Origin of the sequence: Niallia sp. M35, from assembly GCF_050971705.1 — a bacterium.
Lineage (GTDB): Bacteria > Bacillota > Bacilli > Bacillales > Cytobacillaceae > Niallia > Niallia circulans_A.
In genome coordinates this window covers 54,477-112,147 of sequence record NZ_JBPCEP010000013.1, presented here as the reverse complement: position 1 = coordinate 112,147, position 57,671 = coordinate 54,477, and the positions used below count along the sequence as shown (strand labels likewise).

Here is a 57,671-nt window from a genome sequence, read left to right as displayed (position 1 = left end):
GACAACTATTTAAAAGTAGTTTTCCCAGCAACAGAAGAAATGGTTGGGAAAATTGTGAAAGTCAAAATAACGAAAGCTGGCTACCCTGTAAATGAAGGACAATTTGTCCGGGTTTTAGAGGAAGTAGAAGATCAAGCTGCGATTGTTTCTTAAGTTAAGCTAGCTACAACTGTTCCTTTTTGTTTTATAAAATTAATTTTAATAACATTAAATGTGGAAGCTCTTTGTTTGTTCAAAGAGCTTGGCATATATCTTTAATTAGTACATATACCAAAGGAGAATCTTAATGAACATTGCAAAAATGATTGATCACACTTTATTAAAAGCTGATGCAACGAAAGAACAAATTGTGACTCTTTGTGAAGAAGCTAAGCAATACAAATTTGCTTCTGTCTGCGTAAATCCAACATGGGTTAAAGCTGCAAGTGAATTGCTTAATGGTACAGAAGTAAAGGTATGTACAGTGATCGGTTTCCCTTTAGGAGCATCTACTTCAGCAACAAAAGCATTTGAAACAGAAGATGCCATTAAAAATGGGGCAACAGAAGTAGATATGGTTATTAATATTGGCGCTTTAAAGGATAAAAATTTTGATTTAGTCAAAGAAGATATTAAAGCGGTTGTGGATGCGGCAAAAGGTAAAGCCTTATCGAAAGTGATTATTGAAACTAGTCTCCTAACAAATGAGGAAAAAGAAATTGCTTGTAAATTAGCAGTAGAAGCAGGAGCTGACTTTGTAAAAACATCAACAGGATTTTCAACAGGCGGAGCAACAGTTGAGGACATAACATTAATGAGAAAAACAGTTGGACCAGATATAGGTGTGAAAGCTTCTGGAGGTGTACGCAGCAGTGAAGACACGGAGAAAATGATTGCTGCTGGGGCTACTAGAATCGGAGCAAGCTCTGGAGTTGCAATTGTGAATGGTTTGACAAGCAATAGTGATTATTAATATATCCTTTTAAAAAATCCTTAGAAAACAATTATTTGTTTTCTAAGGATTTTTTTGTCAATCTATCGCTGCTGTGTCATTAATAACTTTCCATATAAATTTTTCGATAATTAGTTGGGGTAGTGTTCATGATTTTTTCGAAGTTTCGATTAAAGCTGCGAATGTTTCGATAGCCAACCATATCGGCAATTTCGGTAATTTTACTATCCGTTGTTTTTAATAATTGAGAGGCCAAGGTTACACGATGCCCATTCACAAAATCAACAAATGGTATATGCAGTATTTTCGTGAAAAATCTTGATAGGTAGGAATAATCGTATCCAAATTTTTGTGATAAATCCTTTAAGGAAAGCTCCTCGGTAAAATGATTTTGGATATAGTTCAGTAAATCATGTAATAAATAATCATCTCTCCTTGTTTCCTCTTTGAAAGATGTTTGATTTAGCAATTCCGCACAAATTAAGTACAGAACCCCTTTTTTGGCAAACATCGAACTATTATTGTTGGAGAATATCTCCTTTATCATCTCTCTTGTGGCAGCCTGTAACTGAAATATTGGATGAATTAAATCTTTGTTTTTACTAAGCTGATAAAATTGATTAACCAATTCTGGAGAAAAAACATAAATCCAGGCGTGGTTTTTCTGATTGCTTTGTAAACTATGTATTTGATTCGAAAGAATGAGAGCGTTTTCTCCTTCGTGGAGAGTATAAGATTTATCTTGTATGGTAAGCTCCAGTGTGCCTTTATCAACCATCACCAGCTCCAAGCTGCGGTGAAAATGAGGCAGGTTGGTAGGATTGAATGCTGATATACGATCAAAATCTCCATTTTGTCCAAAATAATTTGATTGATAGTATAACATTCAATGTACTCCTTTCAAGTCAAATTTTGTCCATAATTATACAATTTAAGTACTAGTTACGTCAAACCTTCGTGACTAAAATTAATCTGTGATAAGAAAAGGTTTTCTCATTTCTTATCGCATAACATTATAAAATGGTAACGTTCCCATTTATTGCGTTTATTCATGGCTAAAAAGGAGGATTATGATTAAGTCATTTGCTGCCTGTTTGTAATAATTGGAGAACAGCGCCGAGGATGGGAGAGAAAGTAAAAATGATTATAAATTTTGTATACACACCTTTACATGTTTTAAGAGATATTATTGATTTTACTTAGTGAAAAAATTTTACCAAGCCTATTAAAGGCGATTACCCATAGTTAAGGAGAAGGAAAAATCTCCTCTTCGGAAAATTTATTTATAAGTATATTTAGCTATCTTTTGAAATATTATTTTGGAAGTAAACAAATTAAAAAAAGAAAGCGTGTAGATTCCTATTGAATAATTACCAATGGATTTGGAGTTACGTAAAGAAGAATAAGAAAAAAGTAATTGTTGCATCCTTGATTTTAATAGCAAATTCTTTCTTTGTAGTGATTATTCCTATTTTAAGCGGAAGATTAATTGATGAAGTCATTGAGAATAATCAAGTCCAACTCTTAGTACCTATTTTACTAGCAATGATAGGAGCGACACTGATCAGAACTGTTACTCGTTACATCTATCAAATGTTATATGAATATGTTGGTCAAGACGCACAGTTTGATATTAGGCAAGATATGTATAAAAAGCTTCAAGAGCTTGATTTTGACTTTTTTAATCATAATAGAGTAGGTGATATTATGGCGAGAATGACTGGTGATATGGACGCTATACGCCATTTTGTTTCATGGGTCTGCTATAATATTGCTGAATGTGTTATCTGGTTTGTCGTTGCCATTATCGTAATGATGAACATCGACTGGAAATTAACGTTAGCATTACTTGCTGTTACACCGTTTATCTTTATTTTTACACAAAAAATGTCCAAAGCAGCTCATCCAGTGTTTCTAGAAATCCGTGAAAGTTTTTCCAGACTAAATTCCATGGTGGAAGAAAATATTAGCGGCAACCGAGTAGTTAAGGCATTTTCTCGGGAAGAGTATGAAATCGAAAAATTTAATCATTTTAATGATGACTATCGAAAACGTAATCTTGATTCTGCTAATGTTTCTAAAAAGTATTTGCCATGGCTGGACGGATTTGCCGGAGTATTAGCTGTCATTACTTTATTATTAGGTGGCTTATTTGTTATACAGGGGAATATGTCCATAGGTGACTTGGTTGCATTTAACGGATTTATGTGGCTTTTAAATATGCCAATGCGCATGAGTGGATGGTTGATAAATGATGTACAGCGATTTAATGCATCTTGTGTAAAAATTAGAAATTTATTAATAACGGAACCACAAATTATGGTAGAAGACAAAAAGAAAGGCAAGCAAATTGCTGGATATGTAACATTTAAAGATGTCTCTTTTGCGTTTTCCGACGACCCTGAAACCCCTATCTTAAAAAATGTTTCCTTTACCGTCCGACCGGGGCAAACTGTTGGGATTTTAGGGGAAACCGGATCTGGTAAATCAACGCTTGTTAATTTAATTGCAAGATTCTATGATCCAACAGAAGGAGAAGTATTAATTGATCAAATAAATGCAAAAGAATGGCCAGTGAGGAAGCTTCGTGATCAAATTTCGATGGTTATGCAAGACATTTTTTTATTTTCAAATACAATTGAAGAAAATATTTCCTTTGGAAAACCATATTTAAACATGGAGCAAATACAGCGTGTGGCTGCGATTGCCGATGCCCATAACTTTATCGTTAAAATGCCGGAAGGGTACGATACAATCGTAGGCGAGCGCGGGGTGGGATTATCTGGTGGTCAAAAGCAAAGAATCTCCTTAGCAAGAGCGTTAGCGAAGGATCCATCTATCTTGATATTAGATGATACAACATCTGCTGTAGATATGGAAACAGAAAGTAAAATCCAAAAGGAATTAAATCAATTGACACAAGATAAAACAACCTTCATTATTGCACACCGTATTTCATCTGTAAGGGATGCGGACTTTATTTTAGTTCTTGACAAAGGGGAAGTGAAAGAACAAGGGACACATACAGAGCTTGTGGCGAAAAAAGGGATGTATTACGATGTGTATAGAAGACAATTAGGATTAGTAGAGCAGGAAGAAGGAGGAGCAGCCATTGGCCCGTAATAAGTTTAATGTCGACGAAGAATTAGAGACCGAATTTAACTGGAGTCACTATAAACGAATTGGTGCTTATATTAAACCTTATAAGAAGGCATTGTTTATTACATTGCTAATCATCTTAACAGCCAACGTGGCAGGAATGCTCGGTCCGTTTTTTACAAAAATAGCAATTGATGAAATTATCCCAGATAAAAATATTCCATTATTAATCGGGATTAGTATTTTATTTGTTCTTTCTCTATTTGTAATTGGTATATGTATGCGGTATCGCATTCAATGGATTACGCAGATTGGTCAAAATATTCTAAAGGATATGCGTTTAGATATTTTTCAGCACTTACAGAAGCTGCCCTTTTCCTATTTTGATAATCGCCCTCATGGGAAAATCTTAATCAGAGTCGTTAATTATATTAATACATTAAGTGATCTATTAAGTAATGGGCTGATAAACCTGATCTCTGATATCATCAGTGTCATTATAACGTTAATGTTTATGTTTGCCATCGACGCAAAACTAACATTATATAGTTTAGCACTGCTGCCGATTTTAGGAGTCTTAGTATGGGTAATCAAAAATATGCAGAGAAAAGCGTATCAAGTGTTAAGCAATAAACAGTCCAATATGAATGCCTATATTCATGAAAGTATTGCCGGCATAAAAATTACGCAATCCTTTGCAAGGGAAGAAGAGAATTTTGAAATTTTTGATGAAGTAAGCAATGAAACGCGAACATCCTGGCTTAAGGCAGTTTCAATCCAGTTTCTTCTATGGCCAGGTGTTCAAAATATCTCTGTTTTAACAACAAGCTTAATTTACTTCGTAGGAATACGGCAAATTGGGGTAGATGTTAGTACAGGTACACTTGTAGCGTTTATTGGCTATGTCAATAATTTCTGGAACCCAGTTATTAATATGGGGAACTTCTATAATGCGCTTATCACTGCTTCTGCTTATTTGGAACGTATTTTTGAAACTCTGGATGTTGAACCAGATATTAAGGATCAGCCAAAAGCAATCCCAATGCCAGCGATTAAAGGGAATGTCACCTTTGAACGAGTTACCTTCCGTTATGAAGAAGGGAAAAACATACTTAGTGATGTCAGTTTTCATATAAATGCAGGTCAGAGTATCGCATTAGTCGGCCCCACAGGTGCAGGTAAATCTACTATTATAAATTTGTTAAGTAGGTTTTATGATGTAAATGAAGGCAGTGTCAAAATTGATGGGGTTGATGTAAGAGATGTAACATTAAAATCTTTACGGTCGCAAATGGGTGTGATGCTTCAAGATACCTTTGTATTTTCTGGAACCGTTCTAGATAATATTCGCTATGGAAAGCTAGATGCAACAGAAGAAGAAGTGATTACCGCAGCTAAAATTGTTAGAGCACATGACTTTATAAAAGATTTAAAGGATGGATACCATACTGTGGTAGAAGAAAGAGGTAGTACTTTATCAGCGGGGCAAAGACAGTTAATATCTTTCGCAAGAGCTCTCTTAGCAAATCCCAAAATATTGATATTAGATGAAGCAACCAGCAGCATTGATACAAAGACGGAAGAACTTCTCCAAGAAGGAATTACTGAATTGTTAAAAGGAAGGACATCCTTCATTATTGCCCACCGTCTATCAACAATTAAAAATAGTAGTCAAATATTTTATGTGGATGGTGGGAGAGTTGCAGAAAAAGGCACCCATGATGAGTTAATGGCACAAAAAGGATTATATTATCATTTATATCAATCACAATATGATTTATTGAAGGTTATGTAAAAAAGGAGGGAGGGACAAAGCAAAATAAATAATGGATAAAGACGAACAATCTCTAATTTAGTGGTGAATCCAATTTGTTCCATTGCGTTACAGACACTCCCTTTCCGCGGGGAGCAACCTAAGCCTCCTCGGCAAGCCTGTGGGGTCTTAGGCTTTGCTCTATTTCCCGCAGGAGTTGAGTGTCTTCCACTCCATTTCACTCCGTTTTTAAAGAGTATTTCGTTCCAACATTTTTTTCAAAAGAAACTAAATGGAGCAGCCTGAATACACGGAGACTCCTATGGGAGCTGCGAGAAAGTCCAAGACCCCGCAGGAACGAGGAGGTTTGGCGCTCGCCCCATGGAAAGCGAAGTGTATTCAGGCTGCGGGTGATTACCACATACCTTCTTTCTTAAAATAATAAAAAACACAAACAATTATACGAATTTTTTTTAATGTGTACGTATAATTGTTCGGGGTTAGATTTAGTTGAAATACTTATGTCCCACTCTCTTTTTAGCATTTCACTATAATCCATCAGCTGTGTAATCGCATAATCAATTTGCCAAAGCGCTCGGCAAAGGGTAGAACTAGGAGCGAGGACAGAACATTAAATAATAGGCTTGCATGAGCTAATTGAACATCCATTTCTGCTGTCATATTTTTGACAATAGCAGCTAAATCATTGATAAATGGATAAAACAAAATGACCCCTCCAATATTTAACCAAATATGGGCATAAGCACAGAGTTTTGCACTTTTTTCTGTGCCTATTGAGGCTAAAAAAGAAGTTATACAGGAACCAATATTAGACCCCAACATAATGGCTATAGCAATTTCAATTGGAAGCAATCCTGCTGATAAAAAGCCCATTATAATCCCAATTGTCGCTGTACTTGATTGGATTAGGGCAGTTATAATAATGCCAACTATAAGGGCGATGAAAGGACGGTCTGCTAATGAAAGGAAAAAGGAATTTAATGCAGGATGATGTTCCATCATTCCAGCGAAATATTTAAAGCCTCGCATGGTTGTAAAGACAATGGAAATACCGAATAAAATGAAGCCGATACTTCTTAATTGATATTTGTTAATGATAATCAAGAGCACACCTAGGATGGCAAGTGGCAGCAGATAATTATTCATGTTAAAAGTAATAAATTCAGTTGTGAATGTGGTGCCGATATTTGTTCCTAAAATAATCCCGATAGATTGAGGAAAGGTTAAGACTCGTGCTGAAATTAGTCCAATCGTTAAAACCATAACGGCAGCGCTGCTTTGAAGAAGTGCTGTAATAATAATAGAAACAAGTAACCCCTTCCATGGCTTATCTGTCAATTTTTCGAGCGAGTTTTTTAGTGATTGAGAAGATAAATTAAATAAACCTGTCCGTAAAAGGGTCATCCCATAAATAAATAAAAGAATAAGTATAATAAAAAGTATAAGATAAATCATTCTAGACTTCCTCCTTATCAGAACTATATGAAATAAAGAAGGCGGACATGTCATTTTTAACTAATTAATAAGGACAAACCTGGCACTTATACTAGAGGACAGAGTGTTTAAAAAAATGGATAGAGGGAAAAATACAAAAAGAGAAGGGATTGGAGGGAGAAAAAGGCTAATTCCTTATATAAAACACCTTTTTTTTACGTTTTTTTAAAACAATTTGTCTAACTAGGTCAAATACAGTTGACCTTGTAACTTTGATATATTATAATGTCAAGGTACATGGAAACCATGTTGATGTTAGTGTGTTGTGTTCGGAGGGAGGGAAAGAGAATGTCTAAAACCGTCGTTCGTAAAAACGAATCGCTTGAAGATGCTCTTCGTCGCTTCAAACGTTCAGTATCAAAAACTGGTACTTTGCAGGAAGCTAGAAAGCGCGAATTCTACGAGAAACCAAGTGTGAAACGTAAGAAAAAATCAGAAGCAGCAAGAAAACGTAAGTTCTAAGAGAGGGTGTAGCAAAATTGAGTCTTCTCGAACGCTTAAATAATGATATGAAGCAAGCGATGAAAAACAAAGAAAAAGATAAACTAGTTGTAATTCGAATGATTAAGGCTGCCATTCAGAATGAAAGTATTAAGCTTGGTAGAGATCTTTCTGAAGAAGACGAGTTATCTGTCCTTTCTCGCGAAGTAAAACAACGCAAAGACTCCCTCCATGAGTTTGAGAAAGCAGGTCGTGAAGATCTTGTTGACAAAATACGTGCGGAGTTAAAACATGTTGAAATATATATGCCAGAACAACTTTCAGAAGAGGAGTTAGCAGAGATTGTGAAACAAGCAATCGTTGATACTGGAGCTTCTTCAAAGAAAGAAATGGGAAAAGTGATGGCTGCTTTAATGCCTAAAGTTAAAGGAAAAGCAGACGGTTCACTAGTAAATAAACTTGTACAACAACACCTTTCATAAATAAGTTTATGTTTTAAAGGCTGCGGATTATATCTGCAGCCTTTTTACATAGTTAATAGATTTTTTGTTTTATCTATTTCTAATATAACATATAATAAAAATAGATGATTTTATTAAAAAAGTAACTCTGTTGCTTTCCTTCGGTAGGGCCATATCTTATCCTTTGTTTTTCTCGATTTAACGATAAAAATCATTAACTAAATAAAATTTTTAAAAAATGAAACTTTTTATTTAGTTAAACGTATACATAGCCATAACATTTTTCTATTACCATTTAGGAAAGGAGGGAGAATTTGAGAAGACAAAAGAAAATATGGATGATTCCTCTTCTTTTTATTTTTTTTCTATCCTTCATTCCTAGTATCATTTACGCTAATAATGAAGAAAAAGTATATGTAGTGCCAATAAAGGATACGGTTGAAAAAGGGTTAAGTCAGTTTATAGATCGGGCAATTACCGAAGCAGAAGAAAATCAGGCTAGTGCGATAGTCTTTGATATGCATACACCTGGCGGAGATGTGTCGGCTGCTATTGAAATAGGAAAGAGAATTGCAGAAACCGACATAAAAACGGTTACTTTTATTAACCAAGATGCCATTTCCGCTGGTTCCTATATTGCATTAAATACCGATGAGATCTACATGGTGGAGGGAGGAAGAATAGGATCCTCTGGCGTGATAGACGGACAAGGGAATGCAGCAGAGGAAAAAGCTCAATCTTACTGGATCTCTGCCATGAAAGGGGCAGCAGAAAAAACAGGGAGAGATCCACTTTATGCAATGGCGATGGCAGATAAATCTATTTCTATTCCAGGTATGAAGGAAGCTGGCAAGTTTTTAACTTTAACTTCATCTGAAGCAAAAGAGATAAATTATTCCAATGGTACAGTAAATAGTTTAGATGATGTGCTAAATCATTTAGGGTTACAGAATGCAAAGATAGAAAAAGTTGATGAAAGCTTTGCAGAGAAAATGGCAAGGTTTGTAACAAATCCTATTATCATTCCTATTTTATTATCAATTGGGAGTCTCGGGTTAATCATCGAATTATATTCACCTGGATTTGGACTGCCGGGAATAGCGGGAATATCTGCTTTATTGCTCTTTTTCTATGGTCATTTAGTTGCAGGACTTGCAGGATACGAAAGTCTCATTCTCTTTGTGATTGGAATCCTTTTAATTATACTGGAATTCTTTGTCGTCGGTGGAATAGCTGGAGCAATAGGGATTGTTGCTGTCATTGCAAGCATGTTTCTTGCAAGTGGAGATATTGCGGTCATAGGGATAAGCCTTGCAATCGCAATAGGAGTTTCGATTATAGCATCTATCTTATTAGTAAAGGTGTTTGGTAGAAAAATGAAATTCTTTAAAAAAATCATATTAACAGACTCAACCAATACAGAAAGTGGGTATGTTTCTAATCAGAACCGCAATGATTTGGTGGAGAAAACAGGCGTTACCTTAACTGCCTTACGTCCTGCCGGAGTCATACTTATTGAGGATGAAAGAATCGATGTCGTGAGTGATGGTAGTTTTATTGATAAAGGTAAGAAAGTAAAAGTAGTAAAAGCAGAAGGTTCAAGAATTGTTGTAAGGGAAATACTAACGATAGATATACAAAAGGAGGATGAGTAATGCTAGTAGGCGGATTTGAAATATTTTGGATTATTGTTGTAGTATTGGCAATTATTTTATTAGGGGTGCTATTAACGTTTGTGCCAGTAATGCTCTGGATTTCTGCTTTAGCTGCCGGAGTGAGAATTAGCATTTTTACATTAGTAGGGATGCGTTTAAGAAGGGTTATACCAAGTCGCGTTGTAAATCCGTTGATTAAAGCCCATAAAGCGGGATTAAATGTAACAATCAACCAATTAGAAAGTCATTATCTTGCCGGTGGTAATGTTGATAGGGTCGTAAATGCTTTGATTGCTGCCCATCGTGCTAATATTGAGCTAACATTTGAAAGATGTGCTGCAATTGATTTAGCAGGGCGTGATGTATTAGAAGCCGTACAAATGAGTGTTAATCCAAAGGTAATTGAAACACCTTTTATCGCTGGTGTTGCAATGGACGGTATTGAAGTAAAAGCGAAAGCAAGAATTACTGTTCGTGCTAATATTGAAAGACTAGTAGGTGGAGCTGGTGAAGAAACGATTGTAGCCAGAGTTGGGGAAGGTATTGTTTCGACAATTGGTTCTTCTGATAATCATAAAAAAGTATTAGAAAATCCAGATATGATTTCTCAAACCGTTTTATCTAAAGGGTTGGATGCTGGTACAGCTTTTGAAATTCTATCGATTGATATTGCAGATGTAGATATCGGTAAAAACATTGGCGCTGAATTACAAACAGAGCAAGCAGAAGCAGATAAGAAAATTGCTCAAGCAAAAGCAGAAGAGCGTAGAGCGATGGCTGTTGCCCAAGAACAAGAGATGAAAGCAAAAGTTCAAGAAATGCGTGCGAAAGTTGTCGAAGCAGAAGCGGAAGTTCCTATGGCTATGTCTGATGCGTTGCGTTCAGGGAATATGGGAGTAATGGACTATATGAATTTACAAAATATCACGGCTGATACAGAAATGAGAGGCTCTATCGGTAAATTAACAGATGACCAGAAAAATAAAGATGATGAGTAAACTTTAAGAAAGGGAGGGAAAAGATTTGGAAATCCTTCCAATTATAATTGCGGTTGTAGTTTTTCTCTTCTCTTCTGTTTTTGATAATAGTAAAAAAAAGCAGGTGCCCAAACCAAAGAGACCACAGGTGCCAAAACAAGTAAATGCAGAAGTGGAGAGAGAACGACAAGTCATGACTGCCCCTGTAAGGCCCAAAAAAGTGGTTCAGGAGGAAAAGCCGCTTTCTGAGCTGGAAAGGCTGCAAAGGGAAAATGCAAGTTTACAAAAGAAGATTAAAATGATGGAAAAACAACGAAATAGAGTCGTTTCAGGACCAACTTTAAATAAGAACCAATTTCCTAAAGAGTCTGAAGGCTTATTTACAAAGGATAATATTGTTCAGGCAGTAGTATTTTCGGAAGTATTAGCATCGCCTCGTTCAAGAAATCCACATCGAGCTTCAATGCAACACAGAGTAACAAATAGAAAATAAAAACAATAGAGAGTTATTATCGAGTGTTATTTCTCTTTGGAGAATTGACTTGCTAGATAATAGCTCTTTTTTGTATAAAAGGATAATTTGAAGAAAATGTCCGCGAATGCGCGATGTAAAAGTTTTTCTTAGCATAATGTAGGACTCCGTGAATATGATGATAGTAAGTGTAAGAAAGCGTACTGTCTATCCAGAGAATCTCATAAAAGAGAGGAAAGGGGGTTCTTTTTTTATGGCTAAAAAATGGGGACACAACTTGCGGAACTGGATGATAAAAAATTTAGAACTTCCTCAAGATGTCATGATGGACTTACCTAGAATCACAATGATCGGACAAATACATATTTATGTAGAGAACCACCGAGGGTTAATAACCTTTTCAGATAAAGAATTGCGATTGCTTTTAAAACAAGGGCAGCTGTTGATTAAAGGAAAAGGGTTTGTTATAAAGACAATTTTACCAGAAGAAATATTATTAGAAGGGAAAATAGATCAAGTTTTATACATAAATGAATGATTTGGGAGGAAATTATGAAAAATCATTGGATAGAATATTTAACAGGGATTATTACAGTGAAAGCAACAGGCAAAGGTTTAGAAAGGTTTTTAAATAAGTTATTAAAAAATGGTATGTCTGTTTGGAACGTAAAGAAGCACGGACCGCAAGCTGTAACCTTTCAGATTAGTCTAAAGAATATCCATTCTCTTCGTCATTTAGTTAGAGGGAGCGGTATAAAAATAGAGTTTCAGCGCCGAGCTGGAGCTCCGTTTCTATATAAAAGAATGTGGAAAAACAGCGGTTTTGTGCTCGGGTTATTCCTTTTTTTAGGACTAGTTCTTACTTTATCCAATATGGTCTGGGGAATAGAAATCAAGGGAGCGAATCCGGCGACTGAATATCAAATTCGTAAGCAGCTGGATAAGATGGACATAAAAATTGGTAAATCACAGTTTTTTGCAAAGGAATTAGATGAAATCCAAGCGGAATTAACGAATAATATTGATGCAATTACATGGATTGGTGTGGAGTTAAAAGGGACAACTTATCATTTTCAGGTGGTTGAAAAAAACGAGCCGAAGAAAAAGAAAGAAGCTGGTCCGCAAAATTTAATAGCGACGAAGAAAGCGACAATTGTAACAGATTTTGTGGAATCTGGTACAAAACGATATGCCATCAATGAGGTTGTGAGAAAAGGACAATTGTTAGTTGCAGGCAAAATAGGGAATGAAGATCATGCGAAAAGCGTATCTGCTAAAGGGAAAGTATGGGGAGAAGTGTGGTATACGACAGAAGTGACTGTTCCTTTGAAAACTACTTTCCAAGTATTTAATGGAGCGGAAAAGCAAAAAATTTATATGAAGCTTGGTAAGTGGAGTATTCCTGTATGGGGGTTTGGCAAAATAGAGTATAAGGAATATGAGGAAGAGGAGAATGAGTCAAACGTTAAGTTTTTTAAATGGGAATTACCAATTAAGATTGTAAATAAAACATATCGGGAAAAAGAGATTGTAACAAGAGGATATAGTGAGAAGGAAGCTATCGAGAAAGGGAAGGAGGATGCTAGAAAGGATATTATGAAACGAATTGGTGAAGATGGGAAAATTAAGGAGGAAAAAATTTTACAACAAGATATAAAGAATGGTAAAGTTAAATTAAATATAGCTTTTACAACAATAGAAAACATTGCGAAAGCACAACCTCTAACTCAAGGAGATACAGAATGACAGAAGATTTAAAAACGATGAATGTAAAGTTGAAAGATCCAAACGAAGCAATTGCTTTACTTGGTAATGGAGATAGCAATCTGCAAGTGCTTGAAAAAGAATTAGATTGTAACATCGTAACGAGAGGAGAAACGCTGCTTGTTTCTTCTGAGAATCCTGATTCAATAGAGCTCGTTGGGGATATTGTTGATAAACTTTTACAAGTAATCCGAAAGGGTGTTTCCATCAGTCAACGAGATGTGGTGTATGCGATCTCTTTGGCAAAGAAAGGAACGCTTGAATATTTTGGGTCACTATACGATGAAGAAATAGCGAAAACGATTAAAGGAAAATCAATTAGAGTAAAAACGATCGGCCAAAGCGAGTATATACGCACGATTAGAAGAAATGATCTAGTTTTTGGGATTGGTCCCGCAGGAACAGGTAAGACGTATTTAGCCGTTGTGATGGCGGTAAATGCTTTAAAGAGCGGGAAAGTAAATAGAATTATTTTAACAAGACCTGCAGTGGAAGCGGGGGAAAGTTTAGGTTTTTTGCCAGGAGATTTAAAAGAAAAAGTAGATCCTTATTTACGACCGTTATATGATGCATTGCATGATGTGCTTGGTATGGAGCATACTGCTCGTTTGATTGAAAGGAATACAATTGAAGTAGCTCCACTTGCCTATATGCGCGGGAGAACATTGGATGATGCTTTTGTTATATTAGATGAAGCACAGAATACAACCCATGCACAAATGAAAATGTTTTTAACAAGACTTGGTTTTGGATCCAAAATGGTAATTACAGGTGATAAAACACAAATAGATCTGCCAAAGGGCGTTAAATCAGGTTTAGTAGTTGCAGAACAAATTCTGCAAAATGTAAATGGGATTGGTTTTGTTCATTTAGAAGAAAGCGATGTAGTGAGACATCCATTAGTCGGAAAAATTATTCATGCATATGGAAAGCAAGTTATGTAAAAGAAAAGAAGGACAATATCGTAAGTTTATTCAAACTTACGATATTGTCCTTCTTTCTATATTGGATACATTCAAGATACATGAAATATTCGAAAAAGGATGAAAACGATCGAAAAAACTGTTATCATTTTACATATCATCAGATTTTTTTCTTTTTAATTAATAGTGGTTTTACTTATCTATTGAGGAAAGTAATAAGTGTTTGAATCAGCTTTTAGAAGGAGAATTTACATCTAGATAGGTTAAGGATTAAAAAATAGGTTTAAGATGATAGAATAAGCAAGTGAACCTATTTTTTGAAATAGGAGGTAAATATGAACGTTTGGCAGAGAATGCGTAATAACTTAATAAAACTAATGAATATTACCTTTTTTAAAATAATTCTCTTTGTTTTACTTGGTGTCATTTTATTCTTTACACTCTATGGAAACGTAAAGCCGGAAAAATTAAATGTACAGTTATTTTCTGTAGCGGATCAAACTATTAGGTCGCCCATAACGGTGGAAGATAAAGAAAGTACAGAGAAAAAGAAGGAAGAAGCAAAAAATCAAGTACAGGATGTCTATGTGGTTAATAAAGAAATTGCCCAGAATCGTGTGGATTTAATATCTTCTATATTTGATTCTGTAACAGAGGTAAATAATGACGTTGAGAAACAACTGGAAGAAAAAAGAAAGAAAGCAGAAGAGGAAGAGAAGAATAAAGAATCAATAAAAGAGCCGTCCGTTGATGAGAAGCTTGAATTACTAAAAGGTAAGCTGACAAATGAAGTAACGAATGAAATTATGGACCGCTCTTTAAAATCTCTTATTCCTTATTCGGAAGATCAGTTAGAAATCGCAAAAGATATTACGGTTACAGCTATACATACAGTAATGAATGGAAAGATTCCTTCAGATGAGGTGGAAAATGCCAAAAAAAGAGTGGAGGATATCTTAAAGGTAAACGATGGTTTAACATCTGATTTAAAGAGTGCAAGTATCGATTTAGGTAGATTTGCAATCATTCAAAATGAATTTTACGATCCTACTGCAACAGAAGAGATGCGTCAGCAAGCTGTTGATGGTGTGGAACCGATAAGAGTACTTCAAGGCCAAGTTCTTGTGGAAGAAGGCCAACTGATAAGTAGAGAGATACATAGACAGCTTGAACTTGTTGGATTATTAGACAGCGATAATTCCATTCAGCCATTTATCGGTTTAGGTTTAATCATCCTGGCGATGCTAGCGGCACTTTATTTTTATACACTTAAAAGAACATCGAAGGAGAAGGAGAATAATATCCAGTTCTATTTAATGTTCTTTCTTATAATTAGTGTAACGATTGTATTAATGAAAACAATAAGCGCCTTCCAACAGTTTGAATACACAGAGATTGGCTATATATTTCCAGCTGCTATGGCGGTTATGTTAATTAAGATATTAATGGAAGAAAAATCTGCTTTATTAGTAACGATTATGCTTGCGGTTTGTGGAATGATTATGTTTAATGAAGGTGTTGCTGGAACTTTTAATGTAGGAATGGGTATATATATTATTACTAGTGGTTTAGCCAGTATTTTATTTTTAAATAAAAGAAATCAGCGGACCAATATTCTTTATGCAGGATTCTTTATTTCTTTCATAAATATTGTTACGATATTAGCGATTTTATATTTGCAAAACGGACATTATGGTGCAAAAGAATACGGTGTATTCCTTTTACTGGCCGTTATTTCCGGAATAAGTTCAGCTGTTTTAACAATCGGTTTCTTACCTTTCCTTGAAACCGGGTTTGGGGTGCTTTCTACCATTAAGTTAATTGAGCTCTCCAATCCTAACCATCCATTATTACGTAAAATCTTAACAGAGGCACCTGGTACGTATCATCATAGTGTAATGGTTGCCAATTTAGCGGAATCAGCATGTGAAGCGATTGGCGCCAATGGTTTATTGGCAAGAGTTGGTTGTTATTATCATGATATCGGGAAAACAAAAAGGCCACATTTTTTTATTGAAAATCAAATGAATATGGGAAATCCACACGACCGTATTCCCCCACAGGCTAGTAAAAATATCATTATTGCCCATGCAACAGATGGAGCTGAGTTATTAAGAAAATATAAATTACCGAAGGAAATCGTCGATATTGCCGAACAGCATCATGGAACCTCTCTCTTAAAATATTTTTATTTTAAGGCAAAGGAAAAAGGGGGAGAGGTAAAAGAAAGTGATTACCGTTATCCAGGCCCAAAAGCTCAAACGCGTGAGGTAGCAATTATAGGAATTGCGGATAGTGTAGAAGCTGCTGTAAGAAGTTTAAATGCACCAACCACCGAGCAAATTGACTCATTAATTAAGAATATTATTTCTGACCGTTTGCAAGATGGACAATTGGATGAATGTGATTTAACATTAAAGGAATTAGATATTGTTCGAAATACATTAAGTGAAACGTTAAAAGGGATTTTTCATTCGCGAATCGAATATCCAGAAATGAAAAAGTAAAGGAAGTCGAATATGAATTTAGAAATTGATTTTATTGATGAAACCGAAAAGGTGAAGGAAAGTGAAATTGCGAAAATCGAGGAAGTCTTACAATTTGCAGCCGAAAAACTAAATCTCCAAGGAGAAATTGAGCTTTCCATTACCTTCGTTCATAATGAACAAATTCAACAAATAAATAAAGAATATAGAGAAAAGGATCAACCGACAGATGTTATTTCTTTTGCGCTGGAGGAATTAGGAGAAGGCGAAATGGAATTGGTTGGAGAGGGACTTCCTAGAATGTTAGGAGATATTGTCATTTCTATCGATAAAGCGGAGGAACAGGCTAATGATTATGGTCATTCTTATATGAGAGAACTTGGGTTTTTATCTGTTCATGGCTTCTTGCACTTACTAGGATATGACCATATGACAGAAGAAGATGAAAAAGTGATGTTTACTCTTCAAAAGGATATTTTAGATGAGTTCGGATTACAAAGATAAAAGAATTCGAAAGAACAGTCAATTATCCTCCTTCCGTTTAGCGATATTGGGAATATTAACTGCTATTAAACAAGAAAGAAATGTAAAGATTCATTTGGTTATTACCATTCTTGTTATTATATTGGGCCTTTTAAATGATTTGTCCAAACAGGAATGGATGTTTATTGCGTTTTGTATTGGATTAGTAATTAGCCTAGAACTGATAAATACGGCAATAGAACGTGTGGTGGATCTTGTTACTAGTGAATATCATCCATTGGCAAAAGAGGCAAAGGACATAGCTGCTGGTGCTGTTTTTATCGCAGCAATTCTTTCGATTGTGATTGGCGGAATCATCTTTATCCCGAAAATATGGAGCGCTATAACAGGTTAGAGAATAAAAGCTATCTGATAAAAATTAAATTTTAGACAAATAATTATTTGTTTAAGATTTAATTTTTAAAAGGTAGTTTTTTATTTTGGGGGTTTTATACGTTCATTAATCACTCCCTACTTCTTTCTCTTTATTGTGCTTCCAAATTAGTATATAATTTTAAGACAGTACATTTTACATAAGATTAAGTGTTACTGAAGTTTGAAAACGTTCCATTTATTCTTTAAAATAATGGGTAAGGCGAGAATAGGGCTTACTAAAAAGAGATACTCACTAAAATGAAAAGTTATTTTAAAATAAATCTTAGCGCTAAAGGGGAAAGTATTTGGCTAAGCAAGAACCTTTTCGGCTTGTGATATAGCCAAAAGTGGACTTGAAATAGCATGAAAAGCTGCTTTAAGAAAAGAGGGATTTGTATGAAAAAGGAACTTCTAATGGAAGAAGCAAAGCTTGCACGTGAGAAAGCGTATGTACCTTATTCAAAATTTAAGGTAGGAGCAGCTCTGCTTTCGGAAAAGGGTGTCGTTTATCGCGGGTGTAACATTGAAAACGCAGCGTACAGTATGACGAATTGTGCAGAACGAACGGCATTGTTTAAAGCTGTCTCAGAAGGTGATACTACTTTCAAGAAGCTTGTTGTTGTGGCAGATACAGAGGGACCAATTTCTCCATGTGGTGCTTGCAGACAAGTGATTTCTGAACTTTGTCCAAAAGACATGGAAGTAATATTAACGAATTTAAAAGGCGACGTACAAACATTAACTGTGGCAGAGTTATTGCCAGGAGCATTTTCACCGGAGGATTTAAATGAACATTAATAATCAAACAGAACACAAATCAGGATTTATCTCCATTATAGGAAGACCTAATGTTGGAAAATCAACATTTTTGAACCGTGTAATAGGGCAAAAGATTGCGATTATGAGCGATAAGCCACAGACTACAAGAAATAAAGTTCAAGGTGTACTTACAACAGATGATGCACAGCTTATTTTCATTGATACACCTGGAATTCATAAACCGAAACATAGACTTGGCGATTTTATGATGAAGGTAGCGCAGAACACACTGAAAGAAGTGGATCTAATCCTTTTTATGGTTAACGCTGAAGAAGGCTTTGGTAAAGGGGAAGAATTCATTCTTGAGAAATTTCAGTCTGTAAAAACACCAATATTTTTAGTGATTAATAAAATTGATACGATTCACCCAGATCAATTATTTGCCATTATTGAATCATATAAAGAGAAGTATCCGTTTAAAGAAATTGTTCCAATCTCTGCTCTAGAAGGAAATAATGTCGAAACATTATTAACACAAATCAAAAAGTATTTACCAGAAGGACCGCAATTTTATCCAGCTGATCAAGTGACAGACCATCCTGAACGCTTTATTGTTTCTGAGTTAATAAGGGAAAAAGCACTGCACCTAACAAGAGAGGAAATTCCTCACTCCCTCGCAGTAGTAATTGAGAAGATGGAGAGAAAATCAAACGATGTTATTAACGTAATGGCCACTATTATCGTTGAACGAGATTCTCAAAAAGGGATAATTATCGGTAAACAAGGTAGTATGCTGAAAGAAATCGGAAAAAGAGCAAGAACGGATATTGAAAATCTTCTTGGAAATAAAGTCTATTTGGAATTATGGGTGAAAGTACAAAAAGATTGGCGCAATAAAATGACACAATTGCGTGATTTTGGGTTTAGAGAAGACGAATATTAATAATTAGAACGGAACAGCTATAAAGGCTACCATAAGAAAAAGAAGGAAATCCTGTTGTCTCCTTTATTTCAGCAATAGGAAAACGTATTAAACAAGAAGGCATTCGGTTATTTGAAAATTATACATGCAATCAATTAGCAATATTTTCGTCTCATGATTTTATAAAGACAGGCTATGATAAGATTAAGGTTGTAAACAGCTAGTTAAAAATCGAAAGGTGGGGTTTTACATGTTAGACTTTACCTGGAAAGTTTTTTCCCAAACAGGTAACATTGATACTTATCTACTCTTTAAAGAATTAGAAAAGCATAATCATGAAATACCAGGAATGCAAGAAGAGGAACTAGCGGAACTCGATTATCCCATTTCATAGTACTGTCCTTATAGTAAGGGATGGTGAATGGTGATGCTGGAAAAGTGTGAAGGGATTGTAATTAGATCCATCGATTACGGTGAATCCAATAAAATAGTAACTTTGTATACAAGAGAATGGGGAAAGGTTGGGGTAATGGCTAGAGGTGCAAAAAAGCCTAACAGCAGGCTTTCTGCTGTAACCCAGCCTTTTGTCTATGGATATTTTCTCGTCCAGCGAAGTAGTGGATTAGGGCTTTTACAGCAAGGGGACATAATATCGAGTATGCGCTCATTAAAAGAAGACATTTTTCTTACTGCATATGCTAGCTATATAGTAGAGCTTACAGATAAATGTACAGATGAAAAAAAGCCCAATCCTTATCATTTTGAATTATTATATCAAACGTTGAATTACATGAATGAAGAATATGATTCGGAAATATTAGTAAATATCTATGAACTAAAAATGTTAAACAGCTTAGGATTATATCCAGTATTAGATCGCTGTGTTTTTTGCGGAGCTACAGAGGGCCACTTTTCTTTTTCTATCAGAGAAGGTGGATTAATCTGTCATCAATGCCTGGAAAAGGACCCTTATCATTATAAAATCTCACAGGCTACAGTAAAGCTGCTCCGGGTTTTTTATTATATGGATATTTCCCGTCTAGGAAGTATCTCCGTAAAAGATTCCACTAAGAAAGAGCTGAGTATGATTATTGATGCTTATTATGAAGAGTATTCTGGATTGTATTTGAAATCTAAAAAATTTATTCAATCAATGAAAAATTTAGGGGATTCCTTTACATAAAAGTAATTGAATGAAGAGTGATCTTCATCAAGAAGAAATCGAAGCAAGGTTGACAACTAATATTTTTTTCGTTATTATTCATGTAAATAAGAGTGTTGCATTGAAAAGAAAGTAGTACTTAATTCACCTCATGAAAAGCGAGCTTGGGATAGTGGAAGCCAAGTTCATGAGCGTTAAGGAAGGCGTTCTTGGAGCAACTGCGTATGAAAGCGGCTGTAGTTATACAGCAAATAGGGTGGAACCGCGGGTTAACTCTCGTCCCTATGTCAAGAGATATTTGGCATAGGGACGAGAGTTTTTTGTGTTCTTTACGAGAACAAACTCTACATAAATCTATGCTGAATATACGTTTTATAAATTCGGAGGTGTAGGAAAGCAATGAATATTCAAAACATGATTTTAACATTGCAAAAACATTGGTCTGACTATGGTTGTATCCTAATGCAGGCATATGATGTAGAAAAAGGTGCAGGGACGATGAGTCCATACACTTTTTTAAGAGCGATTGGTCCTGAACCGTGGAATGTTGCATATGTAGAGCCATCAAGAAGACCGGCAGATGGACGATATGGAGAAAATCCAAACCGCTTATATCAACATCATCAATTTCAAGTAATTATGAAGCCGTCTCCTGACAATATTCAAGAATTATATCTAGATTCTCTAAGAGCACTAGGGATTAATCCGTTAGAGCATGATATTCGCTTTGTAGAGGATAACTGGGAAAATCCTTCTCTAGGCTGCGCAGGTCTTGGATGGGAAGTATGGCTTGATGGAATGGAAATTACTCAATTTACGTATTTTCAACAAGTTGGCGGTATTGAATGTAAGCCAGTATCGGTTGAAATAACATATGGAATTGAGCGATTGGCTTCCTATATTCAAGATAAAGAAAATGTTTTTGATTTAGAGTGGACAGATGGGTTCACAATCAAAGATATTTTTTATCAACCAGAATTTGAACATAGTAAATATACATTTGAAACGTCTGACACTGATATGCTGTTTAATCTATTCTCAATCTATGAAAAAGAGGCGCATAGACAAATGGACGAAGGGCTAGTACACCCTGCCTATGATTATGTATTAAAATGCTCTCACGTTTTCAACCTATTGGATGCTAAAGGTGCTATTTCTGTTACAGAAAGAACTGGGTATATTGGAAGATGCAGAAATTTAGCACGTAAAGTGGCAAAAACTTTCTACGAAGAAAGAGAAAAATTAGGATTCCCGATTTTAAAAAGTAAGGAGGGAAAAAGTCATGAATAAAAGAGACTTATTATTGGAAATCGGTTTAGAAGAAATGCCAGCACGTTTTATCTCTGCTAGTATACAATCACTAAAAGAGAAAATGGAGGCTTGGCTTGCGGAGAAACAATTGGGTTATGCTTCTGTTCAGGCTTTTTCTTCCCCGCGTAGATTGGCACTTCTTGTTACTGGCTTAGATGAATCACAGCATGACATGGAAGAAGAGGCAAAAGGTCCTGCAAAACGTATTGCATTAAACGAAGCTGGTGAATGGTCTAAAGCAGCTGCGGGATTCACCAGAGGGCAAGGCTTAGCGGTAGAAGACATCTATTTTAAAGAGATAAATGGTGTGGAATACGCTCATGTTAAAAAATTTATTAAAGGGAAACAGACAAGTGAACTATTATCAGAATTAAAAGAGTTGATTCTAAGTTTAACATTCCCGAAAAATATGCGTTGGGCCAATAATGAATTACGATATATTCGTCCAATTAAATGGCTTATTGCCTTATTTGGAGAAGAGGTTATTCCATTCTCTATTACTAATGTAGAAACGTCTAATCAGTCACGTGGTCATCGCTTTTTAGGTGGAGAAATCGTCTTTCAAAGCTCTTCAGATTATGAGAAGAAAATGTTGGCTCAATATGTGATGGTTAATGCAGCGGAAAGAAAAGAAGCTATCGTTTCACAAATAAATAAATTAGAAGAAGAAAACAATTGGATCATTCCAATTGATGAAGATTTGTTAGAGGAAGTTACTAATTTAGTTGAATATCCAACTGCCTTATATGGGACTTTTGATGAGTCTTATTTAGAGTTACCGACAGAAGTATTAATTACGAGCATGAAAGAACATCAACGCTATTTCCCAGTTAAGTCGAAGGAAGGAAAGTTGTTACCTTATTTTGTAACTGTTCGGAACGGGGATCATCAACATCTTGACAAAGTTGCAAGGGGAAATGAGAAAGTATTAAGAGCTAGACTTGCTGATGCTGCGTTCTTCTACAAAGAAGATCAAAAGTTAGCGATAGACGACCTTCTAAAAAAACTAGAAGCAATCGTATATCATGAAGAAATTGGTACTTTAGCAGAAAAAGTAGCTCGTGTTCGTTTACTTGCTTCTAAGTTAGCCGACGAATTACAGTTAACTTCTGAAGAAAAACAGGATGTCGATAGAGCTGCGCAAATTGCTAAGTTTGATCTTGTAACAAATATGGTTTACGAATTCCCTGAGCTGCAAGGATTAATGGGAGAACGTTATGCCCTTCAAAAGGGAGAAAAAGCATCAGTAGCGAACGCTATTAATGAGCATTATATGCCGCGTCATGCAGATGACGAAACAGCACCAAGTAATGTGGGGGCAGTACTTGCATTAGCAGAAAAACTGGATACAATTGTTTCATTCTTTAGTATTGGATTAGTACCAACTGGTTCACAAGATCCTTACGCATTAAGAAGACAGGCAACTGGAATTGTCCAGACCCTAATAGATAAAAACTGGAATATTTCGATTGAGCAATTGGTTGAACTGTCGATACAGGCAATAGAGAATACGTCAAAAGTTTCCGGGCAAGAATTAGTTGATTCAGTGCTGTCATTCTTCAAATTACGAGTGAAGTATATTTTACAAGAACAAGGCATCCGCTATGATATGATTGATGCAGTTTTAGCAGAAAAAATCGGTGGGGCTGCAAGTGTTTTAAGAAAGGCAAAAGTTCTAGAACTACACAAAGATGATGCTAATTTCAAGGAAGGCATAGAAGCTTTAAGTCGAATTATCAATATTTCCAATAAGGCAGTAACCGTTTCAGCGGTTGATCCTAGTTTGTTTGAAAATGAATATGAAAGTGATCTATATAATCGTTTTACAGCAGTTAAAGAAAAAATTAATACCAAAGTGGAAGAAAAAGAGTATTTTGAGTTATTATTCTCTTTACAAGAAACAATCTCCGCATATTTTGACCATACTATGGTAATGGCTGATAATGAGAAAATTAAAGAAAATCGTCTAAATTTAATGGCGGAAATGGCTTCTTATATTAAAGGTTTCGCAAGTGTAAATGAAATAATTGTGAAGTAGTAACTAGATAGTTTAACAAAAAGCTAGGCAGGGGATTCCCCTACCTAGTTTCCTTTTGTTATGATTAGGCATAATGAATATGTACTTGAATGTTAAATATGGTTGTAGCAAAAGAGTTATCTTTAGATTCTTTTTCTTTTGATTCTGGCTATTTCGTATATAATAGTTAGTAGATATCGTTACCTAAATGAAGGTGGTGAATAGGAAATCGAACTGAATAAACGTCAAGAAAAAATTATTGAAATTGTAAAAGAAAATGGTCCGATAACAGGCGAGCATATTGCGGATAAATTAAACTTAACAAGAGCTACTCTTCGACCAGATTTAGCGATATTAACAATGGCCGGCTTTTTAGATGCAAGACCTCGTGTAGGTTACTTCTATACGGGCAAGAACTCAGAGCGGCTAGTAATTGATAATATCCGTAATATCCTTGTGAAAGATTATTATTCACATCCAGTAGTTGTTCACGAGAATTCCTCTGTCTATGATGCCATTGTCATTATGTTCACAGAAGATGTTGGAACTATTTTTGTTATTGATGAAGCTTCCACATTAACTGGAGTTGTTTCCCGCAAAGATCTATTACGAGCAAGCATTGGTAAACAAGAGTTAAACTCTTTGCCCGTCGCTATTATTATGACAAGAATGCCGAATGTCACATATTGCTTTAAAGAAGAAATCTTAGTAGATGTTGGCTGCAAGTTAATGGATCACGAAATAGATGCACTTCCAGTTGTAGAAAAAAATGAAAATGGTCTTCTTGTAATAGGAAGAGTTTCGAAAACAAATATTACTAGAGCGTTTGTAGACTTGTCTAACAATCGTAAAGGAATTGTGGAGGAACATAATGACTGAAAGACAAATTATTTATGTTGTATCTGATTCAGTTGGTGAAACAGCTGAACTAGTAACAAAAGCAGCAATCAGCCAATTTTCTGGACATAATGTAAATGTATTAATTAAAAGGTTCCCGTTTGTGGAGGATAAATCGAATATACATGAAGTAGTCATGCAAGCTAAAATGGAACATGGGATGATTGCTTATACGCTTGTTAAACCAGAGGTTCGCAACTATATGAGTGAATTGGCTCGCCAAGAGGGCGTATATGCCTGTGATATTATTGGTCCGATTATCGATCAATTCCAAGTTTTATGGGGGAAAACGCCTTTATATGAACCAGGGCTTGTCCGCAAACTTGATGAAGATTACTTTAAAAAAGTTGAAGCGATAGAATTTGCTGTGAAATATGATGATGGAAGGGATCCAAGAGGGTTAGAAAAGGCAGATATTATCTTAATTGGTGTATCACGAACATCCAAAACGCCTTTATCGCAATTTTTGGCACATAAAAGAGTGAAAGTGGCAAATGTTCCAATCGTGCCAGAGGTTGATCCGCCAAAAGAACTTTTTCAAGTACCAGCAAGTAAATGCTTTGGCTTAAAAATAAGCCCGACGAAATTAAACAATATTAGAAAAGAACGCCTTATTTCTCTGGGCCTAAGTGATCAAGCAAGCTATGCTCAAATTGAAAGAATACAAGAAGAATTAACCTATTTTGATGATATCGTAAATCGCATTGGCTGTCCGGTTATCGATGTTACGAATAAAGCAGTGGAAGAAACAGCAAATATTATCCACAATTTATATTATCGCTCTAAGTATAATGCAGATAATTAGTTTTTATCTATAAACAGCAATTGGTAAAGACTTGGTTCTCCAAAGTAGAATCAAGTTTTTCATTATGGCTGCTTTACCGCAGTCAATAGAAAAATTCGCTTTGTTTCGCATTTTTTTGTTCTAGTATGATCTAAAAGGAATAATTATAGATAAAAAAAGATGGAATTTCAAGCTGATTTATACTATAATAAAAAATTGTGATAAAAAAGTATCATGTTTTAGGTTTAGACTTGGCTTATTACGAATAAACTATTTATTGTGAGAAGTCAAGGGAAGGGATAAAAAAATTTTCGACATTACTTCTTTCGTGAAAAAATAATTTAGGAAGAAGGAATATGTGGAGTGATGTAGAATTAATAGTACATTAGGAAAACACATGATATATGTTGATGCTGATTCCTGTCCTGTAAAAGAAGATATTGTCGAAATAGCTTCTTATTATCATTATGAATTGCAGTTCGTTGCATCCTATGCCCATATGAAGCGGGAGAATGACGGACAAAACTGGAAGTATGTGGATAGTGATAAAGAAGCTGTTGATTTATTTATTATGAATGCTACCAAAAAACAGGATATTGTCGTAACTCAAGATATTGGCTTGGCCTCCACCTTATTGCTAAAGCAAGTTACTGTTCTTTCACCAAGAGGGGTAATGTATGAGGAAGAAACGATAAATACTGCATTAGATATGCGTTATTTATCTGCTAAAGCAAGGCGAAAAGGGGTATATGGAAAAGGTCCTAAACCATTTACAGAGGAGGATCGACAAAAATTTAGAAGAAATTTTATAAGGATTTTGTCGAAAAATGAAGGAGAATCGATTGGACACGTCGAATAATTCATTAAAGTAGGCAATAAGTAGGGAGATGTGTTAGAAAATGGTGGCGCGCATTCCTGAAGAAAAACTTAATGAAATTAAACAGGCAACTGATATTGTAGAGGTCATTGGAGAACATGTATCCCTTACAAGACAAGGGCGCAATTTCATCGGTCTTTGTCCTTTTCACGGCGAAAAAACACCTTCTTTTACTGTATCGCCAGATAAGCAGATATTCCATTGCTTTGGCTGTCATGCAGGCGGAAATGTATTTACCTTTCTAATGGATTTAGAAGGCACTTCCTTTGTAGAAGTGGCTACAAGTCTTGCAGACAGAGCAAGCATTGATTTAGGAATTGAAATCAATGAATTAGAAAAAAAACCAGCTATCCCCAATGATTTACAGCAAATGATTGATGCACATGAATTATTATCTAAATTCTACCATCATTTGCTCGTAAATACAAAGGATGGTCAGCACGCATTGGAATATTTGACTAATAGGGGCTTTACATTACCTATTATTGAAAAGTTCCAAATAGGCTATACATTAAACTCTTGGGATTTAGCTGTGAAGTTTTTAGGGAAACGTAAATTCGATGTTTCGTTACTAGAAAAAGCTGGTTTAATTGTAAAAAGTGAAAGGGATGAAAAATATTTTGATCGTTTCCGCGATCGAATTATCTTCCCAATCAGTGATCGAAATGGTAACACAATTGCGTTTTCTGGACGTGCATTAGGGGATAATAATCCCAAATATCTTAACAGTCCCGAAACACCAATTTTTAATAAAAGCAATACACTTTACAATTTTCATAAAGCAAGGCCGATTATAAGGAAGCTACAACAAGCTGTTTTATTTGAAGGGTTTGCAGATGTTATAGCTGCTAATAGAGCGGGAGTGGAAAATAGTGTTGCGACAATGGGTACCTCCTTAACGGAGGAGCATATCGCAATTCTAAAAAGAAACGCGCGAAATATAACGATTTGTTATGATTCTGATTCAGCTGGGATAGAAGCGGCCTTTCGTGCAGGACAGCTTCTTACTAAGGCTAATTGTATTGTTAAAGTAGTAATGTTACCAGATGGAATGGACCCCGATGATTATGTGAACAAATTTGGGGAAGATAAACTACAGCAGGAAATTCTTCATGGTAGTATTCCTTTTATGGGATTTAAAATGCTGTACTATCGAAGAGGGAAAAATCTTCAAAATGAAGGAGATAAACTCGCCTATATAGAAGAAGTAATAGGAGAAATTGCTAAACTGGATAAGGCGGTAGAAAAAGACCTCTATTTAAGACAACTGGCGGATGAATTTTCGTTATCTTTAGAGGCATTAAAGCAGCAAGAAATGCAGATGGAACAATCAAGTCCAAACGAATATGTTGATGAAAAGACAGTTGTTCCTGTAAAACAATATACAGTAAAAAAAAGAGCAACTGGTTTACTACCCGCATATCATACTGCAGAAAAAAGACTGCTTGCACATATGTTTAAAAGTGAGGATATTGCCTACAAAGTGCAAAGCTCATTACAGGGAAGAGCATTTAACATTGATGAACATCAAGCAATTTTTACTTATCTCCTAGCTTTTTATGAAAAGGGTCTAGGCACTGATACAAGTTCATTTATGAATTTTATTGATGATCCTGATTTACAACGGATTGTAGCCGAGATCGAAATGATGGAAGTGAATGAAGAGGTTAGTGAATTAGAGATTAGTGATTATATGAAACAAGTTACTAATTATGAAAAACTGCTTGAAATAAAGGAAAAAAAACAACAGCTTAAAGAAGCAGAACGTCAAAATGACTATATAAAAGCTGCTCAAATTGGCATGGAAGTATTATTATTAGAAAAAACGTTAAAATAGGTATATTATTGTCTTGATTTTTTGGAAGGAGGGGGACAAATGGCTGAAAAGTCTGCCCGTTCAAAAGAGATTGAAACGGAACTAACCCTTGATCAGGTAAAGGAACAATTAACAGAAGTAGGTAAGAAAACCGGTGTGCTCGCATATGATGATATTGCGGAGAAATTATCTAGTTTTGAATTAGATTCACACCAAATGGATGAGTTTTACGAATTTTTAGGTGATCAGGGAGTCGAATTAATTGGTGATGGAGAAGAAGAAGCTCCAAATGTCCAAGAACTCGCTAAAGGGGAGGAAGAATTCGATTTAAATGACTTAAGTGTTCCCCCAGGTGTAAAAATAAATGATCCAGTTCGTATGTATTTGAAAGAAATTGGAAGAGTCGATTTGCTTTCAGCAGAAGAAGAAATAAACCTAGCAAAACGTATTTTACAAGGTGACGAAGAAGCAAAACGTCGTTTAGCAGAAGCTAATTTACGTTTAGTTGTAAGTATTGCCAAACGCTATGTTGGCCGTGGAATGCAATTCCTTGATTTAATCCAAGAAGGTAATATGGGTTTAATTAAAGCTGTTGAAAAATTTGATTATGAAAAAGGATTTAAATTTAGTACGTATGCAACATGGTGGATTCGTCAAGCGATTACGCGTGCAATTGCCGACCAGGCAAGAACAATCCGTATTCCTGTTCATATGGTGGAAACCATTAATAAATTGATACGTGTTCAACGACAATTACTACAGGATCTTGGCCGCGAACCATCTCCAGAAGAAATTGGAGAAGACATGGATTTATCACCAGATAAGGTAAGAGAGATATTAAAAATTGCACAAGAGCCAGTTTCTTTAGAAACACCGATTGGTGAAGAAGACGATTCCCATTTAGGTGATTTTATTGAGGACCAAGATGCTACTTCTCCTTCAGAGCATGCTGCATATGAATTGCTTAAAGAGCAATTAGAAGATGTATTAGATACACTTACAGATAGAGAAGAAAATGTATTAAGATTGCGTTTTGGACTAGACGATGGTCGCACACGTACACTAGAAGAAGTTGGTAAAGTATTTGGTGTTACACGTGAACGTATTCGTCAAATTGAAGCAAAAGCATTAAGAAAGTTAAGACACCCAAGCAGAAGCAAACGATTAAAAGATTTCTTAGAATAAGTTGCCAAAGGTTTAAGTGGTCTTCAAGTACGATCCTATAAAGAAATAGTTTACTTCCTGTAAGAAGTGGCTATTTCTTTTTTTTAAGGTTTTATTTTTTCTTGGTTTACTTAAATTAAACTACAGGAAGTGATACTTAAAAATGCAAGATCAGCGAAAAACAATTATTGTTAAGGAAATCGCTTATTGGAAAGAAAATAAAATGCTTCCAGAACATTATTGTGATTATTTACTTACCCTATATACAGAAGGTAATGGGGTGGAGGAAAATACAATTAGTAAAAAAAGAAGCGGTTTCTTACTTTCTTCTTTACTATTTTTTTCTTTCATCCCAATAACTATATTTTTATTATATTTTACTGAATTGTCTTTTATTTTGCAAATGGCTATTTCACTAATTTTTCTGATTTTTTGTTTTGGCGGTATTTTTTTGTATAATAAAAAACAGTTAAATGTAGATATACCAGCCACCGTTGCTGCTATTATTTTTCTTTTATTCAGTGTAGCATTTGTTTTGTATTTTTTTGTAAATAAAATAATATTTTTATATATTATTTTATTTCTAAACTGTTTATTTTGGTATATATGCGGTAAAAGGTTTAAACTGCTATATTTTACGATTTCTGCTTATATTGGAGCTTGTTTATTAGTCATACTTGTTGTATCCAAGTATATGTTTAACTAGAACTTGAAATGTGGGGGATATAATGAATACAGATAGATTATCAAAACGATTAGAAACCGTTGCTAAATACATACCTAGAAATTCGAAATTTGCTGATATTGGTTCAGATCATGCTTACTTGCCATGTTATATGATAAAAAGAAAAGAGGTTCAGTCTGCCATTGCAGGTGAGGTGGTGGAAGGACCTTATCAATCAGCGGTTAAGCAAGTAAAACAAGAAGGATTAACTTCGAAAATATCTGTACGAAAAGGAAATGGTTTAGAAGTAATCCAAGGAAATGAAGTAGATTGTATTACCATTGCAGGAATGGGCGGGACATTGATTGCATCTATTTTGGAAAATGGAAAAGAAAAATTGCATTCGGTACAGAGGTTGGTCCTTCAGCCCAATATTAGTGCATTTTCTATTCGCGAGTGGCTATTAAAAAATAACTGGACTTTAGTGGCAGAAGAAATTTTAGAAGAGGATGGGAAAATATACGAAGTTCTAGTAGCGGAAAAAGGGGAATCTCCATCTTTAAACGAAGAAAGTGCCCTATTATTTGGACCATTTTTAATGAAAGAAAAAGATGCAGCATTCGTTAAAAAATGGGAGCTTGAGAAAAAGAACTGGCAAAGAATTCTTACACAGTTGGAATCTGCACCAGATTCTGTGGAAAATACGCAGAAACGGACAGAACTGCAGCATAAGATAAAATTAGTGGATGAGGTGATAAACGATGAAGAATATTAATGGCTATGAAATAATATCTTTATTTGAACAATTTTCCCCTAAAGTGTATGCAATGGAAGGCGATAAAATCGGGCTGCAGGTGGGAGACTTAAGTAGACCAGTTAAACGCGTTATGATTGCTCTAGACGTTCTCGATGAGGTAGTGGAAGAAGCAATATCAAAAAAGGTGGATTTAATCATTGCACATCATCCTCCTATTTTTCGCTCTCTTTCCAAAATAACAATGGACAATCCATCAGGAAAATTAATGCATAAATTAATTAAGAATGATATTACTGTATATGCTGCTCATACGAATCTTGATGTTGCAAAAGGTGGGGTAAATGACCTTTTAAGTGATGCTTTAGGTATACAGGATGCTGAAGTTTTAGTTCCTACTTATGAAGATAAATTAAAGAAATTAGTAGTATATGTGCCGAAAGAACATGTTGAACAAGTGAAAAAGTCGATTGGCGATGCCGGAGCAGGATCAATAGGGAATTATAGTCACTGTGTTTTTTCGACGGAAGGAATTGGAGAATTTCAACCATTAGAAGGAGCCGTTCCCTACATAGGTAGCGTTAATAAGCTGGAGCAAGTAGAAGAAGTCAAGATAGAATCGGTTTATCTTGCTTCGAAAGAAAAGAAAATAGTAAAAGCAATGGTAAAGGCCCATCCTTATGAAGAAGTAGCTTATGATATTTATGATTTAAAGATAAAAGGTGAGCAGTTAGGATTAGGGCGTATTGGAAGAGTAGAAGAGACAACATTGGGAAAGTTTGCTGACCATGTCAAAAAGGTTCTTGAAGTGGACAGAGTGCGTGTAGTGGGGAATTTAGATTCTCCAGTTAAAAAAGTAGCCGTATTAGGAGGCGATGGCAATAAGTATTATTCCCATGCCTTAATGAAAGGGGCAGATGTCTATATTACAGGGGATATGTATTATCATGTTGCCCATGATGCCCAAGCAGTGGGACTAAATATTATTGATCCTGGACACAATGTTGAAAAAGTGATGAAGAATGGTGTAACAAAGGTTTTAAAGAGAATGTGTGAGGAGAAAGGCTATGAGGTGGAAATTTTCCCTTCTGTAACTCACACCGATCCTTTTACATTTGTATAATCTAGATTTAAGGTAAAAAGCGGACAAACTTTTGGAGTGCAGACCAAGGGAGTGTCTGCTTTTTTCTTTGTAAAGAAAGTATAAAAGGGGCGTTTTTTAAGGTGGTACGCTGAAAAAGGAGTGAACGCCGAAGTTAGAGAGAGAAAAGAGTAAAGCGGTGTTCCTGAAAGGGATGAAAGCTGAAATTGGAAAGAGAAGAGAGTAAAGCGTGTTCATAAAAGGAATGAACGCCGAAATTGGAGAGGGAAGAGGACAAAGTGGTGTTCATAAAAGGGATGAACGCCGAAATTGGAGAGAGAAGAGAGCAAAGTGGCGTTCCTGAAAGGAATGAACGCCGAAATCGGAGAGGGAAGAGAGCAAAGTGGCGTTCCTGAAAGGAATGAACGCCGAAAATGGAGAGGGAAGAGAGCAATGTGGTGTTCATAAAGGGGGTGAACGCCGAAATTACCAGTGAAGGAAGAAAACAAGCGTTCATAAAGAGAGAATGTACCAAAATAAAAACAAGCACTCCATTTAAAGAAGAGAGTGCTTGTTCTATACATTATTTCGCCTTAACTTTTGGCAAAATCTTATTTAATGGAACTTTCTTTTCAAATTGCCATGTATTCTCGTCTTCTGGATCGTATTGGTCTAGAAAATTTATTACCTCTTTCGTAATAGGAGTTGGAGTGGATGCACCAGCAGTCACTGCAACACTGCTTGCTCCTTTCAACCATTCTAGCTTGAGTTCTGAGATGTCTGCTATACGATAAGCAGTAGTATGGGCAATTTCTTCGGAAACTTGTGCTAATCGATTTGAGTTATTACTCTTAGGATCGCCAACAACAATTAATACATCCGCTTCACCTGCTTGTTTAGCAACAGCTTCTTGTCTAACTTGAGTTGCTAAGCAGATTTCTTTATGAAATTCAGCTTGTGGGAATTTTTCTTTAATGCTTTCCATTAAATCAGCTACATCCCATTGACTCATCGTTGTTTGGTTGGTAACGAGGATTTTTTCATGGTTAATTTCCAAGCCGCTAAGATCCTCAAGTGTTTCTACTAGGGAGACGGCGTGTGGAGCAACACCAACAGCTCCTTCTGGTTCAGGATGCCCTTTTTTTCCAATATAAATGATGTAATAACCTTCTTTAACCTTTTCGCTAATTAAATCATGAGTTTTGGTTACATCTGGACAGGTTGCATCCAATGTTACTAACCCTTTTTCTTTTGCTATTCTGCGGACTTCTGGTGATACACCATGGGCAGTGAAAATGATTGTTCCCGAATCAACTTTGTCTAATATTTCTTTTCTATTTTGTCCGTCTAATGTGATAATACCTTCCTCTTCAAAGGCATCTGTTACATGTTTATTATGAACAATCATCCCCAAAATGTAGATGGGGCGAGGTAATGTTTTATCTAAAGCAGCATTTCGAGCAATTACCATAGCATCAACAACACCGTAGCAATAACCTCGTGGTGCAATTTTAATAACTTTCATTCTCCGATTCCTCCTGCATGATCCTACTATATAACAAATATATTAAGTTATAGATACTATTATTTCCTTTATAATATAACATGTTTATTATATATAACATAAGAGAGGTTTACAAAGCATAAGTGTCTGGAAAATAAGTTAGCCAAAAAGGATAAAAAAAATACTGACCAATAGAAGCAAAAACCGATCCAATTTAATATACTGAAGGTTTTTGCTAGTTAAGGCCAGTTGAATTTATACATAAAGTTTGGGTTTTGAGGCACCAGATGGGTTTTCTGAGAATGATTCTGTTTCAAAATCATGATGATCTGTTTCTGTTTTTTTAACTTTTTTCTTTGTTTGTGGTTTGCTAGTGGTTTTGTCATTTATTTCCTTACTAGTTTTTTGCTCCGTAACTTCTGTCTCTTCTGTCTCCTTGTTTGAACTTGTTAGTCCTCTATACATTTTCCATATCGCAGGGATGTTTTTCACCATTGGTCCATATTGGTTAATCATGGGACCGATTTGGCTTGCTGTATTAAGGAATTTTTGAGAATTAGCCAAAAATCCATTAATGGAGGAAGGGTTAGTTAACGTTTTTAGCAATCCACCGCCTCCAGAAGCGGCACTTCTTGCTCCAGCATTCGTAGCTGCCCCAGCAGTATTATTGCCTCCTCCAAGTAACCTTGATAAGAGTCCACCGCCTCCGCCATTTCCTCTGCTTGGCATTGCACCTCTCCCCATCGGACCGCCAGGAAAATTTGAAGGACCTCGCATTCCTGGCATTCTTCCGCCCATTGGCGGTCCTTGAAACGGTCCACGCTGTCTTGGTGGCATCATATTTAAAACGCCTCCTTTCACTTATACTACTTTATAGAATATGCAGTTGATACTAATATGTTTAGGTTTTAACAGAAAATTTGGATAGCTAGCAAAAGAAAGATAAAAGCTAGAAATAGAGTAAAATACATTGGTAAAAATAAAAAGGGCGCACGTTATAGCCTTTTAAGCGATTTTTTATTATAATTAAATGATGGACAAAAGAGCTATAGGTAAATGTCAAATCTGTGCACACTCATTTATCTGGCTAATAAGGAGTTTTTATATGAGTAATAATCTATTTAACCAATATGAATTAAAACCATTTATTATAGATGCAATTGATGAATTAGGTTTTTATGAGCCAACGGAAATTCAGCAGAAAGTCATTCCGCTTGTCTTAAAAGGGGAAAGCGCTATTGGTCAGTCGCAAACAGGAACAGGCAAAACGCATTCTTATGTATTGCCGATCATTGAAAAAATCAATCCGGAAAAGCAAGCAGTACAAGCAGTTATTACAGCGCCGACAAGAGAATTGGCTAATCAAATCCACCAAGAAATACAGAAAATTACGAAGCATTCCGCCCAGCCGATTTCTTCGCGATTATTTATTGGGGGAACGGATAAACAACGTTCGATTGAAAAATTAAAAACACAGCCACAAATTGTTGTTGGAACGCCAGGAAGAATTAATGATCTTGTCAACGAGCAGGCATTATTTGTGCATACAGCAAAAATCCTTATTGTAGATGAGGCAGATCTGATGCTAGATATGGGCTTTATTGAAGATGTGGATCAAATTGCTGCAAAAATGCCTAAAGATTTAAGTATGTTTGTGTTCTCAGCAACAATACCTGAGAAATTAAAACCTTTCTTAAAGAAATATTTAGAAAATCCAACCTTTATTCATATTGAGCCAAAGCAGTTAACGGCAGCAAAAATTGAACACGTATTAATTCCTTCGAGACATCGAGATAAAATTACAACGGTATATGAGGCATTAGTAAGCTTTAATCCTTATCTTGCTATTGTATTTACGAATACAAAACAAATGTGTGATGAAGTTGCAAATGGATTATCAAGTAAAGGTCTTAAAGTTGCTAGAATTCATGGTGGCTTAACACCTCGCGAACGTAAAAAAGTAATGAAGCAAATTCTTGATTTAGAGTTTCAATATATTGTGGCAACAGACCTAGCAGCAAGAGGAATAGATATTAAAGGAATCAGTCATGTTATCAACTATGAGCTTCCGTCAGACTTAGATTTTTATGTACACCGTGTTGGTAGAACGGCCAGAGCTGGATATTCAGGCATTGCATTAACGATTTATGAGCCTTCCGATGAGGATAAACTTAATCAATTAGAAAAACTAGGCGTTGAATTTAAGCATATGGATCTAAAAAAAGGTGAGTGGATTGAATTAGATGATCGCAATCGTCGTAAAAACCGCAAAAAACAAGTAGATGAAATTGATTTAAAGGCTAAATCTCTTGTCAAAAAACCGAAAAAAGTGAAACCGGGCTACAAGAAGAAAATGCAGCAGCAAGTAGAAACAATTAAAAAGAGAGAAAAGCGTATTAAGAGTAGAAGAAAATAGGTGAAGAGGAGAGATTGAATTGCTGAAAATAGGTTCACATGTATCAATGAGCGGAAAAAAAATGTTATTAGGGGCGAGTGAAGAAGCTGCTTCCTATGGGGCAAATACTTTCATGGTCTATACAGGTGCACCCCAAAACACGAGAAGAAAGAAAATAGAAGATTTAAATATTGCTGCAGGACAACTTCATATGGAGCAAAATGGAATTGATGATATTATTGTACATGCACCGTACATTATTAATATTGCCAATACTACAAACCCGGCAACCTTTGAATTGGGTGTAAATTTCTTACGCAGTGAAATTGAGAGAACAGAAGCGTTAGGAGCAAAACAAATCGTGTTACATCCCGGTGCACATGTAGGTGCTGGTGCGGATGTAGGGATTAAAAAGATTATTGAAGGCTTGAATGAAGTACTAACAGGAAATGAAAACTTACAGATAGCTCTTGAAACAATGGCTGGAAAGGGCTCTGAATGCGGCCGTACATTTGAAGAACTAGCGATGATTATGGAAGGCGTTACACATAATGATAAATTATCTGTATGCTTTGATACATGTCATACACATGATGCTGGTTATAATATTGTCGAGGATTTCGATGGGGTATTAGAGGAATTTAATCGAATCGTTGGAATAGATAAATTAAAGGTATTGCATATTAATGATAGCAAAAATATCGTTGGTGCAAGAAAAGATAGGCATGAGAATATTGGGTACGGGCAAATTGGCTTTGATGCATTAATGAAAATTGTTCATCATTCAGAGTTAGCGGATGTTCCAAAGATATTGGAAACACCGTATGTTGGTATCGATAAAACAAACAAAAAAGCGCCATATAAACATGAAATTGAAATGATTAAAAAGAAAACCTTTAATGAAAACTTATTGCAAGAAATCCTAGAAAGTTAAAAAAACGCTCATTTGAGCGTTTTTTATTTCCGTTAAGTAGATTACTGTTCGGCAAATAAATTAAATAAATCATTTAGTTCTTTTGCTGTCGCAGGACTTGTTAATTTAGCTACCTCTCTAATTAATTGCGCACGTTCATTAGGCTTAAAAATATTCACTTTTCGGCCGTTAAGGTGATTAGCAAGCTTTACTGCTTCTTCATTTGTAATTTTAATTTTGAATTGCTTGCTGTATTTCAATAATTCAGTAGAGGTTATGTTGTTAATTTTATGATTGATTATGTTTTCAAAAATTTTCATGTCATCACTCCCCATTCTAACATATGAGGGGAATAACAAAAATGTGCTAACTTTTTTGATTTCTTTGGCAAACTTATCTGAATGAGATATCTTTACAACAATCAATCGTTCTTGTATACTGATTTTGAATCATTTATTGTGAATAAATCGTAATGATTACTATAGATTTATATTTATATATTGGGGAATTAACTATTTATCAATATTATGTTTTCTTTCCTCATTATTCCATGTAAGTATTTTATAAAAAGTGTAAGAAATGAGGTGGAGAAATGAATGTACAAACTGCACTTGATATTCTGAAGGAAAAAGGATATAAACATACCGATAAAAGAGAAGATATATTAGCACTATTTTCTAATGAGAATAAATATTTAACAGCTAAGGATGTTCTGGAATCGCTAAAGGATGATTATCCGGGTCTTAGTTTTGATACTATATATCGAAATTTATCGTTATTTGAAGAGTTGGAAATTTTTGAAATGACGGAATTAAACGGAGAGAAGCATTTTCGGTTTACTTGTTCGCACCAACACCACCATCATCATTTTATTTGTTTAGATTGTGGAAAAACAAAAGAAATTATTACTTGTCCAATGGAAGAGTTATCAGAAAGCTTGAAAGGATACGATGTATCTGGTCATAAATTTGAAATTTACGGGAAATGCCCAGAGTGTAGAAACTAAAAAACGAAGCATATCATAGATATCGCTTCGTTTTTTAGAGGTTTTTAGTATCTTTGCAACGAAATGAAGGGGTTATTTCACAGAAGAATTAGCCCATTCATCTACCCATTTTTTTGCTTCACTCCAGGAGGTTACGCGTTTAACGCCGTTAGGAATTGGTTTTCTATTGTAAGGTGTGTCAAAAAGAATAACCGGTATCCCTAATTCTTCATGAAGCATCACTGCATTATCATGCTTATCTTCAAAGAAAATATCGACCTTATTTTTTTTGGCGGCCGCTATTTTATGATGGGAACCAATTAACTCGATATGGTTAAAACTGATACCTTGATTAAGAAACCATTCTTTTGTCAATTCAAGCATTCCTTCGCCTCTAGCACTAATAAAGATAAGTTCATGTTGTTCAGCCCATTCTTGGAGAACAACATTTGCACCCTCGGCAAGAGGAGAGGCTGTATAAATTCTTGCCTCGTTCTCGATAAACCATTTGTCGAATTCCTCATTAGATACATTTACAAGAGGGTAAAATTCGTACTGTACAACATCCTCTAGCGTAATATTTAATTGAAAGCTCTCATTTAAAAAAGGAATAAATGCAGCTGGGCTGGTTACTGTTCCATCAATATCGATTCCAAAACGCAATTTCTTCATTTTGTGCTCCTTTTCCACGTTGTTCTTTTCTAGCTTACCAAATTATAGGGATAAGGGAAAGAAGGAAGGAAGAAATCATGTAAAACTTTAACAGACATACGAATCAAAAACTTGGTGATGATAATAAATGCTCCTATGAAAGAAAGCGAGGGATTATCATGGCAGATCAAAATAGCAATGAAGGATATGGTCACGATTTTCAGGATAGAGAGCGAACTGAATCACCTGTTGATTATTTGGAAGAAACATCAGCAGAAATAACACCTCCAATGACTTATAATGCTACACCTCCGATGACTTCTACTGGTACACGCCCAGTCACTTCTGATGCGGAGGGAGACAGGGGAGTAGTAGGCGGTAAAGGGATTGGTATTACGGCGATAGTTATTTCTATCCTCTCTTTATTTGTAATGCCTATCATTTTAGGGATTGTTGGGATAGTATTAGGATTCGTCGCAAGAAGCAAAGGAGCAAGTTCACTAGGAACATGGGCTATTGCATTAGGTGCTATCTCCATTATCATTGGAATTTTTATTGCTCCATTCTTTTAACAAGAAAAGGCAATTAAAAAATCTAACCTCTTATTTGAGGTTAGATTTTCTTAAATTTATGGCTGGACACTGATAGTATCCATCTCTTTTTCTTCTGCAGCTTTTTTTGCAAAGTATTCCGCTGCAATTGCATCGATTTCTTTCTTTAATTCTTCGACCATCGTATCTTCTGGAACCTTGCGGACTATTTTGCCTTTACGGAAAAGTAGGCCTTCTCCACGAGCTCCAGCAATGCCGATATCGGCTTCTCTTGCTTCTCCTGGTCCATTTACTGCACAGCCTAGCACAGCTACTTTAATAGGTGCCTTTATAGTAGAGATATAATCCTCTACTTCGTTTGCAATACTGATAAGATCAATTTCAATACGGCCGCATGTTGGGCATGAAATTAATGTTGCAGCATTAGAGGAAAGTCCAAATGACTTTAACAGTTCTCTAGCGACTTTTACTTCCTCAACTGGATCAGCACTTAAGGAAATACGTAAAGTGTTACCGATGCCTTTGCTTAAAATAGCTCCTAACCCAGCCGCACTCTTTACAGTACCAGCAAATAACGTACCAGATTCTGTTATTCCTAAATGTAGTGGATAGTCAAAAGCCTTTGCAGCCTTTTCATATGCTTCTATTGCTAAATTAACATCAGAAGCTTTCATGGAAACAATGATATCATGAAAATCAAGGTCTTCTAATATTTTGATATGATGCAGGGCACTTTCAACCATGCCATCTGCTGTTGGATATCCGTACTTCTCCAAGATTTTCTTTTCTAACGATCCGGCATTAACCCCAATTCGAATAGGAATTCCTTTCGCTTTTGCCGCTTTTACAACAGCTTCCACTTTTTCTCTTTTCCCAATGTTGCCCGGATTAATTCGGATTTTATCTGCTCCGCCTTCAATTGCTTTTAAAGCTAAACGATAATCGAAATGGATATCCACTACTAGTGGTATATTTATTTGCTTTTTAATTTCACTGATAGCATTTGCCGCACGTTCATCTGGACATGCTACGCGCACGACTTGACAGCCAGCTTCTTCTAAGCGTTTAATTTGGGCTACAGTAGCTTCCACATCATGTGTTTTAGTTGTGGTCATACTTTGGATAAATAATTCATTACTTCCCCCAATAGTGATATTACCTACTTTTATTGGTCGGGTTTTTGTACGATGTATAATTTCACTCAATGGTGATTCGCTCCTTTTATATTGGACAAGCCAAAATAATTAGCTTTTTATTTAAATCTTGATATCCTTACCTATTGTATCAATGAAACATTGAAATTGACAAGAAACTTGCTAAAAAATGCTTAGCTTTTTACTGGGAGCACCTCAAGGATGGGGATAACTAACTTGTTGATTAAAACAAAAAACTTCCTCAAATTAGATTATTTTTGGAAGTTCTCTTTTATGCTATTTATAAATCGGAAAGAGATAGGTTTTGCCAATTTGAATATCTTCCGGTTTTAGTCCATTATTTAATTTTTGAAAGTCGTTCACTACTGTCTCAAGACTTACGGATAAACCGCCAGTCGAATATTGTTCAACAATTGAGAGAACGGTGTCACCAGATTTTACTTTTTGCTCAAAGGATGAGGCCGAATCTTGAGGTGTGCCCTGTGTTTCTATTGTCGGTTCTTGTTCTTTTCGGGAGGAGAGTGTGCCTTCGTTTAAATCAATATAAATGACATATATGGTAACTAGAACAACAAAGGTAATAAAAAACCTTTTCATCGTAAATCCCCCTAAACTGATTATAGGAAATTATATGCTTGTCCACTATCGATTAGACCAATGAAAATGCTAGGAAGGTGGATATAGGTAAAAAGTCATAAAAATTAACATTAAATTACTTTGCTTTTACATGTTCTTAACAAATATTTGTGAAAATGTTTGAGTAGGGGGGACAAGTAGATGAATAAAACCAAGGACAGGAAAAAAGAAAAGGAAAAGCTTTCTATTCAAAATCGGTTATTTCTGTTTATTTTACCGTTATTTATTATTACAATTTTAATCTTGACATTTATTTCTATTAACAGTTCTACTAAAATGATGATTAAGATGATGCATGAAAGATTAGAAAAAGAGGCAAATACTATTTACGTAATGGCGCAAAATACAATGTTAATGTATGTTGGCCAGGAAGAAAAGTTCCAAACAAAAATGGAACAAATAATTAGAGATCAAGATGCTAGTTTTGCTCAAGAAGGTTTAAATGCCTCTTTTTTTGTACTCACAGAAAAGGAGGTTAAGCCTTTTAAAGTAAGTCAAACGTCTGATTTTACGTGGGAGAATTCCTTCATTCAGAAGATACATGATTTAGAGTCAGGAGTATTGGAAACGAAATGGAATGGAAAAACATATACCGTTGCTTTTCAGCAAATCCAAGAATTGAAGGGGATATATTTATTAGTTGTACCGCAAGAAGAATATTTGCATAATGTAAAGCAATTAAAAAATAGTCTACTACTGTTTTCGGCATTGAGTATTATTATTATAGCAATGGTTATTCGTTTTTTTGTCAAAACGATGGTAAGTCCCTTATTGAAATTACGGGAAATCATGAGGATTGCCAGAAATGGTCATTTAAATGAGGTAACATCCATTAAAACCTCAATACCAGAAATAAATTCGCTTATAAACAGTTACAATTTATTGATTAAGCGGTTAAAGCTTGTCCTATCTGAGATGCAAGCAACAAGCGCTCATTTATCCAAAACAAATGATATATTACATACTGAAGCTGTGCAGATGATTGGAAGTGGAAAAAGCCTCACGGAAATGATAAATACGGTGAAAAATGGAGCTGAGCAAACAGCTATTAGTTCCGAACATAATATTAGTGTTTTTCAAGAAATGAAGGCATTAAGCGAGCAAATTGAAAAAAGCAGCCAGAAAATAAAGGATCATACGGAAGCAATGAATCTCGCTGCTATTCATGGTGAAGAAAATATGAATAATTTGTTTGCCAGCCAACATATGCTACAAGACAAAGTGAAAGTGATATATAGCAATAATGATCTTTTAAATAACCATGCATTATCGATTAAAAAGGTGGTAGAAGATATTAAAGGTTTGGCTGAACAAACTAAGCTTTTAGCTTTGAATGCCACATTAGAAGCGACTCGAGCAGGCAGCCAAGGAAAGGGATTTGCTGTAGTAGCAAATGAAGTGAAAAAACTAGCTGTTTTATCATCTAAATCCGCTGAGGATATTAAATCCTTCACACTCGATATGGATCTAATTATTCAAAAGTCATCATCTGATTTAGAAGATATTCAAATGAACTTTACGAAAAGTGAGGGTTTAGTTCAAAAAGCAACAGTTTCCATTAATCAGTTATTGCAAGGAATTTCTCTTGTCAATACGGGACTAAAGGAAAATCATTATTTATTAAATGAACTTCAAGCCTTTTTTCCTAAAATGGAACATAGTACACTCCATGTTACATCGATTAGTCAACAAACACTTGCTAGTTCTGATGAAATGAAAAGAATAGGAGACATACAGCAAGAGAGTATTCAGGTAAATGCAGAGATAAGTGCTAGATTAACAACGTTAGTAGCAGCCTTAGAAGAGAATATTAAGATGGAAGAACAAACAGCTCCTAAGGATGGGAGCGAATAAATTAAATGATCAGACGACTAATCCCGTTCGTAGCTTAAGGGAGACAATATCCTTTATAAATAAAAAAGCCAAACAATTGCACAAAGCGTTCGTGATTGTTTGGCTTTTTTTCTAAAATACCTAGCCTATTTTTTTAAGGTTGTAGTGGCTTTTCTGTTTGTATTTCTTTAATGGCTAAGCAGACAAGGAATAAACTAATAAACCAATTTAATAAGTATCCATTAGGAACAACTGTCTGTAAACAATCCATAATAGCAAAGAAAATTACTGGAATAGTGATACTGTAGACAGTGATTTTCCAGCACTGTGCATAAGTCAATCCTTTGCCGAATATTCTCGCGAAAAAGCTTCCAAACATAGCAAGCACAAGAGTTTGTAAGACTTTATAGAGAAGCATGAACAGAATGTAAATAACAACTAATATAATGATAAACACATAGGATAATGAATCCATTCCTTGGATAAAGTCAATGAGCTCCTCACTTGTCATGGTAAAGTTACCGAATGAGGAATAGGCAAATGTTTGAGCTTGTCCAGAAGTTACTATTACGAATTCATTCTTTAAAAGGGCTACTGTATTGCCGTAGGAACTAACCTTCGCGTGATCATAAGTTCCTGAGGAATCAACAATGATTGTTAAATCCGGTTTTTCAATAATAGTAGGTTCTTCATTATTATCTGTATGTAGGATATTATCACTTATTGTAAAAGAAGGTACTTCGTCCTCCATGGTTACACTAAACGTATGTATTGCTTCATTTATTCCCTTATTTAAATAATATAGATTAGGTAGTGAGGCAATAATCGTCAAAAGCAACAAATAAATAATGGTTTTTCCGATACCTTGAAAACGGAAGCTTGCTATATCTTTTGGAGAATAGAGGCTTCGATAAAACTGCTTAAAAATATTCATTCTTACACATCCTTCAAAAGTTTCATCCCTATTGTATCTTTTTACAACCGATAGATACAAGTCCGAGCATTTGATTTGCAGAAAAAAGTGTGGTAAACAAGATGAATGGGTAACATAATAGATAAATAAGAAGAAAAGAGGATCGTTATGGATATTATTTATTGGACAATTATCAGTATATTATTCATTATTGCGTTTATTGGACTGATTTATCCAATCATTCCAAGCGTGATCTTTATATTAGCCGGTTATCTTTTATATGGTCTGTTCTTTTCATTCGAAGAACTTAGTATCCTTTTTTGGATTATCCAAGGTATGTTTGTAATCTTATTATTCTTTGCCGATTCCGTATCCAATTGGATTGGAGTAAAGAAATTTGGAGGGTCAAAGGCTGGTATCTGGGGAAGTACAATAGGGTTACTTATAGGTCCTTTTGTTATTCCTGTGGTAGGAATTCTTCTTGGCCCATTTATTGGGGCGGTCCTAGCTGAACTCGTGGTTAGTAAGACAAATTGGAAGAATGCCCTGAAAATAGGAGTAGGTTCATTAATAGGCTTCCTAAGCAGTGTAGTAACAAAAGGAATTATCCAAGCAATCATGATTATTTATTTCCTCTTTAAAATATAAAAAAAGCTTATAAGATGAAACTTACAAACCTCTTTCTAAAAAAATGAATAAAAAACCCGAACGATTATTCGAAAGCATTGGCATCTTCAGATACTTGTTCGGGTAACTATTTGTTTGAAGTAATGGTATATCAGCTTCTTTTAATTAAGTCCACAAATATCGACCGGACAGTTTTGACAATCAACTGCTCTTTTTAAATAGGCAAGGTTTTTCACGGTGATTTTTTGGTTGCTATAGTCTATTACTTCCCTTTCTCTTAAATCTTTTAATATTCGTTGAATCACTTCTCGTGTTCCAAAAGTTAAGTTTGCTAATTCTTGATGAGTGATAGGGATATCAATCAAAATTCCTTCATTATTTTTTATTCCAAAGGAATGACATAATCGGATTAAAATACTGTAAAGTCCCCCTTTTTTTCCATTCATAATAAGATCTTGGCATTTCATATGTGCTTTTAGATAGCCTGTACTTAACCAACTTGTAATAGAAGTTAATAAGACTGGATCTTTTAATGCTAATTGTTCAAATTCTGTTCGATCTATAGCAAGGACATCACAATCAGTCATACTTTTCGCAAAAAAATAGTATTTAGGAGAATGTTTAAATAATTGATATTCTACTAACAACTCCTCATCATGAAGGATTTTAATGACGAATTCTTTTCCTTTTTCGTGTACTCTTCCAAGCGAAATGGTTCCATTTAATAATATATATATCTTTTGGACAGGGTCTTTTTCTTGGAAAAGTAAAGTCCCTTTTTTTATATGCTCTATTTTTTCAATCTCAAAAAAATGTTGTATAAGTAAACTATATAATGATAGCTGCACTTCATTCATAGGAAAGCACTCCTCTAAAAAGCCTCTTTCCTTGATTAAAAAACATTGTGAAATATTTGTCAATCTGAAAATGGGATATATTGGAATAGGAGAAAGTGTAATAATATTTAGGAATATCAGGAATGTTGATGCATAGGGCGAAAATGGAAAAATGACAATTTAACGAACTTATTCAAGGAGAAGTTTTAGATATAATTAGTATATTTATAAATAGGTAATTCTTTGGGGTGATGTTAATCACAAGAGAATATAAGCATTGTTACTTAAGAATTCCAAGAGAGAAAGTTAAAAATTTAAAGCAATAAAATGATTTTCTACTTGCTGAACGCGAAAGGAAAAAGGCAATTGGCATTAGGTGTTTAAGCTCATTTATTCAGATGTTTTAAAATAATAACAAATGGGTACTTTAAAGAGGGAATCTTTTCAAGCAAATTGATTGAAAGTAAGCACTTTATTTGATAATGTATTGTTAAAGGCCTTCTCATATAATAATTGTCGGAATAGGGCAAACTATTAGAGGGAAGAACATAATACATAAAATATTAGGAGGAATTAGACATGGCTTATTCATTACCACAATTACCTTACGCTTATGATGCATTAGAACCACACATTGATAAAGAAACGATGAACATTCACCATACGAAACATCACAATACTTATGTGACAAATTTAAACAATGCATTAGAAGGAAATGATGAATTACTTTCTAAAACAGTGGAAGAGCTTGTATCTAATCTTGATGCAGTTCCAGAATCTGCTCGCACTGCAGTTCGTAACAATGGTGGCGGTCATGCAAACCATTCATTATTCTGGGAAGTAATTTCTCCAAATGGTGGCGGTCAACCAACTGGTGATTTAGCTGCTGCTATTGACAGCAAGTTTGGAAGCTTTGAAAACTTTAAAGAAGAATTTTCAAAAGCTGCTACAACTCGTTTTGGCTCTGGTTGGGCTTGGCTAGTTGTGAACAACGGTGAATTAGAAGTTACTAGCACACCAAATCAAGATAATCCATTAATGGAAGGTAAAACACCTGTTTTAGGATTAGATGTTTGGGAGCATGCATACTACTTAAATTATCAAAACCGTCGTCCTGAATACATTAATGCATTTTTCAATGTTATTAACTGGGATGAAGTAGCTAAACGTTTTGCTGCTGCAAAATAAGAAATAGAAATGTAAAAACCTGTAAGCATATATTGCTTACAGGTTTTTTTGTCCCATTTTATTTATCATAATTTGGTCTTATTTTCATAATTGTTAGTTTTTATATATAATGCATAACGAAATTTGTTTTGTTAGAAACTACTCTAGAACAAAGGGGAGTTTCTATGATGAAAATAGGAAAATTAATAGGTGATGTAGAGCTAACAAAAGACTTGAAAATTTTGTTGCTTACAGGGGGGCTGTACTCACTTAGTGTAGCACTTTCTAATACTTTCGTTAACGTGTTTTTATGGAAACAATCAGGTGAATTTAGAGATTTAGGCTTGTATAATCTTGCGATAATCTTGTTGCAGCTATTTACCTTTACACTTGCTGGCAGATGGGCGAAGAAAATTGATCGAGTTATTGTATTTCGAATTGGAGTAGCTTTCCTTACCATCTTCTATTTAACAGTATTATTAATAGGAGATAAAGCATCAACGTTTCTGTTAGTACTGGGAGCCATTCTTGGAATTGGCAACGGATTTTATTGGTTAGCTTATAATGTCTTAACTTTTGAAGTGACAGAACCAGATACGAGAGATTTCTTTAATGGTTTTTTAGGATTGTTAAATTCTGTTGCTGGAATGATTGGACCAATGATTGCAGGATATATTATCTCCCAGCTCACGAAGTCAACAGGGTATATGATTGTTTTTGGAATGTCTCTTGGGCTTTTTCTTCTCGCAGTTGTTTCAAGTTTCTTTCTAAAAAGACGGCCAGCAGAAGGTAAATATTTTTTTAAAAGAATTGTCAAAGAGAGAAAACATAATTATAACTGGAAATTGATTACGAATGCCCATTTTTTCCAAGGTTTACGAGAAGGTGTCTTTGCATTTATAATAACTGTCTTTGTTTATATAGCAACAGATAGTGAATTGGCTTTAGGAAAATTTGGGTTGATCAATTCAGGAATTTCCTTTATTGCCTATTATGTTGTTTCAAGGACAGTCAAAAATAAGAATCGTAATAAGTCCATTTTAATTGGCGGAATAATGTTATTCTTATCGATGTTTATTATTGTTTTTGACTTTTCTTATACGAAATTATTGATTTATGCAGGTATAATAGCTATTGCTTACCCACTGATTTTAGTACCTTACACCAGCTTGACTTTTGATGTTATCGGAAAAGGCTGGAAAGCAGGAGAAATGAGAATAGAATATATAGTAGTGAGAGAATTATTTCTCAATTTGGGAAGACTTTTATCGGTTATTCTTTTTATCATTGGCGTCAGTGTATTCAATCCAAATAAAGTAATCCCAATACTGTTATTTATACTTGGGAGCGGACATTCTCTGATCTATTTCTTTGCTCGAAAGATTAGATGGAAAACGGCATAAAGCAAAAAAAGGATTTGTCATATTTACAGATCCTTTTTTTGCTTTATCAATAAGTTGAGAAAAGAGTATTCAGTTAAATATAAAATAATCATATAGTAATCTTTGTAAATTTCCTTTAAAATAGAAAATAGGAAAGTTTTGGAGGAAAAGGTGGGATCGATCGTGGGGGAAAAAAAGAAAAAAAAGAGAAATCCAATACCTTTAAGGGTAAATATTATCTTCTTTGCGGTATTTTTATTGTTTTCAGCACTTATTTTAAGATTAGGATTTGTCCAAATTGTTTATGGAGATGAATATAAAAAGCAAGTCGAGAAAAAAGAGGACATTACTATCAGCACATCTGTTCCAAGAGGAGAAATTTATGATCGAACGGGAAAAAGCATTGTAAGTAATGTCGGAAAAAATGCGATTACCTATACGAATTGGAAAAAATATAAACCGAATGAAATGCGGGATACCGCTGAAGAATTAGCAAAAATTATTAAGATGGACAGTGAAAAAGATCTAAAAAAAATATCAGAAAGAGATAAAAAGGATTACTGGATTCTCATTCATCCGAAAGAAGCAAAGAAGAAAATATCCAAAAAAGAAAATGAGAAACTACAACAACAACATAAGGATGACAATAAAGAATACCAAAAAGCATATGATGAGCTTTTACGTGAGCGAATAACAGAAGCGGATTTAAACACACTTACAGATCTAGATATGGAAACATTAGCTATTTATCGCGAATTTCAAAGCGGATATTACTATACACCACATATTGTTAAAAATGAAGGTGTTACTGATAAGGAAATCGCTATAATCAGTGAAAATTTGGACAAACTGCCAGGTGTCGATACAGTTCGAGACTGGGACAGAAAATATGATTTTGGTTCGACATTAAAAACCGTATTAGGGAATGTCAGTACTTCACAAAGAGGCGTTCCTGCAGAAGAAAAAGACAGTTATATCGCTAAAGGTTATAGCATGAACGATAGAGTCGGACTAAGCTATTTAGAAAAGCAATATGAGGATATTTTAAAAGGACAAAAGAAAAAGGTTAAATTTATCAAAGATAAAAAGGATGAAATTGTTAATTCAGAAGTGATTGCCAACGGAGCTGCCGGAAATGACTTAGTATTGACAATTAATATGAAATTACAGCTAGAAGTAGAGAAAATTATTGAAGAAGAGCTGAAAAAGACGAAATATGGCTATGCTGGCACCCAATATTTAGATAGAGCATTTGTTGTATTAATAGATCCCCATACGGGCGAAGTATTAACAATGGCCGGAAAGCAGTTAGGCAAAGATGATAAAACAGGCAAGCAAGTTGTGCAGGATTTTGCATTAGGAAATATTACAACTTCTTATAATGTTGGCTCCGTTGTCAAAGGTGCAATGGTATTAACCGGATATAAAGAAGGAGTTATTTCTCCAGGTTCTTATATACAAGATGCTACTATGCAAATAAAAGGGTCAAATCCTTTTAAATCTTGGAAACAAATGGGCATGATTAGTGATTTGAAAGCATTGCAGGACTCATCTAACGTCTATATGGCTAAAACAGCTATCATGATTGGAAAAGGACATTATGCATATATGCAGCCATTAAATATTGACGTGGAAGCATATCCTAAAATAAGGAATTCTTTTTCAGAATTTGGTTTAGGGGTTAGGACTGGAATTGATTTACCAAATGAAATGGCTGGGTTCAGAGGAGCAGTGGATCCCAATCAGCCAGCGAATCTAATGTTCTTGTCGATTGGACAATATGATACTTATACAAACATGCAATTAGCACAATATGTTTCAACAATTGCTAATGGAGGATATCGTATTCAGCCACACATAGTGAAAGAAATACGCGAGACTTCTAAGGAAGAAGGAAAGTTAGGACCGATAGTTCAAGAAATTCAACCGAAAGTATTAAATAAGTTGGATTTGAAGCCTGGGTGGATGGAACAAATTCATAGAGGATTTCGTCTTGTAATGACAAGTGGTACAGGAGCCAAAGCTTTCGCGGGTTCTTCTTATAGTCCAGCGGGAAAAACTGGTACGGCTGAGGCATTTTATGATGGACCATTAAGAAAAAATAAAGATGGAGAACCACCACAAGTAATGAATGTCAGCTTAATCACCTATGCGCCTTCCGAAAACCCAGAGGTTGCCATGGCTGTCATGGTTCCTTGGGTATACACAACCAGTGAAGGGCCATCGCCAAACTTAACTATCGGAAAGCGTGTTATGGACAAATATTTTGAATTAAAGAAAGAAAAAGAATAGTTTAAGAGATTCATAAATAAAAAACATTATCTATGGGTATAGTCGTTACTGCCTTTTAGATAGTGTTTTTGGTTTTTTTTGGATAAAAGAAACGTGGATATATAGAGGTATTTACTCTCATATTAATGAATAACAGAGTAAGTTATAGCATGGTTTGATACAGTCAATAATCCTAGCATATTATTCCAATTAGTTATTAATAGAATAATCTACGATTTTCTATTACAATAGAAAAAGAATATCGAAGGAAAGTGTGATTAAACGTTGGGAAAAAAGAAAAAGAAAAAAACGATACCTGTACGTCTTAATATTATTTTCTTTTTTGTCTTTTTATTATTCTCCGCATTGATTCTGCGTCTAGGCTTTGTGCAGATTGTTTATGGTGAGGATTATAAAAGAGAATTAGAGAAAACAGAAGATGTTACAGTAAATACCTCTGTGCCACGTGGCAAAATGTATGATGCAACAGGAAAAGTGATAGTAGATAATGTAGCAGAAAAAGCAATTACTTATACGAATTCTGGTGCGAAACAAGAAGATATGCTCAAAACCGCTGAATTACTATCAAAATATATTATGAAAGATACGAAAAAGGTGACGGAGCGCGAGAAAAAAGACTATTGGATTATAAAAAATAAAAAAGAAGCGGAAAAGAAAGTCACTGAAAAGGAAAAAAAAGCTTTAGCTGAGAAGTATCCAGATCAAGAGGAATATAATAAGCAAGTGTATCAATTGCAGCTTGATCGGATTACCGAAGAGGATATAAAAACACTTACTAATCATGATTTAGAAGTGTTAGCTATCTATCGTGAGTTTATAAGTGGATACAAACTAACACCGCAAATGGTCAAAAATAAAGAGGTAAGCGACAAAGAATTTGCTGTAGTTAGTGAAAATTTAGAAGCCTTACCTGGTGTAGGTACCACAACAGACTGGGAGAGATCCTATTCGTTTGGAGATACGCTAAAATCTGTTTTAGGGAATGTAAGCTCCGCCGAAAGAGGACTGCCGGCAGAGAAATTAGATTATTATGTTTCTAGAGGATATAGCAGAAATGATCGGGTCGGTACCAGTTACTTAGAACTTCAATATGAGGATGTTCTAAAAGGGCAAAAAGAGAAAATTCGCAATAAAACAGACAAAAAAGGTAATATAGTCAGTACCGACGTCATTACAGAAGGAAAACGCGGTAATGATCTGGTTCTATCAATCGACATGGAACTTCAATTAAAAATAGAAAAAATCATTGAGGAAGAATTAAAAAAAGCAAAAACATTTGCGGGAACTAAATTACTTGATCGAGCCTATGTTGTGTTAATGAATCCAAATACAGGGGATGTCCTGTCAATGGCAGGGAAACGACTAGTGAGAAATGATAAAACAGGTAAAATGGAAGTTCAAGATGACGCGCTTGGTAATATTACAACCACTTACAACGTAGGTTCTGTTGTCAAAGGTGCAACTGTCTTAACTGGTTATAAAACAGGAGCCATTTCTCCTGGCACCGTATGGAATGATACTCCTGTGAAAATTGGAAATACTACCAAAAAATCGTGGACAACTATGGGGCCAATCAGCGATCTTACCGCTTTACAACGCTCATCCAATGTTTATATGTTTAGAACGGTGATGAAGATGGCTGGTGCTAACTATGTTTACGGTAAACCACTATCTGTTTCATTAGCTGACTTTTCGTTAGTGAGAAATGAATTTGCCCAATATGGACTTGGAATCCGTACTGGTATTGATTTGCCGAATGAGCAAGTTGGCTTTAAAGGACAAGATACATTACCAGGTTTCTTACTGGATTTATCCATTGGACAATATGATACGTATTCGAATATGCAGCTTGCACAATATGTTTCAACCATTGCTAATGGCGGGAACAGAATGGAACCGCATATTGTAAAAGAGATTCGCGAACCAGTGGCAGATGACAGTACACTTGGACCAGTAGTAGAAACAGTTAAACCCAAAGTATTAAATAAGGTTGATGTTAAACCTGAATGGATCAAACGAGTGCAGCAAGGATTTAAAATGGTGGCACAAACTCCAAAAGGTACTGCTTATTCTAATCTAGGTGGGAAGGATTATTCACCTGCGGCAAAAACAGGGACAGCAGAGGCATTTTACGATGGACCTTCTCGCAGTGAGTATGGAAAAGAACCGCCGCAAGTTATGAATCTAAGCTTAATCAGCTACGCACCTTCCGATAACCCAGAAGTAGCAATGGCTGTAATGGTTCCATGGGCATACCAAGGAAGTGTAGATAATGGTTCCAATAAGAAAATCGGGGAACGTGTATTGGATGCGTACTTTGATTTGAAAAAAGAAAGACAAAAAGAAGAGAAAAAAGACAAATAATAGGATCAAAAAGGACAAAACTACCATTTACTAGTTTTGTCCTTTTTTTATAAAAAAAACAAGGAATACCCCAATTAACAAAAATAGGGCGAAAACCCTCTAAATTTACAATGTGTTTACATTGATTTACAAATAGTTAAAACCAAGTTAATACTAAAGTCTTATAGTTATCTTGTAAACAAAACAAGCATCCTTAGGGGGTAAAGAGAAAAATGAAGAGCCTTAAAACAGTAGGATTGACAGCAATGATTGGAACAATGTTAGCATTATCAGCGTGTGGTGGAAATAACGATGCCAGTTCATCTAAGTCATCTGATTCATCAAAAGATAATGGAACTGAACAATTATCTGGCCAAATAAAATTAGACGGTTCATCAACTGTATATCCAATTATGGAAGCAATCGTTGAAGAATACCAAGCAGAGCAGCCAAACGTGAAAGTTTCTGTAGCATCATCTGGTACAGGTGGTGGCTTCAAAGCATTTATTGCAGGGGAAACAGATTTCAGTAATGCATCCCGTCCAATTAAGGATGAAGAAAAATCAGAGTTAGAATCAAAAGGAATTGACTATACAGAATTAAGATTAGCATATGACGGTTTATCTGTTGTAGTGAATAAAGATAACACATGGGTTGACCACTTAACATTAGATGAATTAAAGAAAATCTGGCTTGAAGATGGTACAACAAAAAAATGGTCTGATATCCGTGAAGGATGGCCAGAAGAAGAAATTAAATATTATTCTCCAGGAACTGATTCTGGAACATTCGATTATTTTGATGAAGTGATTTTAGAAGAGCAGCCAATTGCTAAAGCAGCGACATTATCAGAAGACGATAATATTTTAGTACAAGGGGTAACAGGCGATAAAAACGCAATTGGATACTTTGGCTATGCTTATTATGCTGAAAACAAAGATAAGTTGAAAGTAGTACCAATCGACGGAGGGAACGGCCCGGTTGAACCAACAAATGAAACGGTTGAAAGTGGCGAATATTCCCCATTATCAAGACCATTATTCACTTATGTAAAAAATGAATCGGTGAAAAAAGATGAAGTAGCTGATTTTGTAGAATTCATGATTGAAAATGCGGCTGACTTATCAGAAGATGTAGGATATGTAAAATTGCCAGATGAGGAATACAAAAAAGATTTAGAATTAATCGAAGGACTTAAGTAATAAGTTTTGATGGAAAGCTTTGTACTTAGCTTTCCATCTTGCTGTTGGATTAAGGGGGACTTAAAAGCATGATTAAACAAACGACAAATGTGAATGCAAGATCTGTACAAGAATTAATTGCTGAAAAAAAACAAAAAAATAATTTAAGTAAGCTGTTAGAAAAAATTATGCCTAAAGTATTATTGATTACTGCAATCTTTTCGGTATTAACGACGCTCGGTATTCTATTTACATTAGTAATGGAAACATTTACTTTTTTCGAAAGAGTGAATATAAAAGAGTTCTTAACAAGTAAATCATGGTATCCATTTTCTGATCCAGGTTCTTTTGGAATCATGCCACTTGTGTCTGGAACGTTAAAAGTAACGCTGATTGCTGGGATTGTTGCTGTGCCAATAGGGTTGGCATCTGCCATTTTTTTAAGTGAATACGCGAGTGATAGAACAAGAAGAATAATTAAGCCAATTTTAGAAGTACTTGCTGGTATTCCTACAATTGTCTACGGTTTTTTCGCTTTAACATTTATAACACCATTACTTAGATCCATTATTCCTTCTTTAGAAATGTTTAATGCTTTAAGTCCAGGAATTGTTATTGGGATTATGATTACGCCAATGATTGCTTCTTTATCAGAAGATGCAATGAGTGCTGTTCCCAGAGCAATGCGGGAAGGAGCATTAGCAATGGGTTCTACTAAATTAGAAGTTGCTTTAAAGGTAGTCTTACCTGCTGCAGTTTCTGGAATTGTTTCTTCCATTGTATTAGCTTTATCAAGAGCAATTGGGGAAACAATGATTGTCGCAGTTGCAGGAGGCAGTACACCTAATCTAAGCTTCAATGTAACAGAATCTATACAAACTATGACAGCCTATATTGTTCAAGTAAGTCAAGGAGATGCAGGATATGGAACAACGATTTATTACAGCATTTATGCGGTTGGATTTACATTATTCCTGTTCACTTTCTTGATGAATCTGCTTGCTCAGTACATTTCTCGTCGTTTTAGGGAGGAATATTAAGATGAAGTTAGTAAACCATTCAGAAGTTATTAAGCGAATGAAACCAAGATTAATGAAAAACATCATAATGAAAGGATTATTTTTTAGCGCAACTTTATTTGGTTTAATTGTTCTTGGTGTCCTTTTTTATCGAGTATTGACTCAAGGAATTGGCTATTTAGATTTTCAGTTTTTAACAAGCTTACCTTCCCGTAAACCTGAAAATGCTGGCGTCTATACTGCATTGATAGGAACAGTATGGCTTATGGCGGTAGTTGCACCTGTATCGCTTTTGATTGGAGTGGGCACGGCGATATATTTAGAAGAATACGCAAGTAAAAATAGATTTACGAATTTTATTCAGATTAATATATCGAATCTTGCAGGTGTACCATCCATTGTTTTTGGTCTATTAGGATTGACACTATTTGTTCGTGCTTTGTCACTTGGAACAAGTGTTCTTGCAGCAGGGTTAACAATGAGCTTATTAGTATTGCCAATCATTATTGTTGCAGCTCAGGAAGCTATTCGATCCGTTCCTAGTGAATTAAGAGAAGCCTCTCTTGGAATGGGAGCAACGAAATGGCAGACAATTGTCAGAGTAGTCATGCCTGCAGCTATACCAGGTATTTTAACTGGAGGAATATTGGCACTTTCTCGGGCAATTGGCGAAACTGCTCCACTAGTAGTATTAGGTTTACCTTTATTCCTAGCATTCTTGCCGAGAACTGTTTTTGATATGTTTACAGTGCTGCCAATGCAAATCTATAACTGGACAGGAAGACCGCAAGAAGAGTTTCAGAGTCTTGCAGCAGCAGGGATAATTGTTCTTTTAGTTTTATTGATTTTAATGAATTCTATTGCAGTATTAATTCGAAATAAATTTCAAAAACGTTATTAAACGTGTAGGGGGAACTTCAAATGAGTACAGTTTTTGCAGATAAAATTAAAAAAGCAGTAGAAATAAATGCTACAGACAGTAGTGTGAAAAACTCTGTTTATAAAACAAATCAGCTTAATTTGTGGTATGGGGATAACCATGCGCTGAAAAATATAGATTTAGACATTATCGAAAATGAAGTAACTTCTATTATTGGACCATCAGGCTGTGGTAAATCAACATATATCAAAACTTTAAATCGGATGATTGAATTAGTGCCAAGTGTAAAAACTTCAGGGGAAATTAATTATCGTGGCAGAAATATTTTTGATAAAGATTACGGAGTGGAAGAACTAAGAACAAAAGTTGGAATGGTCTTTCAAAAACCAAATCCATTTCCCAAATCTATTTATGAAAATGTTGCATATGGACCAAAAATTCATGGGATACGAGATAAGAAAATTTTAAATGAAATTGTCGAGAAAAGTTTAAGGGGAGCGGCAATTTGGGATGAAGTAAAAGATAGATTAAACCAAAATGCATATGGACTTTCTGGTGGACAACAACAGCGTCTTTGTATTGCAAGATGTCTTGCAATTGAACCAGATGTTATTCTTATGGATGAGCCAACCTCTGCACTTGATCCAATTTCGACATTAAAAGTGGAAGAGTTAGTTCAAGAACTAAAAGAAAACTACAGCATTATTATTGTTACACATAATATGCAGCAAGCAGCCCGTATCTCTGATAAAACAGCATTCTTTTTAAATGGAGAAGTAATAGAGTTTGATGTAACCGATAAAATATTCTCTAATCCAAAGGATAAAAGAACAGAAGATTATATTACAGGTAGATTTGGATAATTATTTAAGCTTAATTCCGAAAAAGGAGATCTTACTATGCCAGTTAGAGAGAAATTTGAAGCAGGGCTTAAGGAACTGCAAGAGAAACTGACAGAGCTTGGTGAATTTTCGATTCAAGCTCTTGAAAGATCATTAGAAGCACTTGAAACACAAAATATAGAAATGGCTTTAGAAATTATTGATGATGATCAAAAGGCTGATCATTTGTATGAAGAAATAAATGACTTTGCGATTCTATTAATTGCGAAGCAGGCACCTGTAGCAATTGATTTAAGAAGGATTATTGTTGGAATTAAGATTGCGACTGATATTGAAAGAATCGCAGATTTTGCTGTTAATATTGCAAAAGCTACTATTCGAATTGGGAATCAAGAATTAGTGAAACCGATGATACATGTTAAAAAAATGTTAGGGATTACTAACGAAATGCTGCGCTTATCCTTAAATGCTTATAATAAAGAAGACACAAAACTAGCTCGAAAAATCGCGGAAATGGATGATGAGGTAGATGCTTTAAATAAACAAGCGTTTGTGGAGCTTTTAGAAATTAGTAAAAATAAACCTGAGTATTTACAGCAAATTTCGCAATTGACATTTGTCTGTCGTTATTTAGAAAGAGCAGCAGATCATACTACTAATATAGCTGAAAATATTTTCTATTTAGTTAAAGGCCGACAATATGATTGGTAAATAAAAAAAGACCGGAACAAAGGATTTCACCCCAAATATTATACGGAGATACTAACAACATCTCTATAATATTTGGGGTTTCATTATTTCATAGCTTTTAACTAATTAGTGTGCTTCATTTATACTTAATAGCTAAATATGGATTGTTCGACCTTTTAGATTACTTATTTAATTATGTTCCAGTTCGTTTATTTTGTAAGAGTTTCGGCAATTTTTTTATGACTCATGTCACTAGTTAAAGGAAAGCTGCCAACTTGAATTTTGGTATGGTAGCCATTATCAATTAAGTATGTTTCAAACTCTTCTTGATCTTTGACGATTTTTTCTTTATATAATAACTCAGCAATTTCAGAAATGCTCATACCGCTTTTAACTTTTAACGTATAGGCAATGTTATCTTGTTGTTCTTCTGTTGGCTCTTCTTGTGTTTTCTCTTTTTCATTTGCTGCTGATTTTGCTTGCTCTTGTTTCTTCTCTGCTATTTGCTTTTGTAAATTATTATATTCGTCCTCTGCTAACACAGTAAACCCCTTTGTTTGAAGATAGGATGTTGCTTCAGATACACTTATCGTTGCTTGTTCTTGACTTTTATTTTCTAAATAGTAATAAAAACTTCCAATAATGCTTGCTGAAAGGAGCATTCCGATGGCAAATGAACGTAAACTATGTTTTTTCATTTAGTTACTTTTCGACCCTTTCCTTTATAATTTGCTGAACTTGAGTGATAGATAAGGAAGATTGACTGGCAATCTGCTCAATTGGTACACCACTTGCTGCAAGGGTCCAGACTTGGTTTTTAATAATAGCGTGAATGGGCTGTGGTTTATCCCTTTCCATTGCGGATGGTTTTTTTAGGGTAGAAGATGGCTTTAAAGAAAAATCTTCCTCACCGATCATTAACTCTTCTTCTAATAGTTTTAATTTCTTTTTTATTTTGTATAGCTCTTGTACTTGTTGAATGGAAAGCTGATCTATTTCCTCTCGTAAATCTTTAATGGGATCACGAAGGAAAAGAGACAGAATAAGAAGGAATAAAGAAATTCCTATAATTACTAACATTACAATTAACATAATTCACCTCAGAATAAAATCTTCATTTCAAATGATATAAATAATAAGAGACCTAAAGAAGAACAATGCAAGCTAAAGATATTTTATCATTAACTATCGGTAATTCCTATTAAATCAAGATCGTGGGTGACAATATTCGAATAGATGTGCGAAACAGTTAAGAATATGTCGTAATTCATCTGGAATTTTTAAAACCATATGTC

56 protein-coding genes (1 of these 56 only partly in view) are annotated in these 57,671 nt (G+C 35.0%); 44 read left to right on the top strand and 12 right to left on the bottom strand.

Annotation, left to right across the window (positions count from 1 at the left end; genetic code table 11):
* Both mtaB and deoC read left to right on the top strand, forming a co-directional pair.
* Positions 1-153 carry the 3' portion of a tRNA (N(6)-L-threonylcarbamoyladenosine(37)-C(2))-methylthiotransferase MtaB gene (gene mtaB / locus NiCM35_RS18765; protein WP_095334243.1) on the top strand. 1,200 nt of this gene lie to the left of the window's left edge, so only the last 153 of its 1,353 coding nucleotides appear in the window; its start codon lies beyond the left edge, outside the window; the stop codon is at positions 151-153.
* Between the two features lie 133 nt (positions 154-286).
* On the top strand, positions 287-952 hold the full coding sequence (gene deoC, locus NiCM35_RS18760; protein ID WP_217279777.1) for a deoxyribose-phosphate aldolase: 666 nt from the start codon (positions 287-289) through the stop codon (positions 950-952).
* A 79-nt stretch (positions 953-1,031) separates the two neighbouring features.
* Here the strand turns inward: deoC and NiCM35_RS18755 are convergent, their stop codons facing one another.
* Positions 1,032-1,817 (bottom strand): AraC family transcriptional regulator, encoded by a 786-nt coding sequence (locus NiCM35_RS18755; RefSeq protein ID WP_095334239.1) that lies wholly within the window; start codon positions 1,815-1,817, stop codon positions 1,032-1,034.
* A gap of 476 nt (positions 1,818-2,293) precedes the next feature.
* Here NiCM35_RS18755 and NiCM35_RS18750 point away from each other — a divergent pair, with 476 nt between their 5' ends.
* Positions 2,294-4,054: an ABC transporter ATP-binding protein gene (locus tag NiCM35_RS18750; RefSeq protein ID WP_433780508.1), complete on the top strand. Its 1,761-nt coding sequence runs from the start codon at positions 2,294-2,296 to the stop codon at positions 4,052-4,054.
* The gene (locus NiCM35_RS18745; protein WP_095334235.1) at positions 4,044-5,825 is read left to right on the top strand and encodes an ABC transporter ATP-binding protein; all 1,782 of its coding nucleotides are present in this window, start codon (positions 4,044-4,046) and stop codon (positions 5,823-5,825) included. Before NiCM35_RS18750 ends, NiCM35_RS18745 begins: the two co-directional genes overlap by 11 nt.
* 516 nt (positions 5,826-6,341) lie before the next feature.
* Here the strand turns inward: NiCM35_RS18745 and NiCM35_RS18740 are convergent.
* Entirely contained in the window at positions 6,342-7,259 is a 918-nt protein-coding gene (locus NiCM35_RS18740; RefSeq protein ID WP_095333822.1) for a Na/Pi symporter, read from the bottom strand.
* Between the two features lie 327 nt (positions 7,260-7,586).
* Here NiCM35_RS18740 and rpsU point away from each other — a divergent pair, with 327 nt between their 5' ends.
* From rpsU to NiCM35_RS18615, 25 genes are all read left to right on the top strand, one after another.
* Positions 7,587-7,760 carry a 30S ribosomal protein S21 gene (gene rpsU, locus NiCM35_RS18735; protein WP_003152957.1) on the top strand — a complete coding sequence of 58 codons (174 nt, stop codon included), beginning with the start codon at positions 7,587-7,589 and terminating at the stop codon, positions 7,758-7,760.
* 17 nt (positions 7,761-7,777) lie between these two features.
* On the top strand, positions 7,778-8,221 hold the full coding sequence (locus NiCM35_RS18730; RefSeq protein ID WP_095333823.1) for a GatB/YqeY domain-containing protein: 444 nt from the start codon (positions 7,778-7,780) through the stop codon (positions 8,219-8,221).
* Between the two features lie 293 nt (positions 8,222-8,514).
* Positions 8,515-9,855: an NfeD family protein gene (locus NiCM35_RS18725; protein WP_095333825.1), complete on the top strand. Its 1,341-nt coding sequence runs from the start codon at positions 8,515-8,517 to the stop codon at positions 9,853-9,855.
* Positions 9,855-10,853: a flotillin-like protein FloA gene (gene floA / locus NiCM35_RS18720; protein WP_095333826.1), complete on the top strand. Its 999-nt coding sequence runs from the start codon at positions 9,855-9,857 to the stop codon at positions 10,851-10,853. Before NiCM35_RS18725 ends, floA begins: the two co-directional genes overlap by 1 nt.
* A 25-nt stretch (positions 10,854-10,878) precedes the next feature.
* A complete protein-coding gene (locus tag NiCM35_RS18715; RefSeq protein WP_095333828.1) occupies positions 10,879-11,325 on the top strand; it encodes a YqfB family membrane protein in 447 nt (148 codons plus the stop codon).
* Positions 11,326-11,557: 232 nt separating this feature from the next.
* Entirely contained in the window at positions 11,558-11,842 is a 285-nt protein-coding gene (gene yqfC / locus NiCM35_RS18710; protein ID WP_016202973.1) for a sporulation protein YqfC, read from the top strand.
* Between the two features lie 14 nt (positions 11,843-11,856).
* Entirely contained in the window at positions 11,857-13,050 is a 1,194-nt protein-coding gene (yqfD, locus tag NiCM35_RS18705) for a sporulation protein YqfD (RefSeq protein WP_095333830.1), read from the top strand.
* Entirely contained in the window at positions 13,047-14,012 is a 966-nt protein-coding gene (locus NiCM35_RS18700) for a PhoH family protein (protein ID WP_095333832.1), read from the top strand. Before yqfD ends, NiCM35_RS18700 begins: the two co-directional genes overlap by 4 nt.
* Before the next feature lie 314 nt (positions 14,013-14,326).
* Complete coding sequence (locus tag NiCM35_RS18695; RefSeq protein ID WP_095333834.1) at positions 14,327-16,498, top strand: HD family phosphohydrolase; 2,172 nt, start codon at positions 14,327-14,329, stop codon at positions 16,496-16,498.
* A gap of 12 nt (positions 16,499-16,510) precedes the next feature.
* The gene (ybeY, locus tag NiCM35_RS18690; RefSeq protein WP_095333835.1) at positions 16,511-16,981 is read left to right on the top strand and encodes an rRNA maturation RNase YbeY; all 471 of its coding nucleotides are present in this window, start codon (positions 16,511-16,513) and stop codon (positions 16,979-16,981) included.
* Positions 16,959-17,354: a diacylglycerol kinase family protein gene (locus NiCM35_RS18685; RefSeq protein ID WP_095333836.1), complete on the top strand. Its 396-nt coding sequence runs from the start codon at positions 16,959-16,961 to the stop codon at positions 17,352-17,354. The genes ybeY and NiCM35_RS18685 overlap by 23 nt, the downstream gene beginning before the upstream one ends.
* 416 nt (positions 17,355-17,770) lie before the next feature.
* Positions 17,771-18,172 (top strand): cytidine deaminase, encoded by a 402-nt coding sequence (locus NiCM35_RS18680; protein WP_095322359.1) that lies wholly within the window; start codon positions 17,771-17,773, stop codon positions 18,170-18,172.
* Positions 18,162-19,076 carry a GTPase Era gene (gene era, locus NiCM35_RS18675; protein ID WP_217279781.1) on the top strand — a complete coding sequence of 305 codons (915 nt, stop codon included), beginning with the start codon at positions 18,162-18,164 and terminating at the stop codon, positions 19,074-19,076. The genes NiCM35_RS18680 and era overlap by 11 nt, the downstream gene beginning before the upstream one ends.
* A 229-nt stretch (positions 19,077-19,305) precedes the next feature.
* Entirely contained in the window at positions 19,306-19,449 is a 144-nt protein-coding gene (locus tag NiCM35_RS18670) for a YqzL family protein (RefSeq protein ID WP_082138270.1), read from the top strand.
* Between the two features lie 33 nt (positions 19,450-19,482).
* Positions 19,483-20,238 (top strand): DNA repair protein RecO, encoded by a 756-nt coding sequence (gene recO / locus NiCM35_RS18665; protein WP_433780501.1) that lies wholly within the window; start codon positions 19,483-19,485, stop codon positions 20,236-20,238.
* A 378-nt stretch (positions 20,239-20,616) separates the two neighbouring features.
* Entirely contained in the window at positions 20,617-21,507 is an 891-nt protein-coding gene (glyQ, locus tag NiCM35_RS18660) for a glycine--tRNA ligase subunit alpha (RefSeq protein WP_047941289.1), read from the top strand.
* Positions 21,500-23,566 carry a glycine--tRNA ligase subunit beta gene (gene glyS / locus NiCM35_RS18655; protein WP_095333838.1) on the top strand — a complete coding sequence of 689 codons (2,067 nt, stop codon included), beginning with the start codon at positions 21,500-21,502 and terminating at the stop codon, positions 23,564-23,566. Before glyQ ends, glyS begins: the two co-directional genes overlap by 8 nt.
* Before the next feature lie 207 nt (positions 23,567-23,773).
* The gene (gene ccpN / locus NiCM35_RS18650; RefSeq protein WP_047941287.1) at positions 23,774-24,424 is read left to right on the top strand and encodes a transcriptional regulator CcpN; all 651 of its coding nucleotides are present in this window, start codon (positions 23,774-23,776) and stop codon (positions 24,422-24,424) included.
* Positions 24,417-25,247 carry a pyruvate, water dikinase regulatory protein gene (locus NiCM35_RS18645; protein WP_095322362.1) on the top strand — a complete coding sequence of 277 codons (831 nt, stop codon included), beginning with the start codon at positions 24,417-24,419 and terminating at the stop codon, positions 25,245-25,247. The genes ccpN and NiCM35_RS18645 overlap by 8 nt, the downstream gene beginning before the upstream one ends.
* 376 nt (positions 25,248-25,623) lie before the next feature.
* Positions 25,624-26,085: a YaiI/YqxD family protein gene (locus NiCM35_RS18640; protein ID WP_095333840.1), complete on the top strand. Its 462-nt coding sequence runs from the start codon at positions 25,624-25,626 to the stop codon at positions 26,083-26,085.
* Positions 26,086-26,125: 40 nt separating this feature from the next.
* Positions 26,126-27,940: a DNA primase gene (dnaG, locus tag NiCM35_RS18635; protein ID WP_123260846.1), complete on the top strand. Its 1,815-nt coding sequence runs from the start codon at positions 26,126-26,128 to the stop codon at positions 27,938-27,940.
* A gap of 39 nt (positions 27,941-27,979) precedes the next feature.
* A complete protein-coding gene (gene rpoD, locus NiCM35_RS18630; RefSeq protein WP_047941284.1) occupies positions 27,980-29,104 on the top strand; it encodes an RNA polymerase sigma factor RpoD in 1,125 nt (374 codons plus the stop codon).
* 142 nt (positions 29,105-29,246) lie between these two features.
* Complete coding sequence (locus NiCM35_RS18625; RefSeq protein WP_123257989.1) at positions 29,247-29,789, top strand: hypothetical protein; 543 nt, start codon at positions 29,247-29,249, stop codon at positions 29,787-29,789.
* Between the two features lie 22 nt (positions 29,790-29,811).
* Positions 29,812-30,522 carry a tRNA (adenine(22)-N(1))-methyltransferase gene (locus tag NiCM35_RS18620; RefSeq protein ID WP_433780496.1) on the top strand — a complete coding sequence of 237 codons (711 nt, stop codon included), beginning with the start codon at positions 29,812-29,814 and terminating at the stop codon, positions 30,520-30,522.
* Positions 30,509-31,624 (top strand): Nif3-like dinuclear metal center hexameric protein, encoded by a 1,116-nt coding sequence (locus tag NiCM35_RS18615; RefSeq protein ID WP_095333848.1) that lies wholly within the window; start codon positions 30,509-30,511, stop codon positions 31,622-31,624. The genes NiCM35_RS18620 and NiCM35_RS18615 overlap by 14 nt, the downstream gene beginning before the upstream one ends.
* Positions 31,625-32,165: 541 nt before the next feature.
* Here the strand turns inward: NiCM35_RS18615 and NiCM35_RS18610 are convergent.
* Positions 32,166-33,107, bottom strand: a complete 942-nt coding sequence (locus NiCM35_RS18610) for a 4-hydroxy-3-methylbut-2-enyl diphosphate reductase (RefSeq protein WP_095333850.1) — start codon at positions 33,105-33,107, stop codon at positions 32,166-32,168.
* A gap of 234 nt (positions 33,108-33,341) precedes the next feature.
* Positions 33,342-33,926, bottom strand: a complete 585-nt coding sequence (gene vrrA / locus NiCM35_RS18605) for a VrrA/YqfQ family protein (protein ID WP_235850356.1) — start codon at positions 33,924-33,926, stop codon at positions 33,342-33,344.
* Positions 33,927-34,191: 265 nt separating this feature from the next.
* On the opposite strand from vrrA, the gene NiCM35_RS18600 reads away from it, so the two are divergent.
* Together NiCM35_RS18600 and NiCM35_RS18595 are read left to right on the top strand one after the other, a co-directional pair.
* Complete coding sequence (locus tag NiCM35_RS18600; RefSeq protein ID WP_123257988.1) at positions 34,192-35,502, top strand: DEAD/DEAH box helicase; 1,311 nt, start codon at positions 34,192-34,194, stop codon at positions 35,500-35,502.
* A 19-nt stretch (positions 35,503-35,521) separates the two neighbouring features.
* A complete protein-coding gene (locus NiCM35_RS18595; RefSeq protein WP_095333854.1) occupies positions 35,522-36,415 on the top strand; it encodes a deoxyribonuclease IV in 894 nt (297 codons plus the stop codon).
* A 41-nt stretch (positions 36,416-36,456) separates the two neighbouring features.
* Here NiCM35_RS18595 and NiCM35_RS18590 read toward each other — a convergent pair whose 3' ends face one another.
* Positions 36,457-36,714, bottom strand: a complete 258-nt coding sequence (locus tag NiCM35_RS18590; protein ID WP_016202998.1) for a DUF2624 family protein — start codon at positions 36,712-36,714, stop codon at positions 36,457-36,459.
* Between the two features lie 272 nt (positions 36,715-36,986).
* Here NiCM35_RS18590 and zur point away from each other — a divergent pair, with 272 nt between their 5' ends.
* Positions 36,987-37,400: a zinc uptake transcriptional repressor Zur gene (zur, locus tag NiCM35_RS18585; protein ID WP_095333856.1), complete on the top strand. Its 414-nt coding sequence runs from the start codon at positions 36,987-36,989 to the stop codon at positions 37,398-37,400.
* 72 nt (positions 37,401-37,472) lie between these two features.
* On the opposite strand, the gene NiCM35_RS18580 is transcribed toward zur, so the two are convergent.
* A complete protein-coding gene (locus NiCM35_RS18580; protein WP_095333858.1) occupies positions 37,473-38,051 on the bottom strand; it encodes a hypothetical protein in 579 nt (192 codons plus the stop codon).
* A gap of 158 nt (positions 38,052-38,209) precedes the next feature.
* On the opposite strand from NiCM35_RS18580, the gene NiCM35_RS18575 reads away from it, so the two are divergent.
* The gene (locus NiCM35_RS18575) at positions 38,210-38,602 is read left to right on the top strand and encodes a DUF4190 domain-containing protein (RefSeq protein ID WP_095333860.1); all 393 of its coding nucleotides are present in this window, start codon (positions 38,210-38,212) and stop codon (positions 38,600-38,602) included.
* Between the two features lie 56 nt (positions 38,603-38,658).
* Here the strand turns inward: NiCM35_RS18575 and ispG are convergent, their stop codons facing one another.
* A complete protein-coding gene (gene ispG / locus NiCM35_RS18570) occupies positions 38,659-39,777 on the bottom strand; it encodes a flavodoxin-dependent (E)-4-hydroxy-3-methylbut-2-enyl-diphosphate synthase (protein ID WP_171510336.1) in 1,119 nt (372 codons plus the stop codon).
* Between the two features lie 234 nt (positions 39,778-40,011).
* Positions 40,012-40,332: a LysM peptidoglycan-binding domain-containing protein gene (locus NiCM35_RS18565; RefSeq protein ID WP_095333861.1), complete on the bottom strand. Its 321-nt coding sequence runs from the start codon at positions 40,330-40,332 to the stop codon at positions 40,012-40,014.
* A gap of 180 nt (positions 40,333-40,512) precedes the next feature.
* On the opposite strand from NiCM35_RS18565, the gene NiCM35_RS18560 reads away from it, so the two are divergent.
* Positions 40,513-42,225 carry a methyl-accepting chemotaxis protein gene (locus NiCM35_RS18560; protein ID WP_095333863.1) on the top strand — a complete coding sequence of 571 codons (1,713 nt, stop codon included), beginning with the start codon at positions 40,513-40,515 and terminating at the stop codon, positions 42,223-42,225.
* A 133-nt stretch (positions 42,226-42,358) separates the two neighbouring features.
* Here NiCM35_RS18560 and NiCM35_RS18555 read toward each other — a convergent pair whose 3' ends face one another.
* Positions 42,359-43,138: a DUF1189 domain-containing protein gene (locus NiCM35_RS18555; protein WP_123260849.1), complete on the bottom strand. Its 780-nt coding sequence runs from the start codon at positions 43,136-43,138 to the stop codon at positions 42,359-42,361.
* Positions 43,139-43,285: 147 nt separating this feature from the next.
* Here NiCM35_RS18555 and NiCM35_RS18550 point away from each other — a divergent pair, with 147 nt between their 5' ends.
* The gene (locus NiCM35_RS18550; RefSeq protein ID WP_095333866.1) at positions 43,286-43,765 is read left to right on the top strand and encodes a DUF456 domain-containing protein; all 480 of its coding nucleotides are present in this window, start codon (positions 43,286-43,288) and stop codon (positions 43,763-43,765) included.
* 140 nt (positions 43,766-43,905) lie between these two features.
* Here the strand turns inward: NiCM35_RS18550 and NiCM35_RS18545 are convergent, their stop codons facing one another.
* On the bottom strand, positions 43,906-44,601 hold the full coding sequence (locus NiCM35_RS18545; RefSeq protein ID WP_095320794.1) for a Crp/Fnr family transcriptional regulator: 696 nt from the start codon (positions 44,599-44,601) through the stop codon (positions 43,906-43,908).
* Positions 44,602-45,159: 558 nt separating this feature from the next.
* On the opposite strand from NiCM35_RS18545, the gene NiCM35_RS18540 reads away from it, so the two are divergent.
* From NiCM35_RS18540 to phoU, 9 genes are all read left to right on the top strand, one after another.
* Positions 45,160-45,768 carry a superoxide dismutase gene (locus NiCM35_RS18540; RefSeq protein WP_095333868.1) on the top strand — a complete coding sequence of 203 codons (609 nt, stop codon included), beginning with the start codon at positions 45,160-45,162 and terminating at the stop codon, positions 45,766-45,768.
* Positions 45,769-45,932: 164 nt separating this feature from the next.
* Positions 45,933-47,150, top strand: a complete 1,218-nt coding sequence (locus NiCM35_RS18535; RefSeq protein WP_095333870.1) for an MFS transporter — start codon at positions 45,933-45,935, stop codon at positions 47,148-47,150.
* A gap of 150 nt (positions 47,151-47,300) precedes the next feature.
* The gene (locus NiCM35_RS18530; RefSeq protein WP_328824423.1) at positions 47,301-49,421 is read left to right on the top strand and encodes a peptidoglycan D,D-transpeptidase FtsI family protein; all 2,121 of its coding nucleotides are present in this window, start codon (positions 47,301-47,303) and stop codon (positions 49,419-49,421) included.
* 264 nt (positions 49,422-49,685) lie between these two features.
* Positions 49,686-51,785 carry a peptidoglycan D,D-transpeptidase FtsI family protein gene (locus NiCM35_RS18525; protein ID WP_095333873.1) on the top strand — a complete coding sequence of 700 codons (2,100 nt, stop codon included), beginning with the start codon at positions 49,686-49,688 and terminating at the stop codon, positions 51,783-51,785.
* A gap of 212 nt (positions 51,786-51,997) precedes the next feature.
* Entirely contained in the window at positions 51,998-52,966 is a 969-nt protein-coding gene (locus NiCM35_RS18520) for a PstS family phosphate ABC transporter substrate-binding protein (RefSeq protein ID WP_095333875.1), read from the top strand.
* A 68-nt stretch (positions 52,967-53,034) separates the two neighbouring features.
* A complete protein-coding gene (gene pstC, locus NiCM35_RS18515; protein WP_095333877.1) occupies positions 53,035-53,985 on the top strand; it encodes a phosphate ABC transporter permease subunit PstC in 951 nt (316 codons plus the stop codon).
* 1 nt (position 53,986) lies between these two features.
* Positions 53,987-54,865: a phosphate ABC transporter permease PstA gene (pstA, locus tag NiCM35_RS18510; RefSeq protein ID WP_095333879.1), complete on the top strand. Its 879-nt coding sequence runs from the start codon at positions 53,987-53,989 to the stop codon at positions 54,863-54,865.
* Positions 54,866-54,885: 20 nt separating this feature from the next.
* Positions 54,886-55,707, top strand: a complete 822-nt coding sequence (gene pstB, locus NiCM35_RS18505; protein ID WP_433780486.1) for a phosphate ABC transporter ATP-binding protein PstB — start codon at positions 54,886-54,888, stop codon at positions 55,705-55,707.
* A gap of 36 nt (positions 55,708-55,743) precedes the next feature.
* Positions 55,744-56,397, top strand: coding sequence for a phosphate signaling complex protein PhoU (phoU, locus tag NiCM35_RS18500; protein WP_095333883.1), 654 nt, complete (start codon positions 55,744-55,746; stop codon positions 56,395-56,397).
* 188 nt (positions 56,398-56,585) lie between these two features.
* On the opposite strand, the gene NiCM35_RS18495 is transcribed toward phoU, so the two are convergent.
* Together NiCM35_RS18495 and NiCM35_RS18490 are read right to left on the bottom strand one after the other, a co-directional pair.
* Entirely contained in the window at positions 56,586-57,074 is a 489-nt protein-coding gene (locus NiCM35_RS18495) for an endolytic transglycosylase MltG (protein WP_095333885.1), read from the bottom strand.
* A gap of 4 nt (positions 57,075-57,078) precedes the next feature.
* Positions 57,079-57,468, bottom strand: coding sequence for a hypothetical protein (locus NiCM35_RS18490; protein ID WP_095333887.1), 390 nt, complete (start codon positions 57,466-57,468; stop codon positions 57,079-57,081).
* Positions 57,469-57,671: the final 203 nt, after the last annotated feature.

Excerpts from the sequence above, each read along its gene's own strand:
- NiCM35_RS18540 (WP_095333868.1), top strand. The coding sequence starts at position 45,160 with ATGGCTTATTCATTACCACAATTACCTTACGCTTATGATGCATTAGAA.
- NiCM35_RS18695 (WP_095333834.1), top strand. The coding sequence starts at position 14,327 with ATGAACGTTTGGCAGAGAATGCGTAATAACTTAATAAAACTAATGAAT.
- NiCM35_RS18685 (WP_095333836.1), top strand. The coding sequence starts at position 16,959 with ATGAGTTCGGATTACAAAGATAAAAGAATTCGAAAGAACAGTCAATTA.
- glyQ (WP_047941289.1), top strand. The coding sequence starts at position 20,617 with ATGAATATTCAAAACATGATTTTAACATTGCAAAAACATTGGTCTGAC.
- glyS (WP_095333838.1), top strand. The coding sequence starts at position 21,500 with ATGAATAAAAGAGACTTATTATTGGAAATCGGTTTAGAAGAAATGCCA.
- phoU (WP_095333883.1), top strand. The coding sequence starts at position 55,744 with ATGCCAGTTAGAGAGAAATTTGAAGCAGGGCTTAAGGAACTGCAAGAG.
- rpsU (WP_003152957.1), top strand. The coding sequence starts at position 7,587 with ATGTCTAAAACCGTCGTTCGTAAAAACGAATCGCTTGAAGATGCTCTT.
- NiCM35_RS18620 (WP_433780496.1), top strand. The coding sequence starts at position 29,812 with ATGAATACAGATAGATTATCAAAACGATTAGAAACCGTTGCTAAATAC.
- yqfD (WP_095333830.1), top strand. The coding sequence starts at position 11,857 with ATGAAAAATCATTGGATAGAATATTTAACAGGGATTATTACAGTGAAA.
- vrrA (WP_235850356.1), bottom strand. The coding sequence starts at position 33,926 with ATGATGCCACCAAGACAGCGTGGACCGTTTCAAGGACCGCCAATGGGC.
- yqfC (WP_016202973.1), top strand. The coding sequence starts at position 11,558 with ATGGCTAAAAAATGGGGACACAACTTGCGGAACTGGATGATAAAAAAT.
- NiCM35_RS18700 (WP_095333832.1), top strand. The coding sequence starts at position 13,047 with ATGACAGAAGATTTAAAAACGATGAATGTAAAGTTGAAAGATCCAAAC.
- NiCM35_RS18645 (WP_095322362.1), top strand. The coding sequence starts at position 24,417 with ATGACTGAAAGACAAATTATTTATGTTGTATCTGATTCAGTTGGTGAA.
- zur (WP_095333856.1), top strand. The coding sequence starts at position 36,987 with ATGAATGTACAAACTGCACTTGATATTCTGAAGGAAAAAGGATATAAA.
- NiCM35_RS18625 (WP_123257989.1), top strand. The coding sequence starts at position 29,247 with ATGCAAGATCAGCGAAAAACAATTATTGTTAAGGAAATCGCTTATTGG.
- NiCM35_RS18615 (WP_095333848.1), top strand. The coding sequence starts at position 30,509 with ATGAAGAATATTAATGGCTATGAAATAATATCTTTATTTGAACAATTT.
- pstB (WP_433780486.1), top strand. The coding sequence starts at position 54,886 with ATGAGTACAGTTTTTGCAGATAAAATTAAAAAAGCAGTAGAAATAAAT.
- NiCM35_RS18640 (WP_095333840.1), top strand. The coding sequence starts at position 25,624 with ATGATATATGTTGATGCTGATTCCTGTCCTGTAAAAGAAGATATTGTC.
- NiCM35_RS18535 (WP_095333870.1), top strand. The coding sequence starts at position 45,933 with ATGATGAAAATAGGAAAATTAATAGGTGATGTAGAGCTAACAAAAGAC.
- NiCM35_RS18755 (WP_095334239.1), bottom strand. The coding sequence starts at position 1,817 with ATGTTATACTATCAATCAAATTATTTTGGACAAAATGGAGATTTTGAT.
- NiCM35_RS18490 (WP_095333887.1), bottom strand. The coding sequence starts at position 57,468 with ATGTTAATTGTAATGTTAGTAATTATAGGAATTTCTTTATTCCTTCTT.
- NiCM35_RS18495 (WP_095333885.1), bottom strand. The coding sequence starts at position 57,074 with ATGAAAAAACATAGTTTACGTTCATTTGCCATCGGAATGCTCCTTTCA.
- NiCM35_RS18545 (WP_095320794.1), bottom strand. The coding sequence starts at position 44,601 with ATGAATGAAGTGCAGCTATCATTATATAGTTTACTTATACAACATTTT.
- era (WP_217279781.1), top strand. The coding sequence starts at position 18,162 with ATGAACATTAATAATCAAACAGAACACAAATCAGGATTTATCTCCATT.
- recO (WP_433780501.1), top strand. The coding sequence starts at position 19,483 with ATGCTGGAAAAGTGTGAAGGGATTGTAATTAGATCCATCGATTACGGT.
- NiCM35_RS18670 (WP_082138270.1), top strand. The coding sequence starts at position 19,306 with ATGTTAGACTTTACCTGGAAAGTTTTTTCCCAAACAGGTAACATTGAT.
- dnaG (WP_123260846.1), top strand. The coding sequence starts at position 26,126 with ATGGTGGCGCGCATTCCTGAAGAAAAACTTAATGAAATTAAACAGGCA.
- NiCM35_RS18520 (WP_095333875.1), top strand. The coding sequence starts at position 51,998 with ATGAAGAGCCTTAAAACAGTAGGATTGACAGCAATGATTGGAACAATG.
- pstC (WP_095333877.1), top strand. The coding sequence starts at position 53,035 with ATGATTAAACAAACGACAAATGTGAATGCAAGATCTGTACAAGAATTA.
- NiCM35_RS18610 (WP_095333850.1), bottom strand. The coding sequence starts at position 33,107 with ATGAAAGTTATTAAAATTGCACCACGAGGTTATTGCTACGGTGTTGTT.
- NiCM35_RS18600 (WP_123257988.1), top strand. The coding sequence starts at position 34,192 with ATGAGTAATAATCTATTTAACCAATATGAATTAAAACCATTTATTATA.
- deoC (WP_217279777.1), top strand. The coding sequence starts at position 287 with ATGAACATTGCAAAAATGATTGATCACACTTTATTAAAAGCTGATGCA.
- floA (WP_095333826.1), top strand. The coding sequence starts at position 9,855 with ATGCTAGTAGGCGGATTTGAAATATTTTGGATTATTGTTGTAGTATTG.
- NiCM35_RS18565 (WP_095333861.1), bottom strand. The coding sequence starts at position 40,332 with ATGAAAAGGTTTTTTATTACCTTTGTTGTTCTAGTTACCATATATGTC.
- NiCM35_RS18580 (WP_095333858.1), bottom strand. The coding sequence starts at position 38,051 with ATGAAGAAATTGCGTTTTGGAATCGATATTGATGGAACAGTAACCAGC.
- NiCM35_RS18555 (WP_123260849.1), bottom strand. The coding sequence starts at position 43,138 with ATGAATATTTTTAAGCAGTTTTATCGAAGCCTCTATTCTCCAAAAGAT.
- NiCM35_RS18575 (WP_095333860.1), top strand. The coding sequence starts at position 38,210 with ATGGCAGATCAAAATAGCAATGAAGGATATGGTCACGATTTTCAGGAT.
- NiCM35_RS18550 (WP_095333866.1), top strand. The coding sequence starts at position 43,286 with ATGGATATTATTTATTGGACAATTATCAGTATATTATTCATTATTGCG.
- ybeY (WP_095333835.1), top strand. The coding sequence starts at position 16,511 with ATGAATTTAGAAATTGATTTTATTGATGAAACCGAAAAGGTGAAGGAA.
- rpoD (WP_047941284.1), top strand. The coding sequence starts at position 27,980 with ATGGCTGAAAAGTCTGCCCGTTCAAAAGAGATTGAAACGGAACTAACC.
- NiCM35_RS18680 (WP_095322359.1), top strand. The coding sequence starts at position 17,771 with ATGAAAAAGGAACTTCTAATGGAAGAAGCAAAGCTTGCACGTGAGAAA.
- NiCM35_RS18590 (WP_016202998.1), bottom strand. The coding sequence starts at position 36,714 with ATGAAAATTTTTGAAAACATAATCAATCATAAAATTAACAACATAACC.
- NiCM35_RS18560 (WP_095333863.1), top strand. The coding sequence starts at position 40,513 with ATGAATAAAACCAAGGACAGGAAAAAAGAAAAGGAAAAGCTTTCTATT.
- NiCM35_RS18740 (WP_095333822.1), bottom strand. The coding sequence starts at position 7,259 with ATGATTTATCTTATACTTTTTATTATACTTATTCTTTTATTTATTTAT.
- pstA (WP_095333879.1), top strand. The coding sequence starts at position 53,987 with ATGAAGTTAGTAAACCATTCAGAAGTTATTAAGCGAATGAAACCAAGA.